The 57,671-nt window shown below is 38.7% G+C and carries 64 protein-coding genes, 1 tRNA gene, 1 pseudogene and 1 riboswitch (1 of these 67 only partly in view); of the genes and pseudogenes, 50 read left to right on the top strand and 16 right to left on the bottom strand.

Features of this window, described 5'->3' with window-relative positions:
* The first annotated feature begins 117 nt into the window (after positions 1–117).
* The 3 genes from A994_RS05855 to A994_RS12870 all read left to right on the top strand — a co-directional run bounded on the left by A994_RS05855 (position 118) and on the right by A994_RS12870 (position 2,692).
* Positions 118–741: a carboxymuconolactone decarboxylase family protein gene (locus A994_RS05855; protein WP_004030432.1), complete on the top strand. Its 624-nt coding sequence runs from the start codon at positions 118–120 to the stop codon at positions 739–741.
* Positions 742–1,054: 313 nt separating this feature from the next.
* Positions 1,055–1,405 carry a VOC family protein gene (locus A994_RS05850; protein WP_004030431.1) on the top strand — a complete coding sequence of 117 codons (351 nt, stop codon included), beginning with the start codon at positions 1,055–1,057 and terminating at the stop codon, positions 1,403–1,405.
* Between the two features lie 165 nt (positions 1,406–1,570).
* Entirely contained in the window at positions 1,571–2,692 is a 1,122-nt protein-coding gene (locus tag A994_RS12870) for an ATP-binding protein (RefSeq protein ID WP_157787265.1), read from the top strand.
* 81 nt (positions 2,693–2,773) lie between these two features.
* On the opposite strand, the gene A994_RS13620 is transcribed toward A994_RS12870, so the two are convergent.
* From A994_RS13620 to A994_RS05810, 8 genes are all read right to left on the bottom strand, one after another.
* A complete protein-coding gene (locus A994_RS13620) occupies positions 2,774–2,899 on the bottom strand; it encodes a hypothetical protein (RefSeq protein ID WP_272942732.1) in 126 nt (41 codons plus the stop codon).
* Between the two features lie 133 nt (positions 2,900–3,032).
* Complete coding sequence (dapB, locus tag A994_RS05840; protein WP_004030429.1) at positions 3,033–3,935, bottom strand: 4-hydroxy-tetrahydrodipicolinate reductase; 903 nt, start codon at positions 3,933–3,935, stop codon at positions 3,033–3,035.
* 151 nt (positions 3,936–4,086) lie between these two features.
* Positions 4,087–5,544, bottom strand: a complete 1,458-nt coding sequence (locus A994_RS05835) for an MDR family MFS transporter (protein WP_004030428.1) — start codon at positions 5,542–5,544, stop codon at positions 4,087–4,089.
* 40 nt (positions 5,545–5,584) lie between these two features.
* A complete protein-coding gene (locus A994_RS05830; RefSeq protein WP_157787264.1) occupies positions 5,585–6,217 on the bottom strand; it encodes a hypothetical protein in 633 nt (210 codons plus the stop codon).
* A 152-nt stretch (positions 6,218–6,369) separates the two neighbouring features.
* Complete coding sequence (locus A994_RS05825) at positions 6,370–7,056, bottom strand: DUF169 domain-containing protein (protein ID WP_004030426.1); 687 nt, start codon at positions 7,054–7,056, stop codon at positions 6,370–6,372.
* Between the two features lie 69 nt (positions 7,057–7,125).
* Positions 7,126–7,773: a TetR/AcrR family transcriptional regulator gene (locus tag A994_RS05820; protein ID WP_004030425.1), complete on the bottom strand. Its 648-nt coding sequence runs from the start codon at positions 7,771–7,773 to the stop codon at positions 7,126–7,128.
* Between the two features lie 371 nt (positions 7,774–8,144).
* Positions 8,145–8,351: a hypothetical protein gene (locus tag A994_RS05815; protein ID WP_004030424.1), complete on the bottom strand. Its 207-nt coding sequence runs from the start codon at positions 8,349–8,351 to the stop codon at positions 8,145–8,147.
* Positions 8,352–8,608: 257 nt separating this feature from the next.
* Positions 8,609–10,117 carry a PAS domain S-box protein gene (locus tag A994_RS05810; RefSeq protein ID WP_004030423.1) on the bottom strand — a complete coding sequence of 503 codons (1,509 nt, stop codon included), beginning with the start codon at positions 10,115–10,117 and terminating at the stop codon, positions 8,609–8,611.
* 434 nt (positions 10,118–10,551) lie between these two features.
* On the opposite strand from A994_RS05810, the gene A994_RS05805 reads away from it, so the two are divergent.
* A complete protein-coding gene (locus tag A994_RS05805; protein ID WP_004030422.1) occupies positions 10,552–11,739 on the top strand; it encodes an MFS transporter in 1,188 nt (395 codons plus the stop codon).
* A gap of 210 nt (positions 11,740–11,949) precedes the next feature.
* Here A994_RS05805 and A994_RS05800 read toward each other — a convergent pair whose 3' ends face one another.
* From A994_RS05800 to A994_RS12865, 3 genes are all read right to left on the bottom strand, one after another.
* Positions 11,950–12,771 carry a CPBP family intramembrane glutamic endopeptidase gene (locus tag A994_RS05800; RefSeq protein WP_004030421.1) on the bottom strand — a complete coding sequence of 274 codons (822 nt, stop codon included), beginning with the start codon at positions 12,769–12,771 and terminating at the stop codon, positions 11,950–11,952.
* A gap of 16 nt (positions 12,772–12,787) precedes the next feature.
* Positions 12,788–13,444 (bottom strand): TetR/AcrR family transcriptional regulator, encoded by a 657-nt coding sequence (locus A994_RS05795; protein ID WP_004030420.1) that lies wholly within the window; start codon positions 13,442–13,444, stop codon positions 12,788–12,790.
* A 365-nt stretch (positions 13,445–13,809) separates the two neighbouring features.
* Positions 13,810–18,264 carry a PAS domain S-box protein gene (locus tag A994_RS12865; protein WP_004030419.1) on the bottom strand — a complete coding sequence of 1,485 codons (4,455 nt, stop codon included), beginning with the start codon at positions 18,262–18,264 and terminating at the stop codon, positions 13,810–13,812.
* A gap of 214 nt (positions 18,265–18,478) precedes the next feature.
* A riboswitch (Fluoride riboswitch) is annotated at positions 18,479–18,544 on the top strand.
* On the opposite strand from A994_RS12865, the gene A994_RS05785 reads away from it, so the two are divergent.
* Positions 18,528–18,734, top strand: a complete 207-nt coding sequence (locus A994_RS05785) for a hypothetical protein (protein WP_004030418.1) — start codon at positions 18,528–18,530, stop codon at positions 18,732–18,734. It overlaps the preceding riboswitch by 17 nt.
* Positions 18,735–18,751: 17 nt before the next feature.
* Entirely contained in the window at positions 18,752–19,951 is a 1,200-nt protein-coding gene (locus tag A994_RS05780) for a cation:proton antiporter (RefSeq protein ID WP_004030417.1), read from the top strand.
* 99 nt (positions 19,952–20,050) lie between these two features.
* Here A994_RS05780 and A994_RS13275 read toward each other — a convergent pair whose 3' ends face one another.
* Both A994_RS13275 and A994_RS05775 read right to left on the bottom strand, forming a co-directional pair.
* Entirely contained in the window at positions 20,051–20,206 is a 156-nt protein-coding gene (locus tag A994_RS13275) for a hypothetical protein (protein WP_157787263.1), read from the bottom strand.
* A 125-nt stretch (positions 20,207–20,331) separates the two neighbouring features.
* Positions 20,332–21,864 carry an MFS transporter gene (locus tag A994_RS05775; protein ID WP_004030416.1) on the bottom strand — a complete coding sequence of 511 codons (1,533 nt, stop codon included), beginning with the start codon at positions 21,862–21,864 and terminating at the stop codon, positions 20,332–20,334.
* Positions 21,865–22,273: 409 nt separating this feature from the next.
* On the opposite strand from A994_RS05775, the gene A994_RS05770 reads away from it, so the two are divergent.
* From A994_RS05770 to rtcA, 7 genes are all read left to right on the top strand, one after another.
* Positions 22,274–24,883 carry a PAS domain-containing sensor histidine kinase gene (locus tag A994_RS05770; protein WP_004030415.1) on the top strand — a complete coding sequence of 870 codons (2,610 nt, stop codon included), beginning with the start codon at positions 22,274–22,276 and terminating at the stop codon, positions 24,881–24,883.
* A 190-nt stretch (positions 24,884–25,073) separates the two neighbouring features.
* The gene (locus A994_RS12860; RefSeq protein WP_004030413.1) at positions 25,074–26,534 is read left to right on the top strand and encodes a sensor histidine kinase; all 1,461 of its coding nucleotides are present in this window, start codon (positions 25,074–25,076) and stop codon (positions 26,532–26,534) included.
* Positions 26,531–26,833, top strand: a complete 303-nt coding sequence (locus A994_RS12855) for a sensor histidine kinase (protein WP_004030412.1) — start codon at positions 26,531–26,533, stop codon at positions 26,831–26,833. The genes A994_RS12860 and A994_RS12855 overlap by 4 nt, the downstream gene beginning before the upstream one ends.
* A 236-nt stretch (positions 26,834–27,069) precedes the next feature.
* The gene (locus A994_RS05760; protein WP_004030411.1) at positions 27,070–27,402 is read left to right on the top strand and encodes a hypothetical protein; all 333 of its coding nucleotides are present in this window, start codon (positions 27,070–27,072) and stop codon (positions 27,400–27,402) included.
* Between the two features lie 717 nt (positions 27,403–28,119).
* Positions 28,120–28,620: a TIGR00288 family NYN domain-containing protein gene (locus A994_RS05755; protein ID WP_004030410.1), complete on the top strand. Its 501-nt coding sequence runs from the start codon at positions 28,120–28,122 to the stop codon at positions 28,618–28,620.
* Position 28,621: 1 nt separating this feature from the next.
* The gene (locus tag A994_RS05750) at positions 28,622–29,782 is read left to right on the top strand and encodes a TIGR03576 family pyridoxal phosphate-dependent enzyme (protein ID WP_004030408.1); all 1,161 of its coding nucleotides are present in this window, start codon (positions 28,622–28,624) and stop codon (positions 29,780–29,782) included.
* 277 nt (positions 29,783–30,059) lie between these two features.
* Positions 30,060–31,181: an RNA 3'-terminal phosphate cyclase gene (gene rtcA / locus A994_RS05745; RefSeq protein ID WP_004030407.1), complete on the top strand. Its 1,122-nt coding sequence runs from the start codon at positions 30,060–30,062 to the stop codon at positions 31,179–31,181.
* Between the two features lie 259 nt (positions 31,182–31,440).
* On the opposite strand, the gene A994_RS05740 is transcribed toward rtcA, so the two are convergent.
* The 3 genes from A994_RS05740 to A994_RS05730 all read right to left on the bottom strand — a co-directional run bounded on the left by A994_RS05740 (position 31,441) and on the right by A994_RS05730 (position 35,543).
* Complete coding sequence (locus A994_RS05740; RefSeq protein ID WP_004030406.1) at positions 31,441–32,805, bottom strand: PIG-L deacetylase family protein; 1,365 nt, start codon at positions 32,803–32,805, stop codon at positions 31,441–31,443.
* Between the two features lie 189 nt (positions 32,806–32,994).
* A complete protein-coding gene (locus tag A994_RS05735) occupies positions 32,995–33,975 on the bottom strand; it encodes a biotin--[acetyl-CoA-carboxylase] ligase (RefSeq protein ID WP_004030405.1) in 981 nt (326 codons plus the stop codon).
* Between the two features lie 80 nt (positions 33,976–34,055).
* Positions 34,056–35,543 (bottom strand): acetyl-CoA carboxylase biotin carboxylase subunit, encoded by a 1,488-nt coding sequence (locus A994_RS05730; RefSeq protein ID WP_004030404.1) that lies wholly within the window; start codon positions 35,541–35,543, stop codon positions 34,056–34,058.
* A gap of 330 nt (positions 35,544–35,873) precedes the next feature.
* Here A994_RS05730 and A994_RS05725 point away from each other — a divergent pair, with 330 nt between their 5' ends.
* The 37 genes and pseudogenes from A994_RS05725 to A994_RS05550 form a co-directional block, all read left to right on the top strand.
* Positions 35,874–36,497, top strand: a complete 624-nt coding sequence (locus tag A994_RS05725; protein ID WP_004030403.1) for an METTL5 family protein — start codon at positions 35,874–35,876, stop codon at positions 36,495–36,497.
* A 202-nt stretch (positions 36,498–36,699) separates the two neighbouring features.
* On the top strand, positions 36,700–37,521 hold the full coding sequence (locus A994_RS05720) for a putative RNA uridine N3 methyltransferase (RefSeq protein WP_004030402.1): 822 nt from the start codon (positions 36,700–36,702) through the stop codon (positions 37,519–37,521).
* Between the two features lie 258 nt (positions 37,522–37,779).
* Positions 37,780–38,790 (top strand): 50S ribosomal protein L3, encoded by a 1,011-nt coding sequence (gene rpl3p, locus A994_RS05715; RefSeq protein WP_004030401.1) that lies wholly within the window; start codon positions 37,780–37,782, stop codon positions 38,788–38,790.
* Positions 38,791–38,813: 23 nt separating this feature from the next.
* Positions 38,814–39,599: a 50S ribosomal protein L4 gene (rpl4p, locus tag A994_RS05710; RefSeq protein WP_004030400.1), complete on the top strand. Its 786-nt coding sequence runs from the start codon at positions 38,814–38,816 to the stop codon at positions 39,597–39,599.
* Positions 39,600–39,612: 13 nt separating this feature from the next.
* Positions 39,613–39,873, top strand: a complete 261-nt coding sequence (locus A994_RS05705) for a 50S ribosomal protein L23 (protein WP_004030399.1) — start codon at positions 39,613–39,615, stop codon at positions 39,871–39,873.
* A 13-nt stretch (positions 39,874–39,886) separates the two neighbouring features.
* Positions 39,887–40,612, top strand: coding sequence for a 50S ribosomal protein L2 (locus A994_RS05700; protein ID WP_004030398.1), 726 nt, complete (start codon positions 39,887–39,889; stop codon positions 40,610–40,612).
* Positions 40,613–40,709: 97 nt separating this feature from the next.
* Positions 40,710–41,120, top strand: a complete 411-nt coding sequence (gene rpsS, locus A994_RS05695; protein ID WP_004030397.1) for a 30S ribosomal protein S19 — start codon at positions 40,710–40,712, stop codon at positions 41,118–41,120.
* Positions 41,121–41,132: 12 nt separating this feature from the next.
* Positions 41,133–41,597, top strand: coding sequence for a 50S ribosomal protein L22 (locus A994_RS05690; RefSeq protein ID WP_004030396.1), 465 nt, complete (start codon positions 41,133–41,135; stop codon positions 41,595–41,597).
* Positions 41,594–42,340 (top strand): annotated as a pseudogene (locus A994_RS13165) (30S ribosomal protein S3); the annotation flags it as partial. The gene A994_RS05690 and the pseudogene A994_RS13165, both read left to right, overlap by 4 nt.
* Positions 42,341–42,924: 584 nt before the next feature.
* A complete protein-coding gene (rpmC, locus tag A994_RS05680; RefSeq protein WP_004030394.1) occupies positions 42,925–43,131 on the top strand; it encodes a 50S ribosomal protein L29 in 207 nt (68 codons plus the stop codon).
* A 5-nt stretch (positions 43,132–43,136) separates the two neighbouring features.
* Positions 43,137–43,442 (top strand): stress response translation initiation inhibitor YciH, encoded by a 306-nt coding sequence (yciH, locus tag A994_RS05675; protein WP_004030393.1) that lies wholly within the window; start codon positions 43,137–43,139, stop codon positions 43,440–43,442.
* A 223-nt stretch (positions 43,443–43,665) separates the two neighbouring features.
* Entirely contained in the window at positions 43,666–43,956 is a 291-nt protein-coding gene (gene rnp1, locus A994_RS05670) for a ribonuclease P protein component 1 (RefSeq protein ID WP_048204098.1), read from the top strand.
* Between the two features lie 4 nt (positions 43,957–43,960).
* Positions 43,961–44,284, top strand: a complete 324-nt coding sequence (locus A994_RS05665; RefSeq protein ID WP_004030390.1) for a 30S ribosomal protein S17 — start codon at positions 43,961–43,963, stop codon at positions 44,282–44,284.
* The gene (locus A994_RS05660) at positions 44,281–44,679 is read left to right on the top strand and encodes a 50S ribosomal protein L14 (RefSeq protein ID WP_004030389.1); all 399 of its coding nucleotides are present in this window, start codon (positions 44,281–44,283) and stop codon (positions 44,677–44,679) included. Before A994_RS05665 ends, A994_RS05660 begins: the two co-directional genes overlap by 4 nt.
* A gap of 8 nt (positions 44,680–44,687) precedes the next feature.
* Positions 44,688–45,041, top strand: coding sequence for a 50S ribosomal protein L24 (gene rplX, locus A994_RS05655; RefSeq protein ID WP_004030388.1), 354 nt, complete (start codon positions 44,688–44,690; stop codon positions 45,039–45,041).
* Between the two features lies 1 nt (position 45,042).
* Positions 45,043–45,768, top strand: coding sequence for a 30S ribosomal protein S4e (locus A994_RS05650; RefSeq protein WP_004030386.1), 726 nt, complete (start codon positions 45,043–45,045; stop codon positions 45,766–45,768).
* A gap of 1 nt (position 45,769) precedes the next feature.
* Positions 45,770–46,291, top strand: coding sequence for a 50S ribosomal protein L5 (locus A994_RS05645; protein WP_004030385.1), 522 nt, complete (start codon positions 45,770–45,772; stop codon positions 46,289–46,291).
* The gene (locus A994_RS13035) at positions 46,292–46,444 is read left to right on the top strand and encodes a 30S ribosomal protein S14 (protein WP_004030384.1); all 153 of its coding nucleotides are present in this window, start codon (positions 46,292–46,294) and stop codon (positions 46,442–46,444) included. It begins immediately after the preceding gene.
* A 10-nt stretch (positions 46,445–46,454) separates the two neighbouring features.
* Entirely contained in the window at positions 46,455–46,847 is a 393-nt protein-coding gene (locus tag A994_RS05640) for a 30S ribosomal protein S8 (RefSeq protein WP_004030382.1), read from the top strand.
* Positions 46,848–46,857: 10 nt separating this feature from the next.
* On the top strand, positions 46,858–47,391 hold the full coding sequence (locus tag A994_RS05635) for a 50S ribosomal protein L6 (RefSeq protein WP_004030381.1): 534 nt from the start codon (positions 46,858–46,860) through the stop codon (positions 47,389–47,391).
* Between the two features lie 5 nt (positions 47,392–47,396).
* Positions 47,397–47,723, top strand: coding sequence for a 50S ribosomal protein L32e (locus A994_RS05630; RefSeq protein WP_004030380.1), 327 nt, complete (start codon positions 47,397–47,399; stop codon positions 47,721–47,723).
* A 295-nt stretch (positions 47,724–48,018) separates the two neighbouring features.
* Positions 48,019–48,465, top strand: coding sequence for a 50S ribosomal protein L19e (locus A994_RS05625; RefSeq protein ID WP_004030379.1), 447 nt, complete (start codon positions 48,019–48,021; stop codon positions 48,463–48,465).
* A 13-nt stretch (positions 48,466–48,478) separates the two neighbouring features.
* The gene (locus tag A994_RS05620) at positions 48,479–49,060 is read left to right on the top strand and encodes a 50S ribosomal protein L18 (protein ID WP_004030378.1); all 582 of its coding nucleotides are present in this window, start codon (positions 48,479–48,481) and stop codon (positions 49,058–49,060) included.
* A complete protein-coding gene (gene rpsE, locus A994_RS05615; protein WP_004030377.1) occupies positions 49,060–49,707 on the top strand; it encodes a 30S ribosomal protein S5 in 648 nt (215 codons plus the stop codon). Before A994_RS05620 ends, rpsE begins: the two co-directional genes overlap by 1 nt.
* Positions 49,708–49,716: 9 nt before the next feature.
* Positions 49,717–50,169, top strand: coding sequence for a 50S ribosomal protein L30 (locus A994_RS05610; protein WP_004030376.1), 453 nt, complete (start codon positions 49,717–49,719; stop codon positions 50,167–50,169).
* A gap of 164 nt (positions 50,170–50,333) precedes the next feature.
* Positions 50,334–50,774: an uL15 family ribosomal protein gene (locus tag A994_RS05605; protein WP_004030374.1), complete on the top strand. Its 441-nt coding sequence runs from the start codon at positions 50,334–50,336 to the stop codon at positions 50,772–50,774.
* 71 nt (positions 50,775–50,845) lie between these two features.
* Entirely contained in the window at positions 50,846–52,192 is a 1,347-nt protein-coding gene (secY, locus tag A994_RS05600; protein WP_004030373.1) for a preprotein translocase subunit SecY, read from the top strand.
* Positions 52,193–52,750 carry an adenylate kinase gene (locus A994_RS05595; RefSeq protein WP_004030372.1) on the top strand — a complete coding sequence of 186 codons (558 nt, stop codon included), beginning with the start codon at positions 52,193–52,195 and terminating at the stop codon, positions 52,748–52,750.
* Positions 52,751–52,960: 210 nt separating this feature from the next.
* On the top strand, positions 52,961–53,530 hold the full coding sequence (locus A994_RS05590) for an EMC3/TMCO1 family protein (protein WP_004030371.1): 570 nt from the start codon (positions 52,961–52,963) through the stop codon (positions 53,528–53,530).
* A 124-nt stretch (positions 53,531–53,654) separates the two neighbouring features.
* Positions 53,655–53,963 (top strand): 50S ribosomal protein L34e, encoded by a 309-nt coding sequence (locus tag A994_RS05585; RefSeq protein ID WP_004030369.1) that lies wholly within the window; start codon positions 53,655–53,657, stop codon positions 53,961–53,963.
* A 7-nt stretch (positions 53,964–53,970) separates the two neighbouring features.
* Positions 53,971–54,501, top strand: a complete 531-nt coding sequence (gene cmk, locus A994_RS05580) for a (d)CMP kinase (protein WP_004030368.1) — start codon at positions 53,971–53,973, stop codon at positions 54,499–54,501.
* Positions 54,489–54,719: a 50S ribosomal protein L14e gene (locus tag A994_RS05575; protein WP_004030367.1), complete on the top strand. Its 231-nt coding sequence runs from the start codon at positions 54,489–54,491 to the stop codon at positions 54,717–54,719. Before cmk ends, A994_RS05575 begins: the two co-directional genes overlap by 13 nt.
* 40 nt (positions 54,720–54,759) lie before the next feature.
* Complete coding sequence (locus tag A994_RS05570) at positions 54,760–55,722, top strand: RNA-guided pseudouridylation complex pseudouridine synthase subunit Cbf5 (RefSeq protein WP_004030366.1); 963 nt, start codon at positions 54,760–54,762, stop codon at positions 55,720–55,722.
* 332 nt (positions 55,723–56,054) lie between these two features.
* Positions 56,055–56,139 (top strand) — tRNA-Ser (locus A994_RS05565).
* Positions 56,140–56,353: 214 nt separating this feature from the next.
* On the top strand, positions 56,354–56,806 hold the full coding sequence (locus A994_RS05560) for a 30S ribosomal protein S13 (protein ID WP_004030365.1): 453 nt from the start codon (positions 56,354–56,356) through the stop codon (positions 56,804–56,806).
* 18 nt (positions 56,807–56,824) lie between these two features.
* On the top strand, positions 56,825–57,406 hold the full coding sequence (locus tag A994_RS05555; RefSeq protein WP_004030363.1) for a 30S ribosomal protein S4: 582 nt from the start codon (positions 56,825–56,827) through the stop codon (positions 57,404–57,406).
* Positions 57,407–57,415: 9 nt separating this feature from the next.
* Positions 57,416–57,671, top strand: the 5' portion of a protein-coding gene (locus A994_RS05550) for a 30S ribosomal protein S11 (RefSeq protein ID WP_004030362.1). 143 nt of this gene lie beyond the right edge of the window; only the first 256 of its 399 coding nucleotides appear in the window; the start codon lies at positions 57,416–57,418; its stop codon lies beyond the right edge, outside the window.

Here is a 57,671-nt window from a genome sequence, read left to right as displayed (position 1 = left end):
AAATTAACTGACTTCTGGATAAATAATTTTTATATTACTCCATTGCATAGAATTTATTTAATTGTGGAAATTATCAATCATCATATAACCCCTCTGCTAATTTGAAGGAAATAAGTCATGACACTTGTAGAAAAAGACAACATCAAAAAACTTGAACCTGAATTTGGTAAAAAACTTTACTCGGTTCCTGAGTCTTATTGGATTTTTTACAATGGAATCCGAACTATGGGGTATATGCTCAGGGCTAAAAAGAGCAAAAATATGAGCCAAAAATTTATTGAAAGGATCATGCTTGCGGTGACCGAAGTTAATGGCTGTGCAATATGTTCCTACGCCCATACAAAAAGGGCCCTGGAAAGTGGAATGAGCACTGAAGAAATCCAGAAGATGCTTTCTGGAATCATGGACGATGTTCCTGCTGGTGAAATTCCAGCAGTCATGTTTGCACAACACTATGCCGATACTCGGGGAAACCCTACCCTGGAATCATGGCAACGTATTGTGGAAATTTATGGGATATCCACAGCAAGAGGCATTCTGGGTGCTACCCGCATGATCATGATTGGAAATACCTATGGTATTCCCTGGAGTTCCTTTTTCAACAGATTAAGGGGTCGGCCTGATCCCAGAAGTAGCATATCCTACGAGCTGAGCATGATGTTAGGAACCATTTTAACCCCAATTGCATTCATCCATGCTTTAATCTCTAATTTGTTTAGAAAACCAATCATTAACTTTTAAAAAAATATTAAGTTTTAAGAGGGAACTGAATTTTAAAGATGTTTTCTCATTCTAAGGATCTTAATCTGGAACGGATTTATTATATTTTAAAGAAAATATTGAAAAATATTGGTATTTTGCATGGTTGGGCTATATAGTTCATGAACTATTGTGGACAAATCACAGTAAAACAAAAACCGGGATTTACATTAATATGGGATTACTTATTAGGAAAATATATGGGGTTTACCTATTAGGAAACTGAAATTTTAAAATAAATTTAAATAAAAAAATTAGTAACCGTGATAACTTATATTAATGTGGTGATTTGAAGATGAAAGTTAAATACACTACCATCATTGTTAAGGATATGGCTGAATCTATTAAGTTTTACACAGATCTTCTGGGCTTTGAAATAGATACCCAGTACCATCTGGGGCCCGCTGGAGAAATCACCCTGATGAAGGGTGAGGGAGAGGCTATGATAGAACTCATCCAAAACCCGGAAGATAAACCGGGCTTGTTTTCAGTAGGGATGGATGTTGAGGATGTTCATGGTACCATTAAAGATCTTAAAGCAAAGGGTGCTAAAATCATAATGGAACCGGTTCCCATAACAGTGGGATTACTGGCATTCATAGAAGACCCTAATGGGGCCAGAATAGCACTAATTCAACATAATTAATCCTATTTTTTTTAAATACTACTTATCCTGCTGTTCTCGTCGCAAAAATAAGCTCTTTTTATTTATAATCACCTACTCATGCAATTTAACGCTTCTTTTCGGGTAAAATCTTTAAATCAGTAAATTTATCTATAATTGAGGATATTAAATATAATGGGTGTTTTTTTGGATAACTTAAAAGATATAATACTAGATTTAATTGATAGTAAACGTGAAGGTACATATTGGGATTTTAAAGAAGAACCTCACGAAGATAATTCATCATTATTGCATGATCTTATATGTTTAGCTAATTGTAACCATGAAGGGGATAAATATTTAATTTTAGGAGTTACTGATCCTGCTAAGGGCTGTGAAATAAAAGGATTAACCTCAGAACAAAAAAATAGGAAAAATCAAGTGAAATTAATAGATTTTTTAAGTAATGTTCATTTTGCAGCGGAAAACCGTCCTGAAATAGAAATTCAAAAATTAAAAATTGATGAAAAAGAAATAGATGTTATTATAATTAAAAATAAGAGATTTAAACCATATTTTTTAACTAAAGATTATAATAAAAGCAAAAAAGAGAAAATTGTTAGAGCAAATTATATATACACTAGAATAGGCGATAAAAATACTAGTATTGATAAATCGGCAGATTATAATCATATAAAAGAGATGTGGAAAGAACAATTTGGATTAAATTTAAAAATTGAAGATAGATTTAAAGAATTATTAGGAGATTATAAGAATTGGGAATGTGATTTTGATGGCAAAAAATTAGCATATCATAAAATACATCCTGAATTTACAATTGAACTCTCAAAATCTCAGAAAGGGGACATGGAACCATATTGTGCTTTTTATTTGAGTAATTCATTATATTATGGAAAATCTACATTTAAGCACAATTCTACACTAATTTTTGAGTGGAATTATGTTTATTGTGATGATTGCAGAGTTCTATTTCCAGAACCATCTTTTAGGACAGTAAATAGAAACACTGAGACTCATGGATTTTATTATTATAATTTAGAAAAAATAAGTGGTTTATTTGCAAGAATTATATCTAATAATTCCTTTGTTTTTGAAACTAGGACATTAGGATTTCCGGTAATTGTTTTTAAAGATAATGAAAATCTAAATGAATTTGCAAATTTTCTGGAGAATAATTTTAATATTATTGAAGAAATGGAAAGTGATGAACTTTTAAATTTAAACGATCCTAATGAGTACCGCCGAATGATTAATTTAGAAACTTTAGAAAAAATAAAAAGGTTTCATGAAGAAAACTGGATAATTTAATATTTATTCAATTCCAAATTTTGATATAATAACATTTTATTATTTTGGGCAGTTTTGTTATTTGGATTTATTTCTAATACTTTATCGACATTTAATGGCTTTTTTGTACTCATATAACTTAATTAAGGATAATCCTTTGTTATACCATGCGATCTCGTTCTTCTGATTTGTTCCCACTGCTTTTTCATAACTTTCTATAGCTCCCAATATCCTCCTAAATCATCCAAACTATTTCCCCCTATTAATAACCATGGGGACTCTGGCATTCATAGAAGATCCAAATGGGGTCAGAGTAGCACTAATTCAACATAACTAACCTATTTTTATTTTTACCCTTATTTTATACTTTTAAACCCAGAACATCAGCCATATCGCTGATTTTTCCCTCAGGAGCTTTGGTAACAACATAACGCACTGCTTTAATTGCTCCAGTTACAAATGCCTGTCTAGTTCCTGCTCTGTGGGTAATTTCCAATCGTTCACCCTCACCAGCAAAAAGAACGGTATGATCCCCAACAATATCTCCCCCACGAATTGCATGTACTCCTATTTCTCCAGGACTACGTGCACCTACCATCCCCCGTCTGCCACAGACACAGGATACATCATTCACTTTTTCCAGTTTATCATCTTCTCTTTCCAGTTCCTCCTCTCTTTCCAGTTCATCAGCTCTTTCCAGTTCATCAACTCGTTCCAGTTCACGAGCTATAATCTCGTAGGCCTTACAGGCTGTACCAGAAGGTGCATCCACCTTATGTTTGTGATGGGCTTCTATTATTTCTATATCGCAATCTGACAGAGTTTTTGCAAGGTCTTTGATGATCTTAAAGAACACATTCACCCCCACTGCCATGTTTGGAGAAATAACTGCCTTTATATTATTCTCTTCAATGGATTCAGTTATCAATGCCATCTGTTCATTGGATAATCCAGTTGTGCCTACAACCACGTTAACACCACACTCTGCTGCAGTTTGAATTGTTCTTACCGCAGAATTTGCTATGGTAAAATCAACCAGAACATCCGCTTTACGTTCATTCAAAACAGGGGCAAGTCTTTCTGCACCAGTTATGGGGACATTGATCTTTCCTGAACCTATTACATCACCCACATCCTTTCCCTCAAGTGGGGTATTAGGTGCACCAATGGCTGCCACAACTTCCATGTCTTCCTGTTTTAGTATGTTTCTAATTATCTTAGAACTTATTCTTCCGCCTGCGCCGGTTACAGCTATTTTAATCATCTTGTCAATCTCTCCCTATGAGCTCCAATCTAATATAACGATTTAATATTCATTTTTGCTGTTTATGTCTTCACATGTTATTCTGAGTTAATATAGTCTATTATGAGGTTAATATTAAGAAAATTAAATAAAAGAAGTTATTTTGTTTTCTCTAGTTGCCCTCCAGAAACTTCATTGAGATGGAAGGTGTATCTCCAGCTAAAGGTATTTCTTTGAGGAAGAAAGCAAAAATCAATCCTGCAAATGCAAGTAATATAGCTAAGAGGAAAATATTCTGGATAGAAAGTACCAGGGCTTGAATTTTGCTAAAATTAACTGCAGCTGAACTTACGAGAGTGTAATTCATTATATATCCAAATACTGGAACGAATACAATAGTACCTACATTTCTGAAAAACCGCATAGAAGCGGTTACAATGCCTATTTCTCGTAGTGTAAATGCATTCTGCACTGCTACATTAAATATGTTATAAGCCATTCCAGAACCAATACCCAGGACAGTTGAATAGGCCACTAACAAATAATAGGGTGTATCTGCATTCATTGAAGATAAGAGTACCACTCCTATTCCAGTGATGAGAAATTCTGCAATGACCAGCATTTTATATCTCCCGGTTATTGATATGATCTGCCCGGTTACTATTGAGGCCAGAGTAAGGCTTAAAAGCATAGGGATCATAAGCAACCCCGCATTTGTGGCACTAATTCCCAAAACTCCCTGAGCAAATAATGGAACGTATATTATTCCAGAAAACATCAATGCACTTGCTAAGAAGCTTTCTAGTGCAGATATGCTGAATATTGAATTTTTAAATAAGTTCAATGGTAAAATTGGTTCTGCAGCTTTTTTCTCAGCCCGGCAGAATAATATAAACATCACTCCTGAAAATATAAGAATTCCGATTATCTCAGTTAAGGAGTATGTATTTAAATCTCCTGCAAGTGTTAATGCCAGGAACAGTGAACTTAAAGTTAATGTAAGGGTAATCATACCGTTTACATCAATGATTTTTTTAACGTCTGGCAGTTTGAAGTTGGGAAGGGAATAAAGAATTAGGGTTATAGCAGCTATCCCTATTGGAACATTTATAAAAAATATCCATCTCCAACCGAAATTATCTGTAATTACACCGCCAAGAATTGGTCCCAAAACATCTGCAAGTCCAAATACAGATCCCACTATCCCCATATATTTAGCCCGGTCCCGGGGAGGGAAAATTTCTCCAACCACTATAAAGGGTAGAGATAGTAAAATTCCACCCCCAATTCCCTGAAGTCCTCTAAACAGGATCAGTTGAAACATATTGGTGGCAAAACCACACATGACTGATGTTATAACAAATATACCAATTCCTGCAATTAAAACATGCTTCCTACCATAAATATCTGATAATTTACCAAAAAAGATTATAGAAATGGTTGAAGTTAACATGTAAACTGTGAACGGCCAGACATAGTATTCCATCCCCTGTAGACTGTTAATAACCTGCGGCATAGCTGTGCCCATGATTGAATAATCAAAGGCAGCTACAAGGAGTCCGACCATTAATCCTGCGATTACCATATTTATTTTATCTTTAGCAAGATTATAATGATTTATATCACTCATATTTATCACTTGGCCTATTTTATAATCCTCTTGTAGCAATTCATTGGGGGGTTAACTTATTGTCTTTTTTTGGGACCCTGTGGAAAAGTAACGCCATCATTGCAGTTGCCACAGGAAATGTAAATGCAAAAAACACCAGCGAGAAGGGAAATCCAAAGTCCAGGTGTGTAACTGCTTGTATGATTGCAACAACTCCAAGTATGCCGTTTACAATAAATATCCATTTAATTGTAGTTTCCATTTTACCATCACTAAAGAGACGTCCCGTGAAAATCATTGATATGCTTAGCCAGGTGTATCCAAGTATTTCCATGGACCAGAAGATAGAATTTAGATTACCGAAGGCAAAGAGGGTAGTTCCATCAAGTAATCCTGTTGAAATACTCTGGGATATGGCACTCATCTGTAAATAGTAGTTAGCAGTGATCTGTGCCACATATGCCACTGCAAAGACAATACCCAGCAAACTCAATATATGTTTTTCTTCAGGAGCGAATCTATGAATGGCTACAGTTAAAATAAGGTATAATGGTGAAATGAGGAAACAGGGAATAACAAACATTAGTATTTGCCAGTAATGCTGTGTGAAAGATTGGGCATAAACTTCTATGCCCTGCCAGTTAAAATTCAGTGGAAATATTACAAATGTAACTACCAGTGCAATCAGAAACATGCTTGATGCGATAGTAAGGCCTGTTGCAGACCATAAACCAACTCTAGCCTCGAGTAAAACCTGTTTAGGTGTTTTTTTTAAATTTAAGTTTTCTATCATGATATTCCCTCAATAATTTTTGTTGCAGATTTTCCCAAAAAAAATTAAAGGAATCATTCTTCCTTAAAGAACATTTTAGTTCGCATTTCACCTAAATTGGAAACTATACGTGATAAGTCACTTCCAGGAATACTAACCATGATATCTTCAGGATTTATACCCATATTTTCCCTAGCTGCAACATCACCAAATCCATAAGTGACTTTTCCAGCCATATAGGGAGTTGCAGCCATTGAACTACATATGGGGGCTGCGTCAGCACCCAGGCCATGTTCTCCAGAATCATATGCATTGGCATGGAGAATTTCCATTCCCTGTTTCGCATTGCAGAGAATAAATATAACATCTGGTTCAAATTCTGCTTTATTCAGAGGAGCAAAACTAATTGAACTGAATATTCCAGGGTTTATGTATGTTTCATTTTCTCTTGAACGTTGAACTGCAGGAATACTCTTATATAATCCTTTAGGAACCATAAAAGCACCACTTTGCACGTTTGCCGGATATTCACTCATATTTTTAAGTCCAGAATATCTGGCACCACCCATGCATTCTTCCTCTTCAATGGTTGAATAGAATATTTCTCCGTTCATGGCTTTTTCAAGTTTACCGCAGAACCTTGATTTGCCCTCTTCTTTTTTGATGTTTTTGGGCTCATTTACAGACCACTTTATGGCAACTGGTTCGTTTTCTAATTTTAAAAGCTGGTTTAAATCATCTCCTAATCTGTTTAAATTCATATTTATCTCTCCTTTCTCATAAAAACGTTTATTTACTCATTTTTTCCATTTAAAATATTTCTGTTGATTTCATTTTTTCATTAACATGTGGAGAAAGAAATCCCCGATGTCACTGGTGAATTTATGTTCATCCATTCCCTTGTTCTCCAACAGCTCTTTAGCCCAGTCACCCATGTTCACTTTACCATTGTATATTACGGATAGGAGAATGGCAGCTTCAGTAGGATCCACATCTGATCGGATTTTACCTTCATCTACTCCTTTTTGTATGGAATCTATGCCTATGAGCATTATTTCTTTGAACAATTCCCTTACTTCCTGGAATTCCTGGCTACTGGTCATTTTCTCCATATCAAACTGTTTTTTAATTAATGAGGGTGAATATAAAAGCCGGAAATAATCGGGATATTCATTAGAAAACTCCTTATTTGCATTAACATATAATTTTAACTTTTCCAAACCATTATTTCCCTTTTCTACTTCTTTTTTAACCATTTCTGCCCAAATTCGAGTGCCACGTGAGACTACTGCAAAGTACAGTGATTCTTTATTTTTAAAATAAAGATAAAGTGTGCCTTTGCCAAGACCAACTTTCTTTGCTATTTCATCCATTGACACTTCATCAAAGTTTTTTTCTGCGAATAATTTCCTAGCAGCATCTATAATGTCATTTTTACGCTGCTGTTTTTCTCTTTCTTTCCATTTAGCCATTGACATATTGCTTCACTCCGAACATTGTGACTGATAACCATATTTTACGACTAATAATTTATGACTAACCATTTATTTATATGACTTACCAGTCAGTTATATGACTAATTGGTATTGTACTATTTAAATATTTTGATTTAAAATAAATTTTTAATTACTGTTGAAGAAAATTCCAGTACTTCTGAAATAGAATTTTTATAAAATATTAAGAATAAAGATGAATTAAATAGTATGTAGTTACTTTAATCTTTTAAAATAAAATATAAAATAAAATAATGTATAAAAAATAATTTAATGTTTCAGGAGGTTATGAAATTGCCATTAAAATGATTTGAAAAAATTAATGATGGATATGATTTATTAAATCGGTTCATTACCTATTCTATAGCAATACATTCCCATGGTTGGGATTCTGTATCAATAGTGGCGTATAACTCTTTTTCTGTATCTTTTAGTAAATCTTCACAACCAAATTTCAAATCTGCAGCCTTTTTAACCGAATACATCCTGCCTCTGGCACTTTTAACAATTATATCGCCCTCTCGACTTATACCTATTATTAACTGGTTTATTTCTTTTGCCATAGTACATAACTCCTATTTTTTTTAAATTAAATTTTATGAATACAATAATGAAAAAATCTAAACCATAACCAATTTACTGTACATATTTATTGTAAATTCAAGTAAATCAATTTACACTTTAATCATATTTAGACTTTTAATAAATTCAGATTTTTAATCAATTTCAATTTTAATAGTTCAAAATCTAAGTTTAAATAAATTGAAATTACTAACCTATTCCATTCCATAATCTAAAAATATTTTACACTATTTTTTAATTAGTCTTTTTTGTCCATGGGATGTCCTGCACCCAGAACTGATGTTATCCTGTTATTTTTATCTTTAATTGGTTTTACAGATATATCAAACCATTTAAATTCTCCTTCTTTGGTCTTATATCTTTTTTCTATCCTGTAATCATCAATTTCTCCTGATAAAAGTTTTAAAAATAAATCGGCCGTTGTTTCTACATCATCAGGATGTGTAATGTCAGAGGAAGTTAATTTTAAGAATTCCTGTTCAGTATAACCCAATTCATTTAATAAATATTTGTTTACATTAATCCAGTGTCCCTTCGTATCGGTGACTGCCAGAGCCCGATCAGACAGATCAAAAATAGTTTTAAGTTGAGCAGCATAATCCCGTATTTCTTTTTCTGATCTTTTACGTTCACTAATATCTTCTACAATGACCAGAGAATTAATAGGTTTTCCATCAGTAGAAATACCAAATCCTGCAGTTACTTTGGCCCAGATAGTTTCATTATCTTTGCGAATGAATTTTTTTTCAAGTTCATAGAATTTAATTTTTCCAATGCGTAAACTTTCAAGTAATGACAGTTCTTCCTGGATATAATCCGGGTGGGTGAATTCTTTAAAACTCATGCTTTTAAGTTCTTCCCGGCTGTAACCCAACATATCTTCAAAGGCAGAGTTACAATTAATTACATGTCCTTTAGTATCTCCAGTTACTATCCCCACTTTGGCGTTGTTATACAGGTTTTGGAAAAGTTCACCAACTTCATCTAATTCTTTTTTTAACATTTTATGTTCAGTTAAATCTCTACTTACCCCAGAAATACCCACAATTTCTCCGTTTATGTCATGGAGTGGATTTAAAATTACTTCATATTCGTAAACTTTCTGGTCTAGACCAATTGAAGATGTGATCATTTTAACAGTTGAATCAGTTTCACAAACATGATTGCGTATTTTAGCCCATTTATCATTTTGTTCTTCTGGTAAACCCAGTTCTGGCCCGGTTTTACCTATGATCTCATCTTTAGTAAGATTCGCAGAATCACAAAAATGCTTATTTGCGCTGGTAAATCTCCCCTCAAGGTCATAACTGTAAATAAAATCTTTACTGGAATCAAAAATCAACCTTAAATGTTCTTCACTTTCAGCTAATTTCTTATCAAGATCATGTTTATAAACAGCAGCTTCAATTGAGACCACTAATAATTCAGAACTAACCGGTTTACTCACAAAACCATAGGGATTGGTAAGTTTAAGTCTTTCATAAGTATTTTTGTCTGTAAAAGCACTCATATATATAACAGGAATATCTAGAAGAGTTTTGATTTTGTTTGTTGCTTCAATCCCATCCATATCACCTTTTAAGGTGATATCCATTAAAATCAAATCTGGTTTTAGTTCTTGAGCTTTTTTAATTGCTTCATCACCACTAGCAGCAGTTCCTACAACTTCAAAACCAAAATTTATTAAATTATGTTTGATATCCATTGCAGTAATGGCTTCATCTTCTACGATTAAAATTTTAGTCATATACAGACTCCCTACTCTTGTTATTGTATAGTTACTAACTTATATTAAAATTTAATTGAAATTCAGTGGAAAGAAAGAAATAAGACTATATTTAGTCTTAAATCCATATTATAAATGGTTTTAGAGTCAAATTGGTATTAAACACACTCTGGTTGTTTAAATTAGAAATGTATTTAAAATTTAAATATTATCAGTTAATTAGAAACATATAATACACCATTTGCTGTTATTAAAAATAAGAAAATTATTCGGGATTTGGGGATAAGATTTGTAGGGTATTCTGGATTTGGGGGGGATAAGATTTTCAGGGGTTAATTTTTTATAAGTATTAAGATTTATTGGTTAATTGGATTTATTGTTGGGGAAACTAAATTTTTACTTAAGAAAAACTTAAATGAATGGTTTTTTATTACTTTTTAGAAGGGAAAAATGAGATGGATACAGAAAAATTATGGACAAAAGACTTTATCCTGGTTTCGGTGATGAATCTTTTCGTTGCACTGACCTTGTACTTGTTGCTGGTAACTACTCCTTCTTATGCTCTAAATGAATTTCATACCTCAACCAGTATAGCTGGTCTGGTTTCAGGTATTTTTATTATTGGTGGATTGTTCGGACGATTAGGGATTGGGCGCATCATTGATGATGTGGAAAATAGGAAAGTTTTAATTCTCAGTGCACTGGTTTTTGCCATTACATCAGCATTTTATCTGGTGGCAAATAATTTACCCCTGTTGATACTCAACCGATTCATACAGGGAATGGCCTTTGGAGTGGCAACCACAACTTTGGGAACAATTGTTGCTAATATTATTCCACTTCACAGACGAGGGGAAGGTATTGGTTACTTCATGATGAGTACAATAATAGCAACAGCAATTGGCCCTTTTTTAGGGATCATTTTACTCGAATATGCCAGTTTTGACATAATTTTCATTTTTAATCTAATATTATCCCTTTTATTCCTTGCCATATCCTTTACAGTCAGTGAACCTCAACATATTCTACCCAGACCAGAAAAAACCGAAAATCAGGGTAAGTTTAAAATTTCAAATTTCCTGGAATTTAAGGCCATACCAATCTCGGTTGTTGCATTGATCATGAGTTTTGCCTATTCAAGTGTGTTAACATTCATATCAATCTATGCTGAGGAGATTCATTTGGTAGAAGCTGCCAGCATGTTCTTCGTAGTATACGCAGCGGTAGTCCTCCTATCCCGACCATTTTCGGGCCGCCTACTTGATTCTAAAGGCGCAAATATTGTAATGTATCCCTGCCTTTTCATTTTCGCAATTGCAATGCTCTTATTCAGCCAGGCCCGGCTTGGAATAACTTTACTCCTGGCTGGAGCACTGTTTGGTTTAGGTTATGGTAATTTTCAATCCGTTGCCCAGGCAATTGCCATTAAAGCAGCCCCACTGCATAAAGTAGGATTGGCAACAGCCACCTTTTTCATGTTTTATGATTTGGGATTTGGTATAGGACCCTATTTATTCGGATTAATCATTCCTTTCACTGGATACCGAAATTTATATTCAATAATGGTTGTGGTCATACTTGCTGCCATTGTGTTGTACTATTTAGTACATGCGAAAAAAGGCCAACAGAAAAATACCAGTTAAGTAAAATACAACTAAGTTGGAACAAAATTTCATTAAAACTAACTAAAACCATGTTAAAATAGGTATAGTCAGTGAAGATAGGGATAGTTGGTTAAAATGAGTATGGTTAGATAGAGATATTAAATTAAATAGGGACCATTAGTTTAAAAAAGGAATGGGCTAGTTTAAAAAAAAGATTAAATGGATAAATTCACGCTTTATATCACGCTTTTAAATCAATACCATCAATGGCACAATTACGTGCAACACGATATCTGCTGAAAAATGGGATATCATGGCTGATTCTAAACCTTTCTTCCAGTAAAGCCACCCGCATATTATTCCCGCCACTGAGTTTAAAACGATAGTACGGATTATAACCAGTGGTGTGAGGGTGGTTAGAGTCATTACTGCTGGTAAGTGTCCTGCACCAAAAAATATTGCTGCTAAAATAATAGCTAACCACATACCTATCCTGGTTGGTTTCCCTTCACTGGTTTTTTTCACCTTAAAGAGTATCCACACAATAAGTGTCATTAAAAACAATCTTAACAGGAGTTCTTCATTTATTCCACCGTAGAAAGATGCTAAAAATCCCATCCATACTGGTGGATTAATGGAAGTTTGAGTTACACTAATTGCCACTCCTGCAACCGAAAACAGATAATCTAAAACAGTTATGATTATTCCTGCGACTAATCCCAGTCCAATTGACAATCCCAGTATTGATTTTAAGTAACTTTTAACTTCCCTACCTTCAAGCCACCCCTCCAGAATAGGAAGTCCCAATCCAACTTTTTTAGCCAGGTAAAGGCCGATAAAGATGGTTATGGCAAAGAGTATCACTGCCTGAATGAGCTGAGAAATCACCAAGACATATAATGGCACGGGTAAATTTTGCAGTATGCTTCCTTGAAGTGTTAGAGTGTAAGGCAGCACTGCCAAGGACCCTAAAATACTTGCAACCAGTAAAATGATATACATTTTCCAGTTAACAATATGATTTTTGGATACAGAATTTGTTCCATCTGAGGTTTTATTTTTAATTTGCATTTTTTTTATCCTCCCTTTATGAATTATTATTCTTTAATGAATGTACCATCATGTCCACAGTATACTCAATTAGTTCCTCCTGTGTCAGATCATTATTTTTCATATGCATTTTGATTGTTGGGGGCAGATTGAATACATTTTGCATGGATGAAGCTAAAACTAGATTAGTTTTTACTGGATCTAGATCTGATCTAATTGTTCCATCTTCCATGCCCTTTTGAAGTGCTTTACCAAACAAAGAAAAACCTTCTATTCTGCTTCTTTTTATTTCTTCCATTTGGGGGTGATCATGATCAATTGAAACCTTGTATGAAGCCCAGTTTACATCATAATAATCAGGGTATTCTTTATAGAACCTATAAAATGCATCTAAAAGCATTTTGACTTTTTCAATCCCAGTTTTGCCGTTATTATAATTCTCTTTGAACATTTTATTTAGAATCTGTGTACCCCTAATGGATATGGCCAGATATATTTCTTTTTTATTTTTAAAATAGAGATATAGAGTACTTCTGCCTAATTCTGTTCCTTTAGCTATGTCTGCCATGCTAATATTTTCATAGCCTTTTTCAAAGAATAATTTCTCGGCAGTATCTATAATATTCTTTCGCCGCATTTCTTTTTCTCTTTCTTTCCTATCGGATATTGTCATTCCAACCACTTCTAATGACATACTTTCACTAATTGTCATTGAATAAACATTTACGTAATAAATGTCATGTAATGACATTATTTAATAAAATGTCTAAGAAGTATTTAAAGTTTTCCATAAATTTTTTAAAACCAATAAAGCACTAATCTCTAACCGTTTGATGTTTAACTGTTTGATATTACCGTTTGATGTTTAACCACTAAATTTCCAAACCAATATTGTCCCGATTTAATTTGCTCAGAAAAAGTAGTATTCAGATTTAATTTGCTCAGAAAAGCAGTATTAGATTAAAAATTAAATGAAAAATAAAAATAGATAATTATGTGTGTTTTAAGTTCAGTTTTTTAGTGATCTATTCTTTATGCAGTGTTGATAACTTTCAGAGACTAAAACCTTTTGCTGTAGTCCAGCTCACGAAAGTTAATATGGTATTTGGTCCCATGACTCCTATCAATTGTAATATTACCATCAAGCTGGTTAACTAAACTATTTACCAAATCCAGTCCAAGAGAATCAATTTTTTTAAAGTCAAAGTCTTGGGGTAAGCCAATGCCATCATCAGCAACAGTTAAGGTGTGATTATCATTTATTTCAAGTTCAATGGTTATTGAACCATTTTCATGGGGGAATGCGAATTTTAAACTGTTTGTCACCAGTTCGTTGATGATTAAACCAAGGGGTATTGCAGTTTCCATGTTCAGTTCAACATCTTCAATATTTAAGATTAGTTCAATTGTGCCGATTTTAACTTCATAGGTATAAAAAATCTCTGAAACCAATTTTTCTACATATTCCTTGAAGTTTATATGGCTAAGATCATGAGATATGTATAATTTCTCATGAATCATGGCCATGGACTTAACCCTACTTTGACTATCTTTAAGAATGTCTTTCGACTCTTCTTCCTTAACATAACTACGTTGGAGGTTGAGCATGCTGGATATGATCTGCATGTTGTTGTTAACCCGGTGGTGAATTTCCCTTAATAAATCGTCTTTTTCTTCCAATGACTTTTCAATTTTTCTTTCAGCCATTTTACGTTGAGTAATATCCTCAGAAATACCTAAAAGATAATTGGGGTGACCTTTTTCATCAAGGAGTGGTATTTTTTTGGTGTGTAATATCCTTTCACCCTGGTTCTTGGTGTGGATGGTTTCTTCGAGAATATCCTGAAGTTCCTTCCTGTTTAGAACTTCTCTATCCTTTTTGGTGTAAAAATCAGCTTCGTCCCTGGTGAAAAAATCATAATCAGTTTTCCCAATCAATTCATCCCTATTAAAACCCCAAATTCGTTCTGCAGCTTTATTAACCCTTTCAAATTTAAGTTCATCTGCAGTTTTCACGAAGATAACATCGGGTATGTTTTCAATGATGTTCTCCAAAAACTGTTCATTCTCTCTTAATGCTTTTTCTCTTAATTTAAGATCAGTGATATCCTCCAGTACTAATACTATTCCCTCTATTTTCCCATCTTTTTTCATTGGACTATAATTGGCTTTAACGTATTTTGTTTCGCCTTTCCGATTCACATATTCCCATTCAGAGGGAATTGATTTACCAATTAAAATATTTTTAAATGCAGATAATGCTTTATTTAAATTTACTTTTAATTTTGGGGCTATTTGCGTCACGTTTTTACCTGTGACATCCTCAAATCCAGTTAACTTTAATGCTTTAGGATTTGTTCCGATAATGGTACCTTTTTTATCAAATAAAACTATGCCCTCTGATGCAGTTTCAACTACATAGCGATATTTTTCCTCACTTTCACGTAACTTTTTTTCAGCTTTCTTGATACTGGTAATGTCACGAGCTAAACCCATGATCATCTTTCTATCATTAATTTCAACTCCAGCAAAGCGTATTTCCACCGGAAATTCAGTTCCATTTTTTCGTTTCTGATGGCCATATAAAGTGAGATGTTTTTCTGTTATTTTAGACCATTCTTTCTGGGCGTTTTCCAGGTTGAAATCCAGTTCTATATCCATTATATTCATCTGCAATAACTCTTCCCTGGTATAACCTAAACTTTCAATGGCCTGCCTGTTAACATCCAGTATATTCCCGTTAAAATCATGCACAAAAAGGGCATCGGCAGCGTTTTCTACCAGCTCTCGGAATTTATGTTCACTCTCACTTAGAGCATTTTCTGCATTTTTCCGGTCGTTGATATCTTTGTTACTGGCCCTGCGACCTAAAAATTCACCATTTTCCGTGAATATCGGTTGACAGTTATGGCTGATCCATATTTCTTCACCATTCTTTCTAATTATCCGGAATTCAATATAACTATTTATTTTTGCAGTGAATAACTCATTTTCATGTTCGAGAATTATTTCTTTATCATCCGGATGTGTAATTTTCACCAGTAACTCAGGATCATCCTGGAATTCCTCTGGTTTATAACCTGAAATACGTTCACATGATGGGGAAACGTATAATAAACTTTTATCCGGACTGATCCAGTACTCCCAGTCGTAAGTAAAATCAGCAACCATTTTAAACTTCTGTTCACTTTCTTTTAAATCCATTTCGAGCTTTTTACGTTCACTGATATCCTTTAAAGTTCCAAAAACAGCGCTTATTTTTCCTTCATCATCAGTTAGGATGGATGGACTTAAGATTACCGGGAACCTTTCCCCATTTTTCCTTTTAAAAATCAGTTCGACTTCTTTTAACTTTCCTTTCAAAACCTTTTCAAGGTTAGACTGAATTTTATGAGTTTCTTCTCGAGGCCAGTAAGGATGGGGAAGTCCGGTTCCAATTAACTCCTCACGGGAAAATCCAGTCATCTGAGAAAGGGCATGATTAACATTTAAATGCACTCCATTTACATCTAAAATAGAAAATCCATCACCCATTGAATCGATGATATTCTCATTGAACTTGTTACTTTCAATCAATTTTTTTTCTGCTTTTTTACGGTCAGTTATGTCAATGGATAGGATGAAAATTCCTTCGGGTACTGGAAAAACACGCAGTTCAAACCACCTGCTGGTGCCATCTGGATAAATGAAATAATTTTCCATCTGATCTGATTTGCGTTCTTTCATAGCCTCTTTCAGCATACTGAACATTTCAGTATCAACTATATCCGGGTACACCCCCATCATGGTGTGGCCCATTAAATCTTCTTTTTCTAATTTAGCATGTTGGGCAGCGGCTTCGTTTAAATAAATATAACGCCAATCTGGGCTGATAATCTGACATCCTTCCATCATATTATCCAGGGCATTTTGATATTTTTCTTCATTTTTCTTAATTTCAGTTATATCCCTTCCCACTACCACCGAACCGGTGATTTCACCGTTTTCATCCTTTATAGGTCCAAAACTATAACTACCCCACCATTTCTCTCCAGTATCTTTCCTTTGAAGTATGTATCGTTCATTGAATACCTTTTCACCTCTAAGAGCCCTGGGAACTGCCCACATATCCAGTGGGGCTAAAGTACCATCTTCAAAATAAACATCAATATAATCAGTGAATTCGGATAGTGTTCTGTAAATTTCTTCTTTGCTTTTGAACTTATGAAAGGTGGCAAAAGCCTCATTGAAGTCAATGAAATTTCCATCAACATCAGAAACAAATACCGCATCATTCATACTCTCTATTACTGTGTTGAGTTTGTTTCTGCTTTCAATTAAATTTTCTTGAATCTCTTTACGTTCAGTAACATCAACCACGGTACCAACGAGGCTGGTGGCATGTTTTTGGTCGCCTTCACCCTCAAAAGTTGCCGTTCCATGTGCTTCAATCCACCGTATATTCTGATCACGATAAATACGATATTCTGCAGAATATGGTTGGGGTCTGGCAGGATCTAGTGCTTTTGTTACCTTTTTCCAGACACCTTGAATGTCATCAGGATGCAAAAGTTTAAGAATCTCCTGATTTGGACATTCACTTCCACTAATCCCGAAAATCTCTTTATATTTGTCATCATAGGTGGAAATATCGTTCAAGGGGTCATAATGCCACCAACCCATTTTTGCAGCATCTAGAGCAAGTTGAAGTTGTTCGGAAAGTGTTTTCTGATTATCTTCCGCTTTTTTACGTGATGTGATGTCTTCAAATGTTGTGTAAACTTGATACGGTCTGAGTTCCCCCTCTTTAAATTGGGGGATGGCATCTATTTTAATCCAGTTGTTCTCATTTTTTTCAGGGTTAAAAATACCCATAATAACATTTTTAACTTTTTTTCCAGTTTTTAAAGCCACCATGGAGGGGTGGTCTTCACCAGGAAATGCGGATCCATCTTCATGAATACTCTTCCAGCGAGGATCAGATGAAGTTCTTCCATTCATTTCATCCATGGTCAGGCCCAATATTTTTTCTGCTGCTGGATTTGCAGATATTACTTTACCAGTACTATCCTGGTAAACCAGGCCCAGAGTCATGGTTTCGAAAAGACTGCTAAAAGTTTCTTCACTTTTCATCCGGGCTTTTTCGCTTTTTGCCAGCAATTTTTCAGTCTTATTTTTGTAGATAGCTAGTTCAATTGCGTATTTAATTTCAACAGCATCAAATGGTTTGGTTAAATTAACATATGGTTCAAGTCTGGTTTTTACAATAGTAGTTTTATCAGAATTATTAACTAAAAATATGGTTGGAATATTAAGTTTTTTTAAGTTAAAAACAGTATCAATAATGTCCTGTTTATCAGGGGTGATAAGGTCCATTAAAATGAGATCCGGCATTATTTCTAATGCTTTATTAATTACTTCTTCGCCTTCACCGGCCATGTAAGATACTGAATAATCAAAAGATTCAAGAATCCTTTTAGTATCCATGACCTCAACAGCATCATCCCCCACCAAGAAGATTTCGACATCTGTCATATGGTTCCCGGCTAATATGTATGTGCTTAATCATATTTGTTTTTTTATAAATTCATTCTGGATGATAATTAAATCAGGAAAGGATAGGAAAGGATAATATTAAGCTAAAAAATTAGCCTTAAAATTTACTAGTACTTCCACTTTATTTTAAGTAATTAAACTTGCTTGAAAAGTTAACTCACTCAAAAGATTTATATATAAAAAAACCCTAACAGTTACTTTCGGTGATGGGGTTCACCATTAAATGCTTTTATAAGAAGCTGATGACTCCTGGAAAACTTGAAAAAACAAAGGAAGAAGCAAAAATGTTAGATAAAAATGCATTACTAGGTAATACTATCTTAAAATATCATTCTATTTTAAAATACCCAACTATTTTGAATTACGTTTATTATTTGAATGGTAAAGATAAATTCAAGACTAAAATAGTTGAATTTCAGTTGGAAAATACTCCTCTACAAACTATTTAATCAGGAAGTGTTTCTAAATGGAATTTCAACATGTTGCCTTTAGCGTAGCCATCATAATCTTACTCGGTTTACTCTCAAGCAAAATCTTCAAAAAGGTTAAACTTCCAGGATTATTGGGAATGCTATTTTTGGGCATAATAATTGGCCCTTATGGTTTTAACCTAATTGATAACGCCATACTTAATATATCTGGAGATTTAAGGGCAATCGCACTTATAATAATCCTTTTGAGGGCAGGTTTTGGCATCCACATGGAGGGACTGCGTAAGGTAGGAATGTCCGCGGTTAAAATGAGCTTTATCCCTGATTTGATGGAGGGATTAACTGTAATGTTTGTATCCTGTTATCTCATGGGGTTTTCCCTTGTTGATGCCGGGATGTTAGGATTTATCATTGCAGCTGCATCTCCTGCAGTTATCGTCCCACAGATGCTTTCCTTTATAAAAAGGAGAATGGGAACCCAGAAAGAAATCCCACTTATCATATTAACCGGTGCATCTGTGGATAATGTCCTGTCCATAACCCTGTTTTCAATATTCGCGGGGATGTACGGAAGTCAGCACGTAAATTACTTAATGACCTTCCTCAGCATCCCCCTACAATTTGCACTGGGAATTTTGTTCGGTTTGATCACTGCAGTCATCCTGATATTCGTCTTCAAACGCTTTAATATACGTAATACAGAGAAAACATTGATAATTTTAGCATCTGCTATTCTATTAAAGAATTTAGGGGATGTTTTAAGTAGTATGGTTCCTATTGCAGCTCTGATAGGCGTTATGGTAATTGGGTTTGTGATACTGGAGAAAATGCCAGAACTGGGAATGGAAATATCAAGTAAACTGGATAAAATATGGATATTTGCAGAAATACTACTCTTTGTACTGGTTGGAGCACAGGTGAATATTCAACTGGCAGCCTCATTTGCAGTGGTTGGTCTTGCCATAATCTTAATTGGTTTAACTGCACGCAGTGCCGGGGTTTACCTGTCACTAATGGGGTCAAAACTCAATTTAAGGGAGAAAATCTTCTGCATAATTGCATACACACCTAAAGCCACAGTCCAGGCAGCCATAGGGGCAATACCCCTTTCCATGGGGGTGGCCACAGGTCCGGAAATTCTGGCTATAGCAGTGATTGCCATACTTTTCACAGCACCTTTGGGTGCTTGGGGAGTGAACTGGTATGGTGAAAAAGTTCTAAAACCAAATGAATAAGATTTTGACAAAATTAAGGTTTTGACAAAATTAAAGGAAAAATTTCAAAAAAAGAAGGAAAAACAGGGGTAGTGTAAAATAAATTAGGGTAGTGTAAAACTATCCCCTTTTCTGGTAGGTGTAGAAACCGTATCCCAAAATTATTATAATTGCCAGCCAGTAGGTGTACACTAAAAATGTGGGCAAAGCAAAGTAAAGAATTGCCAGTATAACACCCAGTACCATCATTAAAATACCGTTTATTTGATTGCTCATTTTTCCCAACTCCCTTTAAATTCTTATATATTATTTTTTTCTTTTTTCTTTTAAGAGTTTTCCCATTTACAAATAACCGGGACATCTGTTTTCTTTTTATTCACTTTTTCATATGCTCATCAAATTCAACCTGCTTTTTTCTTTGATGGTAAAAATATGCTGGTAATGAATCCTAAAAGCAGGATCAATGATAAAACAGTGAATGTCTGTTTCATTGCAGAGCTTATGGATGAATCAATGATCTGGGCTGAGTAGGGTACCAGTTCAGGTGGTATGGAAGGAGTACCAGTTTGCATTTTTTCCACGTAGCCTATAAGACCCTCCTGAATTTCTTGAGTGGACATGTTACTGGCTACTCCAGCTGTTTCTATTCCAGATGTCAATCCACCGAATATGCCCAGCAAGAGTAAAACTCCGATAAGGGCAGTTCCCAGGGAGTAACCCAGATTTTTGAAGCAATTGAGTAATCCAGAAGCATCAGTTTCCTGGTCATCTCCTGCTGCTGACATGGTGATATTGGTTAACTGGGAAAGCAGTAAACCCACACCCACACCAAAGACTACAGTACCAGGCACCAGATCTATTATCTGCGTGTTAATGTTGAACACTCCTCCCAGTATGTATGTTCCTCCTGCTGCAATCAAAAATCCAACCATAATAATATATTTGGACTCAAGAGAGGATGATAATTTAGCACCAATGAGTGAAAAGACAAGGATAGTTATTGAGGCGGGCAGGAGGGCCAAACCAGTATCAAAAGCACTTAGTTTGGTAACCTGCTGCAGGAATACCGGTATGATGAAAAGAAAGCCGGCCAGTGGTATCTGCTGTATAACCGAATTCAGGTTTCCCAGCCCAAACACACGATTTTTCAGTAGGCTTATATCTGATAATGGTTCCATACCTTTTTTGATTCTTCTTCGCTCCCACCATAAAAAGACTACAAAGAGAACTGCACCAGAACCTATCAGTACTGAAACATATTCCCAGTTTTGAGGTTTGGTAAGAAGTAAAATGCCCAGAACAATCAGTATCAGGGAAACTATGGAAAGTAATGCTCCCACTATGTCTAAATCTTTCCATTTAAGGGTTGGTTTTGATTCGGTTAAGTAATGTCTGAACAGTAATATAATCACAACAAATACCAGTTCGGATCCAAATACCAGTCTCCAGCTTAGGTAGGTGGTGAAAACCCCTCCCACTATGGGCCCCACAGCAGCACCCACCGCTGCAATACCACCCCAAATCCCAAAAGCCGTGACTTTGTCCTTACCCTTGTAACTGGCCCCTACCAGGGTAGTGGTGGCTGGGAGAATCATAGCAGCACCAATACCTTCCAGAACAGCCCATCCTAAAAGTAGCATCCCTGCATTAATACTTAAGGTAGCGGTGATGGTCCCGGAAGCATAGATAATCAGCCCTATGAGGAATGTTTTCCTCCTGCCCAGAATATCCTGAATTTTACTCCCCAGTAACATAAAAGAAGCAATAATAAGAGCATAAAGTGCAATAATAGATTGAATAACAGATAAACTAGTGTTTAACTCCACAACCAACGTGCTTATGGCCACATTCATTGCAGATGAATCTAAAACAATGATAAAGATTGCCATGCAGGCAATTAAAACTACTCCCCATTTGTATGGACTACTGCTCATTAATAACCCCCTGAATTATCAACACTTAAATCAAACAGTTATCAGTTGAACTATTTATGTATATTATCATTAATATACCTTTTAAAGTGTTTTTGGCAAGTTTTGCCATGGATATATGCTAAGTTTAATTGGATGTTTGTTTCATGTTACGGAATTGTAGACTATAAATTAAGGAAAAGGGGGAATAGTTATAAGTTTTTTAAAAAACAAAATATTGATAACATTTAACAATGGGATATTATGTGTAGTTAAAATGATATTATGCGTAGTTAAAATTAATATCTTTCTTGGAGATTTCAAAAAAACCCTCGGAGATTATTCAAAAATATTGTATTTTACTAAAGATCCTTGCAGATTACTGAAAATGGCATAGATTATAATGGTTTTGCTCGGATAAGGAGGTCAATGGATGGGACAAAGAGATCTTAATGGTGCTGAATTAATTGGTGCGATAATAGATAGCTCTCCTATCCCTCAATTTATCATCAATCCGGATCACAAGGTTATTTTTTGGAATAAAGCCCTGGAAAAATACACAGGAATCAGTGCAAGTGAAATACTGGGAACAGACAAACACCGTACTGTATTGTATCATGAAGAAAGACCATTAATGGCGGATTTGTTGGTGGACCATGATCTAGAGGGGTTACACAGATGGTACAAGAATAAGTTCAGAAAATCCCCTTATGTGGAGAATGCATTTGAAGCCGATGATTTCTTCCCTGATGTTGGTGAAAATGGCATATGGCTTTATTTCACCGCTGCAGAAATTAAAGATGATGAAGGTAATATTATTGGTGTTTTGGAGACACTGGAAGATATCACCCAACGTAAAAATATGGAATTAAAACTGAGGCATTCTGAAGACGAATGGGAATTTACCTTCAATGCATTAACTGATCCAATAGCCATTATAGATGTGGACCATAACATAAAAAAAGTCAATAAGGCCATGGCCAAGGGTTTAAACCGGGAATCACCTGACCTGGTTGGTGTGAAGTGTTATTCCGTGGTTCATGGTACCAGCGAGCCACCATCTTTCTGTCCCCACGTCCACCTCATAAATGATCAGCGTCCCCACACCAGTGAATTCTTCATTGACCGGCTCCACGGAGATTACAGTGTCTCAGTTTCACCTATAATCGATGATGATGGTCAGTTAAGGGGTAGTATCCATGTGGCTCATGATGTGACAAAACGTCGACAGATGGAGATTGCCTTAAAAGAGAGTGAAGAAAAATTCAGGGAAGTGTTCAACAATGCCAATGACATGATCAGTCTGAACCTCATGAAAGAAGATGGTCTCCCTGGGAAATTTATGGAGGTAAACCAGGTCGGTCAGGAAAGACTGGGTTACAGTCGAGATGAATTTCTGCTTATGTCTCCTGCTGATATTGTGGCCCCTGATTTCCGGGATAAAATGCCTGAAAATGCAAAAAACCTAAATAAACATGGTTATGCTAATTTTGAGATCACACACGTTACCAAGGATGGAAAAAGAATACCAGTAGAAATTAGCAATCACCTGTTCCATCTTCAGGGCCAGGAAGTGGCCATTGCTGTTACCCGTGATATCAGTGAACGTAAGAAAGTTGAAAATGCTGTGGTGGAAAGTGAGAAAAAATATAGAACCCTGTTTGAAAACATGCTGGAAGGCTTTGCCTACTGTAAAATGCTCTTTAATGGAGAAGGTCAACCATGTGACTGGGTATATATTGATGTCAATCATGCTTTTTATAAACTCACCGGCCTTAAAAACATCGAGGGGAAAAAGGTAACGGAAGCTATTCCGGGTATTATAGAGGCACAACCAGAATTATTTGAGATATATGGTCGTGTGGCCGTGACTGGGGTGCCTGAAACTATTGAGATCTATTTCAAACCCCTCAAAATATGGCTGAATATATCGGTATTCAGCCCGGCTAGGGATTACTTTGTGGCTGTTTTTGAAAACATAACCAAACGTAAAAATGCAGAAATGGCTTTAAAAGAAAGTGAAAAGAAGTACCGTCTTATTTCTGAGAATTCAGGGGATGTGATATGGATGATGGACTTAGACTCCCAGATGTTTAGTTATGTAAGTCCATCAGTCCATAAATTAAGGGGTTTCACTGCAGAAGAAGTGTTAAAACAGTCCCTGGAGGATGTGTTAACCACTGAATCATACCAGTACATAATGGAAAGGTTACCACTGAAAATCCAGGCTTTCCTTTCGGGAGATGAATCTGTTAGAATGCAAACATTCCGTGTTGATCAGGTATGTAAAGATGGCAGCACAGTTCCCACAGAAGCTGTAACTAATATAATGACTGATGATGAGGGAAACATAACTGGTGTTCTCGCGGTTAGTAGAGATATCACCCAAAGGCTGGAAATGGAAGAAGAAATACAACAGTCCCTCCAGGAAAAGGAAATGCTACTTAAAGAAATCCATCACCGGGTTAAGAATAATCTTATGATCATTTCCAGTCTCCTGAATCTTCAGTCTAGATACATAAAAGACAAAGAGGCTTTAAGTATTTTCAAGGAGAGCCAAAGCAGGGCAAACTCCATGGCACTTATACACGAAAGACTGTACAGATCCGATGATCTAAAACGGATAAACTTCGGTGATTACATCCGAAAACTTTCAAATGACCTTTTCCGCACTTATGTGGCTGATAATGGTAGGATAAAATTGAATATTGATGTTGAAGATGTGATGATGGACATCAACACTTCCATTCCATTGGGTCTGATTCTGAATGAACTAGTATCAAACGCCCTTAAACATGCTTTCCCTGGGGATATGGGTGGTGAAATAAACGTTGTTTTCAAATCATCAGGGGATGATTACCAGTTAACAGTTAGTGATAATGGTATTGGATTACCCGCGGATCTGGACTATAAAAATACAGACTCACTTGGAATGCAACTGGTTAATAATTTAACTGGCCAAATTGATGGAAATCTTGAATTAGACGCCACTAACGGAACTAAATTCAGTATTATATTCAAAGAAAGAAAGTATGGTAAATAAAAAATGTAGCAAATTCCATTAGGGTAAAATAAGTTTGAGGTTTAAATGAATTGGAAAATCACCCTTAAATTACTTAAAACACCGGAAAAATTAGGTCGATTATCAGGGGTATTAGCTTATGAGCATTATTTTAACCTTTTAGATTTAAACAAAAAAAATTTGAAGGTTATTAAGATGGAAAGGTCTTAAGATGGATATTTCCAATAAATCCAGAAAATCCAATAAATCCAGAGAACAACTTTTAGCTGAGCTGAAAGCTTCGTATGAGGAAATTTCCACACTGAAAGAGGATAACCAGAAACTTAAAACGGATAAGCAGAATATCCTAAAAACTAATCAGAATCTCCTAAATGTTAATCAAAATCTCCAAAATGATAACCAGAGGGATGATTCTTGCCAGGATAGGTTCATATCCCAAACTGCCCTTGATTTTTTGGAATTACCCTTAAATCAGGATATTTACCATTTCATCGCAGGAAAAATAGGGCATCTAATTGATGAGGGCTTTGTAATTATATTCATTTACCATCCTGATTTGGATATTTTTAAAATAAAGAGCATGGCTGGTGACCCCCTAAAAATTAAAATTCTCATGGATACTCTTCCTGAAGAAGATTGGTATAATTTTAATATTCAATGGAATGCTTTTTCCCCTACAAGTAGGAAAATGCGGGCAAAAAATCAACTGTACCTGCTTGATGTTGGGTTTTTTGAGATTATGGGTGGACAGTTACCACAGGAAGATTGTCGTAATCTTGAAGAAAACTTAGACATAGGTCATATCTATGTTATTGGGTTTGGATGGGATGATAAACTCTATGGGAGTGCTGTTATCTTCTCGAGTAATGAAAAACCCCTTGAAAATTGCAGTTCAATTCAAACCCTGGTGAACCTGGCAGCAGTGGCATTAAAAAATAGAACTGCTGAGGAGGCATTGCGTGCTAATGAAGAGAAATTCCACAAGCTCTTTGACAATGCCAATGATGCCATCTTCCTGCACAAGCTCACCGAAGATGGAATTTCTGGAAAATTTGTTGAGGTCAACAGTGTAACCAGCCAGATACTTGGTTACACCCATGAAGAACTCCTTGAAATGTCCCCTCGAGATATTGAGGATATTGAATCATTTGCGGGTTCTGAATACATGGACAATCTCCTTAAAAATGATAAAATCACCTTTGAAACATCTCTCATATCCAAGGATAATCTTAAAATACCAGTTGAGATCAGCACTCATATTTTCACCTTGAACAGGGATAAACTATCTTTATCCATTGCCCGGGACATAACTGAACGCAAGAAGATGGAAGAACAGCTCCAGGTTTCTCTTGAAGAAAAAGAGATGCTTTTAAGGGAAATTCACCATAGGGTTAAAAACAATCTGATGATCATCTCCAGTCTTTTGAACCTCGAATCCCGTTATATTGAGGATCAAGAAGTTCTGAATGTTTTTAAAGACACTCAAAATCGTGCCAGATCAATGGCCCTTATTCATGATCGATTGTACCAATCAAGCCATTTTAAAAGCATAAATATTGGGGATTACATCAGTACCCTGGCTGCTGATCTTTTCAAAACATATACTGCTGATTCTGACCTTGTAACCCTTAATTTAAATGTTGATGATGTAATGTTGATATTAACACCATGATCCCGGTGGGACTCATTGTAAATGAACTTCTATCCAACTGCCTGAAACATGCATTTCCTGATGATAAGAGTGGTCAAATAGACATAAAATTCCATTACAATCATCCAAAATATTTATTAATTATCGAAGATGATGGTGTTGGATTTCCGGAAAATATTGACCATAAAAAATCAAAATCACTGGGTTTACGACTGGTGGACATTTTATCAGATCAGATTGATGGAACAGTAGAGCTTAAAAGGGATAAAGGAACACAATTTTGTATAGAGTTTGAAGAAAAAAAGTATGTATACAAGTAGAAGTATGTGTACAGTTATAACAGTACGTTTACAAGTATAATATTTGAAGTAAATGAGAATTTCCCTGACTAATATTGGAATACTTATACTCAAGGGAAAAACTATTAATACTCCACTCTATTACTCTTTATATATTCTGGAAATGCATAAATTAACTCTCCCTTTATATTATAAAGGCATAAAAACCATAAGAACTATACAAATATGAAATAAATTAAATATGATTAGGTGAATTCATGAGTAAAGATGAACAAAGAATACTGAAGGAGCTTAATTCAAGGATGAAAGAATTTAGAGCAGCTTTGCAGGATGAACAGAAGAAACAGGATCTTCAGGATAACATTCCAGGTTCACAAGTTCTTATCAGATTTGAAATATTTCTCCCATCCCAAAATCCAGAGGAATTTGTGGATGGTTTATTCCTGTACCTGAATGATGAGGGTGAAATCTCCAATGCAGAGTACTACTTCAGGGATATGTCTGATGTGGAAGTAATAAACATACCTGAAGAAGATCTCCCAGTTATTAAAGATCTTTTCGGTGATGCATTTACTCTCGAAGTTGAGTAAATAGTTTCAAAAAGGGCAAATAGTTCTAAACATGCAAATAGTTTAAAATAAGCAGTTAATTTAAATAGGCACTGCTTTAAAAGCGAAATAAATAGCTATTGAGATATATCATTGAGATAAATAGCTATTCTGGGAAAAAATTATAATAATTTTTTTTCTCATAAACTAGCTTTAAAGACCTATTTTTTAAAACCTTTTGATAATTTTTAAAATCATTCTTACCTACTTTTTTGATTCTGAAGAGTATAAGTGCATAAAACTAACTAAATTTTAATAGGATTGCACTTGCATTTAGAAATCATTATACTTGATGAATTTCATTATTATACTTGATAAATCGTTACTGAATACGATGATTATCAAGTAGAAATGGATACATTGATTTTATAATTATTCAAATAACACGTTATTTCAAATAAATTTTTCAAGGGGATTTTAAGCCTGGAATTTATGTTGCAAAGTTTATATATGTGAAAATTTATAAATATATAAATAATTTAAACAAGATGGTAAAAATAAGCAGCCTAAATGCCTTTTAAAAGGTTAATATTAGGATTTTGGGGTATTGGTGTATAATTAGCTTTCAATTAATTTCAGATATTTTACTTTAAAAAATTATTTCAACATGGTTTTTATGATTCCATTTGGTTAATATAATCCTGATTTACTCACCACACCACTAAAAACTGTTTTTACCATGATTACTGGAGGATAAAAATGCGAAGTTTTGAGAAATTAACTTCTTACATCCCACTTAGAAAGTCAGAATCAGGAGGATCTAAAAATATAGGACTCCTGGTAGATGGCCCCAATATGTTGAGGAAGGAATTCAGCCTTAATTTAGATCTTGTAAGGGAGATAATAGCAGAATATGGTAACATGAGGGTGGGTAAAGTTCTTTTGAACCAGTATGCCTCTGATAAACTCATTGAAGCCATAGTAAACCAGGGATTCACACCAATTGTGGTGGCAGGAGACACCGATGTTTACATGGCAGTTGAGGCCATGGAACTGATTTACAATCCTAATATTGATGTAGTAGCCCTTATGACCCGGGACGCTGATTTTTTGCCCATCATCAATAAAGCTAAGGAAAATGGGAAAGAAACCATAGTTATTGGAGCAGAACCTGGATTCAGTGCAGCACTACAAAACTCGGCAGATGATGCCATAGTCCTGAAAGCAGAAAGTCCTAAAAAATATCCCAAGGATGACTGAAATGCTTATATGTTCTTCCTTGGATGAAGTAAAAAGAAGGGAAGCTGCTTTCAGATTCATTGCCACCACAGTAAATCATGAAGGAAGATCCAGTTTATACGACCTTTCAGGCCTAGCCGGAGGATTTCCTGTAAAAAAATCAGACCTCCCCTTCCTGGAAACCTATTCTGGTCCTGCTATTTTTGAATTAAGTCTGCAGAAAGAGGGAAAAAAGCATCTGGGTGGAGAAAAAGTAGCTGCATTCAACCGAACCAGTGCTGCCATACTTGCCACTATCCTGGCCCTGGTAAAACACGGGGAAGAAGTACTACACTACTTACCTGAATTACCTTCACACCCCTCCATTCCTCGCAGTGCGAAACTTCAGGGTGCATCCTATGCTGAATTTGATAATATTGGGGATTTCCAGCTTAGTGAGAAAACATCCCTGGTGGTCATAACCGGATCCACCATGGATCACCAGGTAATTCCTTTAGATGATTTTGAGAAGATAATCCAGATTTCCCACAAGAAACAGATCCCTGTATTGGTTGATGATGCATCAGGAGCACGGATACGTACTGTTATCTACAATCAACCACGAGCACTGGACATGGGGGCAGATCTGGTTGTAACCAGCACGGACAAACTAATGAATGGGCCCAGGGCTGGTTTGATGGCAGGTAAAACCGAGCTTATTAACCAGATAAAAGATAAATCGCACCAATTTGGGCTGGAAGCCCAGCCACCCATTGTTGCAGGGATAGTTAGGGCACTGGAGGCTTTCAATCCCCAGAAACTTTTAAATTCCATGGATAGGAGAGATAAACTCAGTATCATGGTGGGGAACGTGTTGAGTGGAGTGAAGAAAACACCCACTGGATTTATGATTTCTGCATCGAACCTGAAAAAAGAAATCATTCCCCATGAACTTGATGGTTCCCTTTCTGATCGTGAATGTGCAACTTTAATGGCCATGGTACTTTTAAAAGAACATCATATCATTACCATTCCAGCCTTGGGAATGCCTGGAGTTTCCACAACCATCCGTTTTGACCTGTCCGCAGCAGATGCAGAAAACTTGGATGATACCCAGATAGTACATGCCATTAAGGATTCAATAAAACGGGTCAGGGAAATGATAGCCGATGAAGAAACCTGTTTGAATGTGTTATACGAGTAAATTAGATGAGTGGATGGGACCTGATTTAGAACTCGTTTTGATTAAACTTGATTCATGGTAACGTGATTAATCCGGTGAATGATTAATCAAATGGACTTATCTACTCTAAACCAATACTACTTTTCACTTTTTTCTAGATACAACATTTTTTAGAAATGATAATCATAAAAACTAGAAATAATCATCTTTTAGAAATAATAATCATCTTAAAAATGATAATTAACAAACTAAGATAATTAACAAATTAAAGTGTATAGCACCGATTATTTGTGGTAAAATGATAAAAATCAATGGATCATTTGGAGAAGGTGGAGGGGCTCTTTTAAGGGTTTCAACTGCTCTTTCTACTGTAACTGGGAAAGAATTTACCATTTCTAATATCCGCAGCGGTCGTCCCAAACCCGGGTTAATGCCCCAGCACTTAAACTCAGTCAAGGCCCTGGCTAAGCTCTCCAGTGCAGAGGTTACTGGATTGGAATTAGGTTCAACCCATATAACTTTCACTCCAGGACCATTAAAAGGGGGAAAACTGGAAATTGATGTTAAAACTGCAGGTAGTGTAACATTGATCCTTCAGGCCTTGATTATTCCCTCCTTATTTGCAGATCAGGCGGTGGAAATTAAGATCAGGGGTGGTACTGATGTTAGATGGGCTCCGCCCTTTGATTATCTGGAACGAGTAACCCTCCCAGTGTTGCAGTCCATGGGCATTGACATAAATCTGGAGTTATTGCAAAGGGGTTATTATCCTCGTGGTGGGGGTATTTTAAGTGCACGGATTGAACCGGTGAAGAGACTGAAACCATTAAATCTCCATGACCTGGAAGTGGATATTATCCGGGGAATATCCTACTCCACCCTGCTCCCTTCCCATGTGGCCATCCGACAGGCCCAATCTGCTGAGAAAAAACTGAAAAAGGCAGGATATGAAGTAGACATTGAGATAAAGTCAGATGATGATAACAATGCGCTTGGTCCTGGTTCTGGATTGTTACTATGGAGTGAGGTTAAAAATAAAAACATACCCTGTGTTGGTGCCAGTTCCCTAGGGAAACCCGGTAAAAAAGCAGAAATCGTAGGAATAGAAGCAGCAGAAGAAATTTTATCATTTTTATCAAGGGGAGCACCCCTGGACCGGTACATGGGTGATCAGATCATACCCTACCTGGCTCTTGTTGGTTCATCTTCTATTATTGGTTCATCCTCCATTGATGGTTCATCATCATTTAATGGTTTTTCATCCATTGCTAGTTCATCATCCTTTACTGGTTCATCATCGGTCCGGGTATCAGAGTTAACCCAGCACACCCTCACCAATATCTACGCTGCTGAAATGTTCACCGATAAAAAGTTCCAGGTAAATGGTAGTTTGGGGGAAATTACCACAATCAGTGTTTGAACCGTTACCATTTGACAAACCGTTACCATTTGACAAACCGTTACCATTTGACAAACCGTTACCATTTGACTATATAGTTTGAATAAAATTTTACCATCTTACCACATAGTTTGAATAAAATCAATTAAAAAAATAAGTAAGGGGATTAATCTCAGGTAAACTGATTTTATTGAATCCCCTAAATATCCATCTTTAATAATCAGCTTCAGTTAATAGCTTCAATTAATCAGCATCAGTTAATAGTTTCAATTAACCAGCTTCAACTGATCTTTACAACTCTCCAGGGTGTTTGATCAATTATTGCTCCAGATTTAATTGCATCAACGCTTATAATGAAATTGGGATTGTTTTTGAAAAGATCAGAAGGTATTCCCATTATTAATGTATTGTTTTTAACAATTAATGGAATATTTTTCATGGTTGTATTGCCATTTACATCCTGCTGTATCTGGGCAGTTCCATTGTGCACAGAAATATTCACCCTTTCAGTTCCACCAGTATTAAAAATATTCATACGAACATCATACACTGCACTTGAGGAAGGTTCACCCACTGTTTTTATGGATACCCATGAATTTCCATTAACAGAATTATCATTAACTTTCATCCCCACTGATATTATGTCCATTGATTTTTCTTTTCCCTGATATTTCCCATCACCGGCTGCATCATAAAATAGGTCGGTTAAATTTACAGAACCAGCAGCAAAATCACTAATTGATGAATTATCCGTGGACTTTGATACATTCAATGCAGGATACTTCGCGAATAATTCATTTTCACGCAGGAAGGACCGAAGGTATGATGAAGGGACAATTTGGGTCTTATATTCCTGGAATGATTGCTCTTTAAAACGTTGTTCTAATGTGGTGAGGTTAAACACAAACCATTCTGGACCATTTTCAACTCCCACCATCTGTTTCGGTGGGACCAGATAATATTCTGGATAATAACTCCTGGGACTGGGCCAGTTAGGTGGTAAATGTAACAGGTAGGTGTATTTAGTTCCATTGTACCCTGTTTCCTGGGTGACGTACTCTAGAAAACCACTGGTGGCCTGGTGATCAAACTGTTCATCATCTCCACTGGGATAAATGATAATTGTGGGTTTAAAATCTGTGATTATTGTCTCCAGATTCCCAGCCACGTTAGCACCGCAGTAAGTGGCATTTTCCTGGAATGCATATTGATAAGTTACCTGTTTGGAACCATCCGAAGCAGTGAAAGGATTACTGTAATCCCAGTTATCATTTAGAAGATTTCTCAAACTTCCATCTTTGTAACCTAGGAATGTAACGTTATCTTCACTCAGGCCCAGTGTTTTTGTCCCGTTGATTGTTTCATTATGTCTGGTAAGTGGTGAAGTTTTGGTGTCATTACCATCAGTCATCACCACCACCTTAACTGGTATATGGTTCTCCACTGCGTAACGAATTACCCCTCCATTGCAGATGGCCTCATCATCAGGGTGAGGTGCCACAATCATCACCCGGTCTCCTGAGTTCATCGAAGGTCCTGCAGGAAAATCTGGAGGATAAAATGGGAGTTGTGAGTATGAAAACGCCATTGTAGTTAAAGAAACTATCAAAACTAATAACAGAATTAATTTATATTTTAGATCCATGTAAAACTCCTTCAATCAATTTTAGGTTAGAGATTAAGTCTTTTGAATATTAAGAGTGTCCTTTTGAATAATTAATTTATTTTCAGGTCGGTTTGTGAATTAATTACGTGTGAAAATTTCTTAAGTTCATGTAATGGTAATTTAATAAAAAATTATTTAATAAAAAAAATAATAGGTATACAATTCCATTTATAATTTACCTTTATAGTGTATGCATTCTCCGGATATGACTTTTTGCAAGCTACCATCGTCCATTTCCAGGATAAGAATTCCTTCTTTGCTTATACCTACTGCTTCTCCTCGAACTGTTCTGCCTTTCTGGTGAACTTCCACATACGATCCAATGGTTTTGGAAAGCCTTCGCCACTGGTTAAGAATTTCTGTTAATTGGCCCTGTGTAAACTCATTGTAAAGGTTTTCAAAGTTCACCATGAAATCCTGCACCAGTTTTACTCCAGGAATTTCCTTATCCAGCTCTCTTTTGAGGGATGTTGCACCTTCTCGCAGTTTTGGGGGGAAAGCTTCCACATCGACATTGAGATCAATTCCAACACCAACCACTACGTATTCCAGTTCTTTGCCACGGGCACTGGCTTCAGTTAGTATTCCACAGACCTTTTTTTCGCCGATTAATATATCGTTGGGCCATTTTATGCCCACATCCAGATTACAATCCTGTGCCAGTGTTTCGGCAACTGCCACTCCAGTTACCAGGGTTAATAAAGGTGCCTGAGATAAGGGAATGTCTGGTCTGAGTATTATGGTCATCCAAACCCCACCTGAGGGTGATAACCATTTTTTACCCCTTCTACCTTTACCACTGCGCTGGCTTTCAGCTATGATAATGGTTCCTTCGGGTGCACCTTTCTCGGCCAGTTCTTTGGCAACTTCGTTGGTGGAATCCACTTCGGAGTAGTGATGAATTTCCTGTCCAATGAAGTTGGTGGTCAGGTCTAGTTGTATTTCGTAAGGTAAGAGCCGGTTAGGTGTTTTGATGAGACGATAACCAAGTTCAGGGGATGAATCAATTATGTAACCCTCTTTTTTTAGTGATAGTATTTCATCTTTCAGCTGGGTATCGGATATACCTGCATCTGATGTTAATTGGTCACGGGATACATATTCATCCTTTTGTGTACGGAATTTTTTTAAAATCTGTTTTTGGGGCATTGGGACCACCTTCCAATCCTACTGATTTAATCATTACACTTTTTATTAGTTTTTTGGTAAATTTTATTTATCATTATTTCTCATTTCTTTTGGTTAGCCATGGAACTGGTGATGTGGCTTGAAACAGCCGCTGAAACCGCGGCAACTCTTTTAGATGGTAGGAATGTTGATTTAAGTCGGGCTTCTTTTTCTTTGTCTTCCTTGATGACTTTTTCCATGTTGTCCATAATTTCCTTACGGTATTCATCCACAAAGTGTGTGTGTAACTTTGCTTCCCAGAAATTAGGGCTTAACATCATGGATTTATGGAAAGGAATGGTGGTTTTCACTCCCAGAATAATGTATTCCGAAAGGGCCCGTTTCATTCTGGTTATAGCTTCATTACGGTTACGTCCCCAGACAATGAGTTTGGAGATCATGGAATCATAGTATGGTGGTATGGTGTAGTTCATGTAAACCCCACTATCTACACGCACTCCCGGACCCCCGGGGGAGCGATAACCAGTTATTTTACCGGGGTTGGGTGCGAAATCTGCCAGTGGATCCTCAGCATTGATCCGGCACTCAATGGCATGACCCCTCACCTGGATCTCATCCTGGGTACAGCATAACTCCCGTCCTGAAGCGATCTTAAGCTGTTCTTTAACCAGATCTACTCCAGTGACCACTTCGGTTATGGGGTGTTCTACCTGGATACGGGTATTCATTTCCAGGAAATAAAACTCTCCATCTGAGTACAGAAACTCTACGGTTCCTGCATTGGTGTACCCAATTGATGAAGCGGCCTTCACTGCGGCTTGACCCATCTTGTTTCGGAGTTCTTCAGTCATAATGGGTGAAGGTGATTCTTCAATAAGTTTCTGGTGTCTGCGCTGTATACTGCACTCACGGTCTGCAACATGGATGGTGTTTCCGTGTTCATCTGCCAGGATCTGGAATTCAATATGGCGTGGTTCCTCCACGTACTTTTCAATAAAGACGGTGGAATCTCCGAATGCAGATGCTGCCACAGATTGGGTGGATTCCAGTGCACGCAACAGTTCATCTTCTTCGTACACTGTACGCATGCCTATACCCCCACCACCAGCCGATGCCTTAACAATTACCGGGTAACCAATGGCCTCTGCAATCTTAAGTGCTTCATCTGGATCAGTCACTCCCTTACTGTTTCCAGGTATTACAGGGACTCCTGCTTTTTCCATGAGTTTACGGGATTCAATCTTACTCCCCATTGCTTCAATTACAGAACCGGAGGGTCCTATGAGTTTTATTCCATCCCTGGCACATTCATCTCCCAGGTGGGAGTTTTCAGCCAGGAAACCGTATCCGGGGTGCAGTGCGTCTGCCCCTGATTTTTCGGCAACTTCCAGGATCCGGGGAATATTCAGGTAACTATCTGCCGGTGAGGGTCCTCCTATACAGTATGATTCATCAGCATACTTGGCAAAGAGTGAGTTTTTATCCGCTTCTGAATACACTGCTACACTCTTCACGTCCAGCTCTCTGCAGGCGCGCATCACCCTGATGGCAATTTCTCCACGGTTAGCAACCAGGACCTTTTCAAACATGATATCTTCCTTTGTATCTTAATCTAAAGTATGTTTATTAATGTTTTTTTGAATACTAATTACTTAAATTCCCTTTAGTCTATAATATCCCATTGTTTAATTAATTATATCTATTATCAATATCTCCTTAAAGATTTTATTGTTAACCATTAAAATCTGGAAATAATTATTTAATTAAATTCTGGAAATAAATTTTTTAATATATTAAGCAAGACAACCTTAAACAAGACAACAATTTAATTAAATCTAGACTTACCATTTAAAAATAAGAAATATCCTCAATTAACAGGATACAATCGATTATCCTATTAAATTTTAATGGAATACCCCATGATAACCAAGAAAAGACAGCTGGAAATGGCACTTCAGGATGTACCTCCCCATCCACATCCTGACCCTAACCTGGAACAGTACCACACACCCTCCATTATTGCCGCTGATGTCATCTGGAATGCACATGCCTGCGGTGATGTCCAGGACCTTAAAGTGGTGGATCTTGGTTGTGGGACTGGAATACTGGCACTGGGCTCGGCAATGATGGGTGCAGTGGAAGTTGTGGGTGTTGATGTAGATAATGATGCACTCCAGGTGGCAAATTCCGAGGCATTAAGGCTCGAAGTTCAGGACAGATGCCATTTTTTGAATATGGATATCAATGATTTCCATGAAATGGCAGATACTGTTATCCAGAACCCACCATTCGGGGCACAGAAAGCCAACCGTAAGGATGGTGATCGCAGGTTCCTTGAAAAAGCACTGGAAGTAGCTCCGGTGGTTTACTCCTTCCACCTGACCAAGACCAGAGAGTTTCTAGAGCTGATGGTGAAGGCACTTGATGCCAGTATCACCAATGTTTTTCACTATAATTTCCCCCTGCCACGCATCTATCAATTTCACCGGGATGAGAAAAGGGAAGTGGAAGTTGTTGTTTTGAGGATAGAGAAAATAGAATAAATTATTCATTAGACTAAATTATCTAATAAAAGAATGATCATCAATTTTGAATTATCTTAATTCAGTACCTACTACATGGACATGACAATATCATATGAAATGACCAAATATTTTTCACAACACTTTTCACTTGTAATATATATTCTCACTCAACCTGATCCAGCCCCTATATATTATAAGGATCAAAAACAGAAATTTAAGAATGTCACTTAACAACATTTCAATTTTCATACCTTCTTCTTTTCTAAGGGAAACAAAAGATTTAAAACTAAAGACATACAAAGTAGGGTTGATTGGCAGATCAGCCGCCCTGTTTCGGGTTACAAAAATCGTTGTTTACAGCGATACTGAAGACTCGGAAGACCAGAAAGGGGTAAAGTTTATTAGTGATATCCTCACTTATATGAATACCCCACAGTACCTTCGAAAAAAGGTATTTCCTATAACCAGGGAGTTGCGGAACGTAGGAATACTTCCTCCGCTTAGAACTCCACATCACCCCACTGGAGAACTCCACCAGGGTGATTTTAGACAGGGACTTACATTAAAAAGGACCAAGAAAGGCACTATTGTTGATATTGGTGCCGACCGGGATGCACTGTGCAAAGAAAAGCTCAGTGTAAATCGGGTATTAAGCTTTAGGGTAGATAAGTTAGGAAAGGAAATTATAATCACTCCTGATGAACCTCAAGTTTATTGGGGGTACGATGTACTGTCTACTTATAAGAGTTTAGATGACAGCATAGATATGTTAAAACCACGACCTGATCTGGTTGTGGGCACATCGCGCTATGCTGAACCCATCACTTCTGTTTTAAACGAAGTAAGAGAGGGGTTAAGGGGCTCCAAACACGCAGCTATTTTGTTTGGTGGTCCGTATTCGGGCTTACACGAATTAATGGGCAACCCCGGGGACGTACTGGACCTGGAGGTTAACACCATCCCTAATCAAGGGACTAAGACTGTAAGAACTGAAGAGGCAGTTTTAGCTACTTTATCAGTATTTAATATGCTAATGGATTAGTTATGCGTTTTATTGCTAACATGACATGGTTAGCAAAGCGCTAATTGGTTAATTAAAGCTAATTGGTTTAATTAAATTTTGATATGGGTAATGCAAATTATAATGCAATACACGCCGGTAGTAGAACACATTTATCGCAATGTATTATAGCAATGCGCTTTGGGCTCTTCTTAGAGAGAGTACACTATGATTAAATGATATATTACGTTCACAAATTTGGAAAAGTGGAAAATTAAGGATTTAAGGAGGAAATATTAGATGGCTAGACATCATCAACCTAGAAAAGGATCAGTTGCATTTAGTCCTAGAAAAAGAGCAGCCAGGGAATCACCCACTATAAGCTCCTGGCCCGAAAGGGAAGAGCCAGGTCTTTTAGGGTTCCCAGGTTACAAGGTGGGCATGACCCACGTGACTCAGCTGGATAACACTAAAAACTCACCCACCGAGGGAATGGAAATTTCCACCCCGGTCACTGTAGTGGAAACACCACCAATAGTGGTAATGGGTATCAGGGCTTACACCCGGACCAGTCGTGGTCTTAAAGCCATGACTGATGTTCTTGCATCAGAATTCGATGAAGACCTGAAACGGAAAATATCCGTACCAGCAGAATACGATTCCGAAGCACAACTGGCAAGTCTCAAAGAGAATTTGGATAAAGTTGTTGAAATCCGAGCACTCATACACACCAAACCCAGAATGGCCAGTGTTCCCAAGAAAAAACCAGAACTAATGGAATGTGGAATTGGTGGAAACAGTGTGGAAGACAAACTGGATTACGCTGCCGGTGTACTGGGAAAAGAAATTAACCCTGCCGATGTTTTTGCAGATGGTGAACACACCGATGCAATAGCAGTAACCAAAGGTAAAGGATTCCAGGGAGTTATTAAACGATGGGGTGTCCGTATACAGTACGGAAAAGCTGCCCGAAGTAGTAAAGCTCGTGTAGTAGGTTCCATTGGACCATGGACCCCAGCCAGAACCATGTGGACAGTACCCATGGCTGGTCAGATGGGATACCACCAGCGTACCGAGTTCAATAAGAAAATCCTCAAAATAGGAGAAGCCGAACAGGCAGATGAGGTTAACCCTAAAGGTGGATTCGTGAAGTATGGTCTGGTTAAAAACAACTACTTACTCCTGAAAGGATCATTACCCGGACCATCAAAAAGACTGGTCATGTTAAGAAAAGCATCAAGACCACACGGAAAACACGATGATGCTCCACAAATATCATATATCAGCACAGCCTCCAAGCAGGGAGTCTAGTTAGGATCAAAAAAGTGATGGGAATGACAAAGATCAAGGTTTACTCATTAGAAGGTAAAGTTACTGGCGAGATGGAGCTTCCAGAAATATTCGGTGAAGACTTCCGACCGGACCTCATAAAAAGGGCGGTCCTCTCTGCTCAAAGTGCCCGTATACAGCCCTGGGGAACAGACCCTATGGCAGGTAAACGAACTACCGCTGAATCATTCGGTGCAGGCCGAGGAGCAGCTATGGTCCCACGTGTGAAGGGTTCAAGACACCCCGCAGGTTCCAAGGGAGCTTTCGTGCCCCAAACAACCGGTGGTAGAAAAGCTCACCCACCAAGGACAGCCAGGATCATCCACGAGAAGATCAACAAAAAAGAAAGAAAACTGGCAATACGCTCAGCAATAGCAGCCACCACCAACCAGGAACTGGTTGAAGCAAGGGGTCACCGGATTGACAACGTACCTCAAATACCATTCGTGGTAGATGATGAATTATGCGGTGTCAAAAAGACCAGCGAAACCAGGGAAATTTTCAAAAACCTGGGAATAATGGATGACGTGGTTCGAGCCAAAAACGGTCGTAAAATCCGTGCTGGTAGGGGTAAAACCAGGGGAAGGAAATACAAAACACCCAAAGGACCCTTACTTGTTGTTGGAGAGGACAAAGGAATCAGTCTAGGAGCTAGAAACCACCCCGGAGTAGATGTGGTAGTGGTGGATAACCTCAATGCAGAACTCCTAGCACCAGGAACACACCCCGGCCGACTTACTGTTTACACTAAATCAGCAATAGAAAAACTGGGAGATTTATTCCAGAACTAGGTAGGTGTCATGAATGGATCCTTACAATATAATAATTAAACCACAGTTAACTGAAAAAAGCATGAACGCCATTGATTACAAAAACGAGTTAACCTTTGTGGTTAGAAGAACTGCAAAGAAAGCTCAGATCAAACAGGCTTTCCAGGAACTCTTTGAAGTTAAAGTGGAACGGGTCAACACTCAGATAAGCTCCCGTGGTGAAAAAATAGCCTACCTTAAACTGGCAGAAGATGCCAGTGCAGAAGACATTGCCGTTAAAATGGGCGTATTCTAGGGAGGATTAAATAATGGGAAAACGATTAATAATTCAGAGGCGGGGAAGAGGAACCCCCACCTACAGAAGTGCATCACACCGTTTCAAAGGAAAAATACAGTACCGTTCATACGATGATATAGAAAAAAATAGCAGTCTCAATGGAAAAGTAGTGGATATCTTCCACGATCCAGGTAGAACTGCCCCTGTGGCCAAAGTCAAGTTCGAAAATGGAGAACAGTTATTGATACTGGCCCCAGAAAGCATAGCTATCAACGATGAAATAGCATGCGGATTATCCGCACCCATAAAACCAGGAAACTCACTGCCACTGGGAGAAATCCCCGAAGGAACACCAGTGTACAACCTGGAAAGAAATCCAGGAGACGGAGGAAAATTCGTCCGATCTTCAGGTACTTACGCTTCTCTTATCACCCATGACGTGGGTAAAGCCATTGTGGAACTTCCCTCCGGGGAATTAAAGGCTTTCAACCCCCAGTGCAGAGCCACCATAGGTGTAGTTGCAGGGGGAGGTAGGAAAGAAAAACCATTCCTCAAAGCAGGAAACCGCCACTATGCTGCAAAAGCTAAAGGTAAAAAGAGCGTGGGAGTGCGTGGTGTTGCAATGAACGCAGTAGACCACCCACACGGTGGTGGAAACCGCCAGCACCCAGGAAGACCTACCACAGTCTCCAGACACGCCCCACCAGGAAGAAAAGTGGGTTCCATTGCTGCTAGGAGAACTGGAAGAAGGAGATAAGTTTAACTTATCCCACTATTCCATTTGGACTGGTTTAAGGATAAATTACGAGAATAAAATAAATGATAAAATAAAAGCTTTTTAAGGAGGAGGCTAATTGGCGAGGAAAGAATTCAAGTATCGCGGTTATACCCTGGAAGAGCTGCAGCAGATGCCACTGGATAACGTCATCCAGTTATTACCATCAACCCAGCGCAGATCCCTGAAAAGGGGATTCTTACCCAGGCAAAAAAAAGTACTAGAGAAGATACGAAAACTGAAAAAAGAAGGAGAAACGGGCGGACGACCTAAAATAATCAAGACCCACTGTAGGGACATGATCGTGCTACCAGAAATGGTGGGTATGACCTTTGGAATCTACAATGGTAAAGAATTTGTGAACGTCCAGATACAGCCTGAAATGATTGGCTGTTACTTTGGTGAATTTGCAATTACCCGACAAAGAGTACAGCACGGAGACCCTGGTATGGGTGCAACACGTTCATCCATGTTCGTGCCCCTGAAATAAGGAGAATTAACCATGGCAAAATTGAAATACGCTTACGAAGGATCTGGAAAAGTAGCCAAGGCAACTGGAAGATCCCTCAAGATCTCCCCCAAACACTCGGTGGAGATCTGCAGAGAACTCCGGGGCATGTACCTTGACGAAGCCAAGGAATACTTAGAAGATGTCATCCAGATGAAAAGAGCTGTACCATTCAAACGGCACAACAAAAAAGTCGGTCACCGAAAAGGACTAAAAGGATGGCCTACTGGTCGTTACCCTAAAAAAGCAGCCACCCAGATCTTAGATGTTCTGGAAAATGCAGAAGCTAACGCTGAATACCAGGGTATGGACACAGAAGACCTTAAAATAATCCATATATCCAGCCACCGAGGTTTCATAATTCGGGGATACATCCCAAGAGCATTCGGAAGGGCCACACCATTCAACACCCCCACCACACATATACAGGTAGTTCTAGGGGAGGCAGAGAGCGCATGATTGAAAAGGACTTTGTAACCGAGGGACTAAAGAGAACCAGAATCGATGAATATCTGGAAAAAGAACTTGACAGAGCAGGCTACGGTGGAATGGAAATACAGGTTACACCCCTGGGTACCATGGTAGTGGTATACGCCGAAAGACCAGGAATGGTAATCGGCCGAGGCGGTAAAACCGTACGGGCCATAACCCAAAACCTCAAAAACAGCTACGAACTGGAAAATCCCCAGGTAGAAGTTAAAGAAGTTGACGTTCCTGAACTTAACCCCAAAATCATGGCTCACAAAATATCAGCCATGCTCCAGAGGGGAATGCACTTCCGCCGTGTGGCATACTCAGCTCTTAGAAGAATCATGGGAGCCGGTGCACAGGGAGTGGAAGTAACCATCTCCGGTAAAATCAGAGGATCCCGGTCCGCATGTGCAAAATTCACCGATGGGTATATCAAAAAATGTGGAGAACCATCCATCAAATATGTGAAACAAGGATTCGCCACTGCACCACTTAAACCTGGTGTACTGGGAATATCCGTACGTATCATGCCTCCAGATGTTGTCTTACCAGATAAGGTGGACATCATCCAGCCCAAAGTGGAAGAACCAGTTGAAAGTAAAGCAGCCGAAGCTGTTGAAGCTCCTACTGAAGAAATCACCGAAGGATCTGCGGAAATCTTAGAAGAGATTACCCAGGAAGCAGCAGAAGAAGCCGCTGAAGTACCAGTGGAAGAACCTGCCAAAGATGATCTCAAAACCAAAGCCACTGAAACCAAGAAGGCAGCTGAAGAAAAGACCGAAGAAGTAGTCCAAAAGGCTACAGAGGTTAAAGAAGCTGTTGAGGAAAAAGCTACTGAGGTCAAAGAAGCAGTTGAGGAAAAGGCTGAAGAAGCAAAAGAGAAAGCTACCAAAGCTAAAGCTAAAGCTACTAAGGCTAAGAAGGCAGCTGAAGAAAAGACCGAAGAAGTAGTTGAAAAGGCTACAGAGGTTAAAGAAGCTGCTGAAGAGAAAGCTACCAAAGCTAAAGCTAAAGCTACTAAGGCTAAGAAGGCAGCTGAAGAAAAGACCGAAGAAGTAGTTGAAAAGGCTACAGAGGTTAAAGAAGCTGCTGAGGAAAAAGCTGAAGAAGTTAAGGAAAAGGCCGCTGAGGTTAAAGAAGCAGTTGAGGAGAAGGCTGAAGAAGCAAAAGAGAAAGCTACCGAAGCAAAGAAAAAAGCCTCAGATAAAGTGGCTGAAGTCACCAAAAAAGCTTCCGAAATCAAGGAAAAAGTGGAGAAATCCTAAAAGGATTTAATCCTTAGAAATCATCACAAATTATAAAAGGATGTATAAATATGGTTATATTAAGGAGTAAAGAGATACGTGAAATGGGAATGGAGGAAATCCAGAAAAAACTGGAAGAACTTCAGGCAGAACATGCCAGTCACATTTCCAAGAGTGCTGCCGCGGGGATTTACGAAAACCCGGGGAAGATCAGGGAACTTAAAAAAACCATAGCACGTGTCAAAACCATAATTAACGAAAAAAATAAGGAGAACTAAAATCGATGAAAGTCTGCGATGTTTGTGGTCTACCAGAGGAACTCTGCGTCTGTGAGGAAATAGCTCGAGAGATACAGAGTGTTAAAGTATTCACGGTGAGAAGAAGATTCGGAAAACTAATGACTATCGTGGAGGGAATAGATGAACACGATATTGACATTAAAGAACTCACCAAGGAACTGAAAAACAGATGTGCCTGCGGAGGAACGGCCAAAAAGGGCCAGATCGAACTGCAAGGAGACCATAAAAGGAGAGTCAAAGAAGTTTTAGCCGGAATGGGCTTTTCTTCCGATGACATCCAGGTTCGTTAGATTAAGGGGTTAACTAAAATTTAGCACATGGACTTGATTACTGTTTAATCATACCATGTTTTTTAAGATAAGTTAACCATGGTTTTAAGTTCAAACTTAAAAGACTTCTCAAATAAGATCATGAAAAGTCTTCTGGGAGATTAATCACTGGAAACAGCAGTTAACTCGAATGAGCTTGGCCTGTTTTTCGTGATTATTCACATAAAAATACTTTCACCACCCCATGATAACTATTACTCCACAAAACATTTTAAGACATGAACTGGTGGGGCTTGAAGTGGAAATCACCCACAGTTTGCATGGAGATCTAAAGGGAATTAAAGGATTCGTGGTGAACGAAACCAGAAACACCCTCACCATTGAAGATGGTGAAGGCATGGAAAAAATCATACCCAAAGGGAACGCAACTTTCAAGTTCACACTTCCCGATGGAGTTACACTAGAAATTAAGGGCGACATTATTGTTTCTCGCCCTGAAGATAGGATAAAAAAGAGATTTAGGAAATATTGGTGATAATATGGTTGGTATTGAAGTTACCGAACCCAAAGAAAAATGCAATGATCCTAACTGCCCCTTCCACGGGAACCTGCCAGTGCGGGGCCAGATCCTGGAAGGAGTAGTCACCAGTGACAAGGCAGAAAGGACCATAACCGTTGAAAGGAGTTTTTATAAGTTCATACGAAAATATGAACGATACGAAAAGCGAAAATCAAAAATAAACGCCCATAAACCAGACTGTATCCAGGTAAACATTGGCGATGCAGTGAAAATTGCGGAGTGCAGACCCCTCTCCAAGACCAAGCACTTCGTAGTGGTGGAGGTTAAAGGGGATAAAAAATGAAAGCCATCACATCAAACGTCAGTAAATCACTACCCATAGGCGCTCGCCTACAATGTGTTGACAATACTGGAGCCCGTGAAGTGGAAATAATTTCCGTCAAAGGATACAAAGGTGTCCGAAGAAGGCTGGCTACTGCCGGTGTGGGTGACATGGTTGTTATCACAGTTAAAAAAGGAACAGCAGACATGCGCCGGGAAGTTACCACTGCAGTGGTCGTAAGACAGAAAAAAGAATTCCGCAGGGCAGATGGACTCAGAGTAAAATTCGAGGACAATGCAGCAGTCATTATCAGTCCCGAAGGAGTCCTAAAAGGTTCAGAAATAAGAGGACCAGTAGCCAAGGAAGCTGCGGACAGATGGCCGTCAGTGGGAAGTGCTGCCAGCATTATTGTGTAGGTGATTAGATGTCTAAACAACCAAGAAAACAGAGGAAATTCCGTTATCAAGCACCATTACACATCCGTCATAAACTGATGAGTGTCAACCTCAGCCCAGAACTAAGGGAAGAGTACGAACGACGTTCATTACCAGTAAGGAAAGGAGACACTGTAAAAGTTCTCCGAGGTGACTTCAGGGATCATGAAGGTAAAGTGGAAGGAGTAGATCTTAAACGCTACCGAGTCATGATCGAAGGCCTCAACGTGCAAAAACCCGACGGAAATCAAGTTTACCATCCAGTACATCCATCAAACCTGATGATTATAGAAATGGATCTGGATGATGATGAAAGAAACGAGATATTAGAAAGGAAGGGATAAAATGGCCAAAATGGGATCAAGAAAACATTTAAAAAGGTTCAAAGCACCAGAACACTGGCCCATCCACCCTAAAGAGTTCACTTGGACTGTCAAACCTAGTCCAGGACCACACTCCATAGAGGGATCATTACCACTTCTAGTCATAGTTCGTGATATACTAAAAATAGCAGACAACGCCCGTGAAGCCAGGATCATTATCAACACTGGTGAAGTACTGGTGGACGGTCGCGCTCGTAAGGACTACAAATTCCCAGTGGGATTCATGGATGTAATCCAACTCCCAAAAAGTGGAAAAGCATACAGAGTAGTTCCAGATGAAAAGGGAGAACTTGTACTCCACCCCATAGAAGAGGGAGACACCCAGTTCAAACTATGTCGTATTGAGGATAAAGTCACCATCAAAGGTGGTAAAACACAGTTAAACCTCCACGACGGTCGAAACTATCTGACTGAAGAAGATTACAAAACTGGTGACGTGGTATTACTCAATGTGCCGGATCAGGAAATTAAAGATACCATCAAATTCGAAGATGGAGCTATCGGTCTTATCACCGGTGGTAAGCACATAGGTGAGAAGGGAACAGTTAAAGAAATTAACATCACTCGCAGTTCCATGCCCAACACTGTACTTATTGAAACTGATGAAACTACATTCCAGACCTTACAGGAATACGTTTTTGTCCTGGGAAAAGATAAACCAGTGATTTCACTACCTGGAGGCCAGTAGAATGAACCCTATGCAACAGGTACGCATAGCCAAAGCCACAGTTAATGTAGGTGTAGGTGAAGCTGGTGAAAGACTGGCACGAGCAGAAAAGCTCCTTCAGAGTATCAGTAACCAGAAACCAGTGCGAACTACTTCCAAGGTTACCAACCCAGAATTTGGAATTAGAAAAGGACAACCAATCGCCTGCAAAGTAACCCTTCGTGGTGAACAGGCTGATGAAACTGTGAAACTCATTCTTTCAGGAATTGACAACATAATCCGTCCCACTCAATTTGACAAACAGGGAAACTTATCTTTTGGAATACATGAACACATTGATATTCCTGGAATGCGCTACGACCCGGATATTGGAATATTCGGAATGAACGTTAACATAACCTTCGAAAAACCTGGATACAGGATAAAAAGAAGGAAAGTACAGCGGAAGCACATTCCTCAAAAACACCAGGTCACAACCGATGAGACCATGGAGTACATGAAGGAAAAATTCCAGATTCGACTAGAATCTGATAAAGAGGAATAGGTGATTATTTTGCCCAGAAAATACGGAAAGGCATCCAGGAAATGCAGAAGATGCGGAGACCACTCTGCACTAGTTCGAAGATACGGTCTAATGCTCTGCAGGCAATGTTTCCGGGAACTCGCCCCTAAAATAGGATTTAAGAAGTTTAATTAGAGGTGACAAGATGACTCTTATGGATCCTCTGGCCAACGCCCTAACTAACATGCGGAATAATGAGATACAGGGAAACAATAAATGTACAGTATCTCCTGCATCCAAAATGATTGGGCATGTCCTGAGGACGATGCAAAAAGAAGGTTACATTGGTGAATTTGAATTTGTCGACGATGATAAAGCAGGCATGTTCACCGTGGAACTAGAGGGAAATATAAACAAGTGCGGTGTGATAAAGCCTAGGCACGCCGTGAAAAAAGATGAATTCGAAAAATTCGAAAAACGATACCTACCATCCAAGAACTTTGGGATACTAATTGTAACAACCCCCGAAGGGATAATGACCCACAACGAAGCTAAAGAACGTGGTATTGGTGGTAGACTACTGGTATACGTTTATTAAGGTGATAAAAATGGCTTTAGCAGTGGTTTTAAGGGAAGAAATCCCAATCCCAGAAGGCGTGGAAGTCACCATTGACCAAGATGTAACAGTTAAGGGACCCAAAGGAGAACTCAAACGCAGGTTCAAACAGGGTAACGTCACCATCAAACAGGAAGATAACCTGGTGGTCTTGGAAACTCGCTTCCCCAAAAAGAAGGATAAAGCTATGCTGGGTACTATTAAGTCTCACATCAGCAACATGATCCAAGGATTAACCGAAGGGTTCACCTATAAAATGAAAATCGTTTACGCTCACTTTCCAATGACAGTAAAAGCTGCCAAAGAAAAGGTAACCATTGAAAACTTCCTGGGAGAACGATACCCTCGTACAGCCAAAATAGTTGGCAGTGCACAGGTTAAAGTTCAGGGAGATGAAGTAACTGTTACCGGTGTAAACAAGGAAGATGTAGGTCAAACAATGGCCAACCTTGAACAGGCTACTAAAATCAAGGGAAGAGACCCCAGGGTGTTCCAGGATGGAATATACCTGGTGGCTAAGGAGTGATCTTCATGAGGAAACCAAAATTCAGGAGACAGGAATGGCACAGGTACAAAAAACTGGGCGAAAACTGGAGAAAAGCCAGGGGTAAACTCAGTAAAGCAAGAAGGTACCAAGCTCGTAAACCTGCCATACCCACCATTGGTTACTGCTCACCCAGAGCTACCAAAGGACTCCATCCATCTGGATACCAGGATGTCCTGGTGTGCAACCTAAAAGAACTGGAAAATCTGGATCCTGCAACCCAGGCTGGAAGAATCGGTTCAACAGTAGGACTTAGGAAAAGGGAAGCTATGCTTAAAAAAGCAAAGGATCTTGGAATTAAAATCTTAAATTAATTAATTCCTTTATTTATTTATCCTAATCATAAAAGGCATTAACTTAATCCTAAAAAGCACAATCAAACATAAATATCCTAAAAACCTTCCCCTGTAATGGGATGGTTTATCATAGGAAATCAAGGGGCCCCTACAACACACTATAAGTGTTGAGGGCAAGTAAAAAAACAATAATGAAAAAAAATTCGGATGCAAGGGAAGTATCAGCATCCCCAATTCTTAATAATGAAAATTTTGAATTGGAAAAAAAGTTTTGATCGACCTTTTTCTAAAAGGTCGACATGGAGGTTTCTTTATGAATCTTACTACTCAAAAGAGACTAGCTGCAGACCTGCTCAAAGTAGGTGTGAACAGGGTCTGGATAGACCCTAACAATCTGGAAGAGGTTTCCCGGGCAATTACCCGGGAAGGAGTTAACAAACTCATCCAAGATGGTTACATTAAAGCACGACCCAAAAAGGGAATCAGCAGTTACCGATCAAAAAAGATAGCGGAACAGAAGAAGAAAGGAAGAAGAAAAGGTAGAGGAAGTATAAAAGGAGCTAAAGGGGCAAGAAACCCTAAAAAGCAAGCCTGGATGACAACCATCAGGGCCCTTCGAAAAGACCTCAAAGGCATGAGGGATGAACGAGAAATCAACCGCACCACCTACCGTAAGCTGTACAGAATGGCTAAAGGTGGAGCATTCCGTAGTAAATCCTACATGAAAACCTACGCCAGGGACCACGACCTTTTAAGATAACGGGGGAATAACAATGGCACAAGGATCAAGATATAAATTAGCATTTAAACGTAGAAGAGAAGGAAAAACCAACTACGGTGCAAGATTAAAACTCATCGCATTAGACAAACATCGTCTGGTAGTTCGAGTAACTGGTAATCACACCATAGCTCAGATAGTAGATGTGCAGATTGAAGGAGACCAAACCCTGGTCTCAGCACATTCCCAGGAATTGAAAAACATGGGATGGTTGGCCAGCGGTAAAAACACTTCTGCTGCTTACCTTACCGGATACTTATGTGGTAAAAAAGCTCTTAAAGAAGGTATTACTGAAGCAGTCCTGGACATGGGACTGGCAACTTCCACTAAAGGATCAAGAGTTTATGCAGTACTTAAAGGGGCAATAGATGCCGGTCTAGAAGTACCTCACAACGATGTTATCCTTCCTTCTGAAGATAGAATCACGGGAGAACACATTTCCCAGTACGCTGAATCATTAGATAAAGCTGAAATGGAAAAGAAGTTTTCCCAGTACATCCAGCGGGGATTATCCCCAAAGGACTTACCTGATCACTTTCAAAGTATCAAGGAAAAGATCGAAAAAGAGGTATCATAATGAATGATTATAACGCCGAAGAATGGGAACCCAAAACTAATCTGGGTCGCATGGTAAAGGAGGGTCAGATCACCAGTATCGATGAGATATTCGACCGTGGCCTACCTATCATGGAACTGGAAATTGTGGATTCCCTGCTCCCAGATCTCGAAGAAGAGGTCATGGATGTTAACCTGGTGCAGAGAATGCACAAATCCGGACGTAAAGTGAACTTCCGGGTTATAGTAGCAGTGGGAAACAAAAACGGTTACGTTGGATTAGGACAGGGTAAAGCCAAAGAAGTAGGTCCCGCCATAAGAAAAGCAGTGGACAACGCCAAATACAATGTCATCAAGGTTCGCCGAGGATGCGGAGACTGGGGATGTGTCTGTGGACGAGAACACACCGTACCCTTCAAAGTAGAAGGTAAAAAAGGCAGTGTTCGTGTAACCCTCATACCCGCCCCTGGTGGAGTAGGACTGGCAATTGGAAACGTTGGTAAAACAATCCTTGGACTAGCTGGAATCGACGATGTATGGTCCCAGACCATGGGACAGACCCAGACTACCATCAACTTTGCAGGTGCAGTATTCGATGCTCTCAAAAAGTTAAGCATGGTAAAAGCACCAACCAAAGACCTTAAAAAACTGGGCGTCTGTGTGGAGTAAGGTGATATCATGATTATAGCATTAAGAGTCAGGGGACGTACTGGAATCAAGGGAGACATAGCCGATACCCTGGATATGCTTCGCTTAACCAGAATCAACCATGCAGTCCTCTTACCTGAAAACGACAGTTACCTGGGAATGCTCAGGAAAGGGAAGGACTACATAACCTGGGGTGAAATAGACTCAGATACCCTAACCCAACTCATAGAAAAAAGGGGAAGATTCCCTGGAAGGGAAAGGTTCACCCCTGAAGATTTGACTGGAGACTACTCCTCAGCAGAGGAACTGTCAGAAGCCATCATCAAGGGAGAAACCACACTGGAAGAAGCTGGTTTAAAACCAATTTTCAGACTACACCCCCCACGAAAAGGTTACAATCACATTCGAAAAAGTTTCAAAGAAGGAGGAACACTGGGTTACCGGGGAGAAGAAATATCCCTACTCATCAAAAAAATGATCTAAATAGGATATCTGATCTAAATAGGATATCTAAATAGGATCATATTAGATCCTTTTAATAGATCATGGAATTAATGAGAGAGTTTTGCAAAGTGTAATTACTGCAAAATTTTAAAAACCCATTTATTCCTTTAATAATAAATGGAATCACAAATCAAGGTGTAAACATGATAAGAAAAGCCCGTAAAATACGGAAATTGCGTGGTTCTCGATCTGTTGGTGGAGGCTGTACTAAAAAGCGTAGAGGAGCCGGACACCGTGGTGGAAGAGGAAAAGCCGGAGGCCATAAACACATGTGGACCTGGGTAGTTAAATTCGACCCGGACCGATATGGTAAACACGGTTTCAAAAGACCACAAAAAACCATCAATAAATTTAAAACAGTGAACCTGGATTACCTGGATGATAATGCAGAAAAACTGGTTGAAAAAGAATTAGCCCAGAAAGACGGTGACAACATCATCATTGATGTCACTCAATTAGGATATGATAAAGTACTGGGAAGGGGAAAAATAACCAGATCTCTCACCGTCAAAGCACCTCACTTCTCTGCAAGTGCAGTTGCCAAAATTGAAGAAAAAGGTGGAGAAGCTGTTAGTCTCCAGTAGAATTTCTCTGTTTACCAGTAGAATTCTATATTAAAAAAAAATCCATGTTCCCTTATAAGGAGTGAAAACAATTGTTGAAGGAAGCTCTTCTACCCATTTTCTCATACTTACCCCAGGTAAAATCACCAACTTACCGGGTCCCGTTTAAAGAAAAATTAAAATGGACCGGAGTAATTTTGATACTCTACTTTGTACTTACCCAGATACCATTATTTGGTTTAAGTTCAACTTCAGTGGACCAGTTCGCCCAACTCAGGGCAGTAATGGCTGGTAGTTTCGGTTCCATATTAACACTAGGTATCGGACCCATAGTATCGGCATCCATCATACTCCAACTCCTGGTTGGAGGTAAGATCCTGAACCTGGATCTCTCACAGCATGATGATAAAGCATTCTACCAGGGAATTCAGAAGCTCCTTGCAGTCATATTCACTCTTTTCGAGGGCGGAGTACTGGTCCTTACCGGTGCACTTGCACCATCATCCCCAGAATTTGTCTGGATCATGATTCTGCAGATCACCATTGGAGGAATACTGATCATATTCCTGGATGAAGTAATATCCAAATGGGGATTCGGAAGTGGAGTAGGACTCTTCATTGCTGCTGGTGTTTCAGCACAGATAATCATTGGATCTTTAAACCCATTATCCTCACCAACCGCACCTGGAGTACCTTCTGGTGCCATACCCCAGTTCATATACTATTTAACTACCAGTCAACCAGATTTCAGTCTGCTAATACCAATTATCTCATTGATAGCAGTATTCCTGATAGTGGTTTATGCTGAGTGTATGCGAGTGGAAATACCACTATCATACGGTGGGGTAAAGGGAGCCAGGGGTAAGTACCCATTGAAGTTTATCTATGCCAGTAACATGCCGGTTATATTAACCAGTGCATTACTCTTAAACGTACAGCTATTTGCTGCACTGTTCCAGAAGTTAGGATTCCCTATTTTAGGAACAGTATCCAATGGTAAAGCCATTAGCGGAATAGCCTATTATTTAACCACACCCTATGGACTATCCAGTATTCTGACCAACCCCCTGCAGGTGGCAATTTATGGTGTGGTATTCATCGCATCATGTGTACTGTTTGCATGGTTATGGGTGGAACTGAGTAACATAGGGCCCAAGGCAGTAGCCAAACAATTACATGGAATGGGAATGCAAATTCCTGGATTCAGGAGTAGTCGTACCCAGTTTGAAAGAATACTCAAAAAATACATCCCTGCAATCACAATCCTGGGAGGTGCTTTCGTAGGCCTTCTGGCCTTTGGAGCAGATTTAACCGGTGCATTGGGTGGGGGAACAGGTGTTCTTTTAACTGTGGGTATTGTGTACAAACTCTATGAAGAAATAGCTCAGGAGCAGCTTATGGACATGCACCCAATGCTCAGGAAGTTCTTAGGTGATTAAATGAAAGTTGTTGTAGTTGCAGGAATACCAGGATCAGGAAGTACCACCGTACTTCAACATGCTCTTAAAGAAACAGATTATGTTCATGTGAATTACGGTGATGTCATGTTGGAAATAGCCCAGGAAATGCAACTGGTAGAAGACAGGGATTCCATACGCAAACTCCCTCCTGAAACCCAGAAAGAAGTCCAAAAAAAGGCAGCTGGGACCATAAGAGAAAGGGCGAAAGTTGCCAACACTATCGTGGATACCCACTGCACCATTAAAACTCCATCTGGTTTCTTACCAGGTTTGCCCAAGTGGGTTCTGGATGAATTGCAACCTGACATGTTCATCCTACTTGAAGCAGACGGTGATGAAATACTAATGAGACGGGTTAATGACACTACCAGAACCCGGGACACCGAACGCCTGCAGGACATTAACCTGCACCAAGAAATGAACCGGGCCACAGCCATGGCCTACGCAGTTTACACTGGAGCCACGGTTAAGATTATAGAGAATCACAATGACCATCTGGAAAGTTCAGTTGAAGAAATGAAAAATACTTTATCCTGAATTTTCAGATAAAACCATCCATATATAAACATTCAAGATAAGAATCCATAGATAAGATTTTATAAGGTAAGAATCATTTATAGATAAGACTCTTGGATAAGAATAAAATTTGAAATATATTGAATAAAAAAGTAAAAATTATAGGGTAATAACCCGTTATAATGAAACATTTGGGATAAAAACCCTTTGTGGGTATAAGAGGAACAAAAAATGGCATTTGAATTTATAACTCAACCAATATTTGGTGCATTGGACTTTGTGTTCCTGCCCCTGATCACCATGTTTGGCCCGATGTTAGGTGTGTTCGTAATATCCACCATAATAGCATTCTTCATAACCCTGGCCAACAAACTACTGGTGGACCAGGACAGGTTGCAGTTTTTGCAGAAGGAAATGAAAGTTTATCAGCAGGATATGATGGCAGCCCAGAAATCAGGGGATGCCAAAGCAATGGCAGAAGTTCAGAAAAAACAGGCTGAATTCATGGATCTGCAGAAGGAAATGATGATGAACTCCTTCAAACCCATGATCGTTACCTTCATACCCATACTGCTGGTTTTCTGGTGGATGGCTGCACAGCCAGCAATCAACAAATTAGTGGTTGAATTACCATCATTTGTATTCTACGTGCTACTGGTCCCACTGTTCCACATGTTTTACCACCAGTCACCAGGAGTTCCCTACATGGCCATTGAATGGTTGGGATGGTACATTCTATGCTCATTTGCCATGTCCATAATCTTCAGGAAATTGATGGGACTTAAAAGTGGGGGAATTTAATACAAACAGGTGTTATTAGTTCCAGATCCTCATTAAATTCTTTTAAAGGATTTAATTTTATTCACAGGATTTTAAATTCATTCACTTAAAATATTTTAAGACTTATATAAAGGAGATAATTAAAATGCCAGCATTAAGATACAGATCACGAACGTATAAAAGAACCTTCCGTAGAACCCCTGGAGGCAAAACTGTCCTTCACTACAAGAAGAAAAAACCTCAAAAGCACCACTGTGCTGAATGTGGTAAACTCTTACACGGTGTTCCACGAGGAAGACCTTACCAGATAAGAAAACTAGCCAAATCTAAAAAACGACCTAACAGGCCATTCGGTGGTAAACTCTGCACAGAATGTACCCGCAGGTTCTACAAAGAACAGGCCCGATCTCTTTCTGAATCTCAAGATAGTCAATCCCAGGATATTGAGGAATAGATCCTAAATGATCATAACCATCGGTGGACCAGCTGGAAGTGGAACCAGTACAACCTCCCACATACTATCTGAAAAAACAGGAATACCCTACATATCAGCAGGGGATGTCTTCCGACAGATGGCACGAGAGAGTAATATGGATGTACTCAAGTTCAGTAAATTCGCCGAAGGAAACATTAAAATTGACCAGGAAATAGACAAGAGGCAGGCAGAATTAGCTCGCGATGCTGATGATCTCATTGTTGAAGGCCGCATTTCAGCCTATTTTGTAGATGCTGATTTGAAGGTATGGTGCAATGCACCCCTGGATGTTCGCGCAGAGCGTATCAGCCAGAGGGAGAATAAATCCATAGAACTTGCCCGAGAAGAAATCATAACCCGAGAAGCTAGTGAAGCCCAGAGGTACCTGGACATACACAATATAGACATTAACAACATGGATGTTTATGACATTGTAATTAACACTCACGCCTTTCAGGCGGATAGTGTTGCTCAAATCATAGTAAAAGTAACTGAGGTGATTAGATGCCAGCAATAGAAGTTGGAAGAATTTGTATGAAAATCTCCGGAAGAGAAGCCGGTGAAAAATGCGTAATAGTCGAGATCATAGATGATAAATTCGTAGAAGTAGTTGGAAGTGCAGTTAAAAACCGCAGATGCAACATCAAACACCTGGAGCCATTGGACCAGGTAATTGAAATAAAGAGTGAAGATCCTGAGGAGATCAAAAAAGAACTCGATGCAGCAATTGCTTAAACACAATTTGCAGCATAATTAAATAAAAGGTTTTATTCACATGGCAGAACTCCTCCAAAAAGCCTACGGGGAAACAGATCCCCACTACGGCACCAAGCCAGAAGAAAGGCCCATTGAGGAGCACCTGTCCCGGGGTATTATCAACCTGGATAAACCCTCTGGCCCAACATCCCATGAAATCGATGCATGGGTTAAGAGGATTCTCCCCTGTGAGAAAACTGGTCATGGTGGGACCCTGGATCCCAGGGTCACTGGTGTGTTACCCATTGGAATTGACAATGCAACCAGAGCCATACAACTACTCCTGGAAGCACCCAAAGAATACGTGTGCCTCATGCGCCTCCATGAAGATGTGGGCGAGACCAGTATTCGTGATATTCTAGGGGAATTCACCGGTAAAATATTCCAAACCCCCCCAATGCGCTCTGCAGTCAAAAGAGAACTAAGGGTACGGACCATATACTACGTGAACATTCTGGAAATAGATGGTCAGGATGCACTCTTCCGTATTGGTTGTGAAGCCGGTACCTACATCCGTAAGTACTGTCACGATATTGGTGAAGCACTGGGATGTGGAGCCCACATGGCAGAACTGCGCAGAACCCGGGTAGCAGACTTCACCGAGGATGAAACCCTGAAGACCCTGCAGGATGTTAATGATGCCTACCATTACTGGATTGAAGATGGTGATGAAGCACCCCTCAGGGAGTGCGTGCTCCCCATGGAAAGAGCAGCCAGTCATCTTAAAAAAGTAGTGGTAAGAGATTCCGCAATAGATGCCTTATGCCATGGTGCAGATCTGGCAGCAGGTGGAATTCTCCAGCTCAGTGAAGGTATTAAAAGAAAGGATACCCTGGCGGTCATGACCCTTAAGGGTGAACTGGTGGCTGCTGGTGAGTCACTGGCCACCACCACTGAAATTGACCAGGCTGGTAGTGGAATCATGGTAAATATAAAAAAGGTTTTTATGGAACCAGGAACATACCCTATGATGTGGAAGTAAAAAAAATTTATAATCTACTCTTTACCTGGACTCCCACCAAACCCGCTATACACAAATAATATTTAATGGGTTTTTTAACACGTCTAATAAAACCAGTAGAATGTTCCATCTCACATTACTATTAACGTCTCGTACGAATAGAATGTTCCTTCACTATAGGATAGGATGTTTCTTTCATTATAGGGATAGGATGTTTCTTTCACAATAGGAATAGATGTTCCTTCACAATAGATTGTTCTACACACTATTGTCCAATATCACCAGATATTAGGTAAAGATATAACTAATTAGCAAAGAGTTTATATTACACAAACACAAGAATATAATCTTATGCCGGGATAGTCTAGCCTGGTAAGGCGCAAGACTGGAAATCTTGTGGAGCTTTGCTCCGCCTGGGTTCAAATCCCAGTCCCGGCGTTCATCAAAACATATTTTGTTTAGTAATATAGTTAGATGAAATTGTTGAATAATTGAATGACAATTGTAATGATCATTAAATCATAATCAATTCAAACTCAATTAAAAGGGGATTCAAGTAAAGTTTCAGACAACCCTAACCGGTTGTGACTGATGATCCGCATGAACCCCAGAGATACTTTAAATACAGTGAATATATTGGAGGAAATTTTAAATGGAAGAAGAATTCAAACACATGGTCCGGATCGCCCGTAAAGATGTAGACGGGAACAAGACCATAATAAACGCCATGACCGATATAAAGGGAATTGGTAAGGCATTATCCGGTGCAATATGCACTACTATGGATTTTGATCCAAACCAGCAAATAGGATATCTGTCAGATAAGGAAGTCTTACGCCTTGAAGAAGCCGTTAAAAATCCTAAAAACGGCAAAATACCTGAATGGATGTTTAACCGTCGTAATGACTATGAAACCGGTGAAACCGGTCACCTCATAGAATCAGATCTGGTAATGTGCCTCAGGGATGATCTCAACCGTATGAAGAAAACCCGAAGTTACAAGGGTAGAAGACACGAAGTGGGACTACCAGTAAGGGGTCAGAGAACCAAATCCACATTCCGTAAAGGAAGCTCCGTGGGAGTTAGAAGGAGAAGAAGAGGATAAACTCAGGAGACGATTAACATGGGACATCCAAGAAAGGCAAGGAAACAATACGATACCCCTTCACACCCCTGGAATGCAGACCGCATAAAACAGGAAAACAAATTAGTTCAGAAATACGGCTTAAAAAACAAGAAAGAAGTTTGGAAAGCCGAAACTATGGTTAAAAGGTACAGGAGAGACGCCAGGGAATTACTGGGTATGTCCAGTGAACATAACTCCACTGAAAGACAACAGCTCCTGAACCACCTGGTAACCATAGGTGTACTACCAGAAAATGCTAAACTGGAAGATGTTCTGGACCTGACAGTGGAAGATGTGCTACGCCGCAGACTACAGACAGTGGTTCACAGGAAAGGACTGGCATACACCGCTAAAGAAGCACGAGTATTCGTGGTTCACGGACACATCGCCATGAACAACCGAAAAATCGACTCCCCCAGTTACCTGGTGAAAAGAGGAGAAGAAGAACTAATCGGATACTATCCAGGTTCAGCAGTTATAAAACTCAAAATCCCTGAAACACCTAAAAAGGAAAAACCTAAAAAGGAAAAACCAAGAAGGGACTCATATCGAGGAAGAGGAAGGAGAAATAGGAGATAAGGTGATAACATGGCAGAAAAAACAAAAGAAAAATGGGGAGTAGCCAACGTTTACTCATCCTTTAACAACACCATCATCACCATCACCGATGTTACCGGAGCAGAAACCATCAGCCAGTGGTCTGGTGGTAAAGTTGTCCGCGCAGACAGACAGGAATCATCACCCTTTGCAGCAATGGAAGCAGCAAGTAGGGCAGCAGATGATGTTAAGGAAAAAGGAATAGTAGGTCTGCACATTAAAGTGCGAGCACCTGGTGGAAACGGAC

This window comes from Methanobacterium formicicum DSM 3637 (genome assembly GCF_000302455.1).
Lineage (GTDB): Archaea > Methanobacteriota > Methanobacteria > Methanobacteriales > Methanobacteriaceae > Methanobacterium > Methanobacterium formicicum_A.
This window is presented reverse-complemented; position numbering and strand designations above follow the sequence as displayed.

Bases quoted from the DNA above. Each gene is read 5' to 3' on its own strand.
- A994_RS05835 (WP_004030428.1), bottom strand. From the start codon at position 5,544: ATGAGTGATATAAATCATTATAATCTTGCTAAAGATAAAATAAATATG.
- A994_RS05830 (WP_157787264.1), bottom strand. From the start codon at position 6,217: ATGTTTCTGATTGCACTGGTAGTTACATTTGTAATATTTCCACTGAAT.
- rpmC (WP_004030394.1), top strand. From the start codon at position 42,925: ATGGTTATATTAAGGAGTAAAGAGATACGTGAAATGGGAATGGAGGAA.
- dapB (WP_004030429.1), bottom strand. From the start codon at position 3,935: ATGATTAAAATAGCTGTAACCGGCGCAGGCGGAAGAATAAGTTCTAAG.
- A994_RS05700 (WP_004030398.1), top strand. From the start codon at position 39,887: ATGGGAAAACGATTAATAATTCAGAGGCGGGGAAGAGGAACCCCCACC.
- A994_RS05690 (WP_004030396.1), top strand. From the start codon at position 41,133: ATGGCAAAATTGAAATACGCTTACGAAGGATCTGGAAAAGTAGCCAAG.
- A994_RS05855 (WP_004030432.1), top strand. From the start codon at position 118: ATGACACTTGTAGAAAAAGACAACATCAAAAAACTTGAACCTGAATTT.
- A994_RS05620 (WP_004030378.1), top strand. From the start codon at position 48,479: ATGGCACAAGGATCAAGATATAAATTAGCATTTAAACGTAGAAGAGAA.
- A994_RS05810 (WP_004030423.1), bottom strand. From the start codon at position 10,117: ATGACTAAAATTTTAATCGTAGAAGATGAAGCCATTACTGCAATGGAT.
- A994_RS05720 (WP_004030402.1), top strand. From the start codon at position 36,700: ATGTCACTTAACAACATTTCAATTTTCATACCTTCTTCTTTTCTAAGG.
- A994_RS05570 (WP_004030366.1), top strand. From the start codon at position 54,760: ATGGCAGAACTCCTCCAAAAAGCCTACGGGGAAACAGATCCCCACTAC.
- A994_RS05850 (WP_004030431.1), top strand. From the start codon at position 1,055: ATGAAAGTTAAATACACTACCATCATTGTTAAGGATATGGCTGAATCT.
- A994_RS05730 (WP_004030404.1), bottom strand. From the start codon at position 35,543: ATGTTTGAAAAGGTCCTGGTTGCTAACCGTGGAGAAATTGCCATCAGG.
- rpl3p (WP_004030401.1), top strand. From the start codon at position 37,780: ATGGCTAGACATCATCAACCTAGAAAAGGATCAGTTGCATTTAGTCCT.
- A994_RS05635 (WP_004030381.1), top strand. From the start codon at position 46,858: ATGGCTTTAGCAGTGGTTTTAAGGGAAGAAATCCCAATCCCAGAAGGC.
- A994_RS05800 (WP_004030421.1), bottom strand. From the start codon at position 12,771: ATGCAAATTAAAAATAAAACCTCAGATGGAACAAATTCTGTATCCAAA.
- A994_RS05795 (WP_004030420.1), bottom strand. From the start codon at position 13,444: ATGTCATTAGAAGTGGTTGGAATGACAATATCCGATAGGAAAGAAAGA.
- A994_RS12855 (WP_004030412.1), top strand. From the start codon at position 26,531: ATGATCCCGGTGGGACTCATTGTAAATGAACTTCTATCCAACTGCCTG.
- rpl4p (WP_004030400.1), top strand. From the start codon at position 38,814: ATGACAAAGATCAAGGTTTACTCATTAGAAGGTAAAGTTACTGGCGAG.
- rplX (WP_004030388.1), top strand. From the start codon at position 44,688: ATGTCTAAACAACCAAGAAAACAGAGGAAATTCCGTTATCAAGCACCA.
- A994_RS05805 (WP_004030422.1), top strand. From the start codon at position 10,552: ATGGATACAGAAAAATTATGGACAAAAGACTTTATCCTGGTTTCGGTG.
- A994_RS05575 (WP_004030367.1), top strand. From the start codon at position 54,489: ATGCCAGCAATAGAAGTTGGAAGAATTTGTATGAAAATCTCCGGAAGA.
- rpsE (WP_004030377.1), top strand. From the start codon at position 49,060: ATGAATGATTATAACGCCGAAGAATGGGAACCCAAAACTAATCTGGGT.
- A994_RS05725 (WP_004030403.1), top strand. From the start codon at position 35,874: ATGATAACCAAGAAAAGACAGCTGGAAATGGCACTTCAGGATGTACCT.
- A994_RS05585 (WP_004030369.1), top strand. From the start codon at position 53,655: ATGCCAGCATTAAGATACAGATCACGAACGTATAAAAGAACCTTCCGT.
- A994_RS05605 (WP_004030374.1), top strand. From the start codon at position 50,334: ATGATAAGAAAAGCCCGTAAAATACGGAAATTGCGTGGTTCTCGATCT.
- rtcA (WP_004030407.1), top strand. From the start codon at position 30,060: ATGATAAAAATCAATGGATCATTTGGAGAAGGTGGAGGGGCTCTTTTA.
- A994_RS05815 (WP_004030424.1), bottom strand. From the start codon at position 8,351: ATGGCAAAAGAAATAAACCAGTTAATAATAGGTATAAGTCGAGAGGGC.
- A994_RS05750 (WP_004030408.1), top strand. From the start codon at position 28,622: ATGCTTATATGTTCTTCCTTGGATGAAGTAAAAAGAAGGGAAGCTGCT.
- A994_RS05595 (WP_004030372.1), top strand. From the start codon at position 52,193: ATGAAAGTTGTTGTAGTTGCAGGAATACCAGGATCAGGAAGTACCACC.
- A994_RS05560 (WP_004030365.1), top strand. From the start codon at position 56,354: ATGGAAGAAGAATTCAAACACATGGTCCGGATCGCCCGTAAAGATGTA.
- A994_RS05555 (WP_004030363.1), top strand. From the start codon at position 56,825: ATGGGACATCCAAGAAAGGCAAGGAAACAATACGATACCCCTTCACAC.
- cmk (WP_004030368.1), top strand. From the start codon at position 53,971: ATGATCATAACCATCGGTGGACCAGCTGGAAGTGGAACCAGTACAACC.
- rnp1 (WP_048204098.1), top strand. From the start codon at position 43,666: ATGATAACTATTACTCCACAAAACATTTTAAGACATGAACTGGTGGGG.
- A994_RS05785 (WP_004030418.1), top strand. From the start codon at position 18,528: ATGACTCCTGGAAAACTTGAAAAAACAAAGGAAGAAGCAAAAATGTTA.
- A994_RS05660 (WP_004030389.1), top strand. From the start codon at position 44,281: ATGAAAGCCATCACATCAAACGTCAGTAAATCACTACCCATAGGCGCT.
- A994_RS05645 (WP_004030385.1), top strand. From the start codon at position 45,770: ATGAACCCTATGCAACAGGTACGCATAGCCAAAGCCACAGTTAATGTA.
- A994_RS05735 (WP_004030405.1), bottom strand. From the start codon at position 33,975: ATGCCCCAAAAACAGATTTTAAAAAAATTCCGTACACAAAAGGATGAA.
- A994_RS05740 (WP_004030406.1), bottom strand. From the start codon at position 32,805: ATGGATCTAAAATATAAATTAATTCTGTTATTAGTTTTGATAGTTTCT.
- A994_RS05825 (WP_004030426.1), bottom strand. From the start codon at position 7,056: ATGAATTTAAACAGATTAGGAGATGATTTAAACCAGCTTTTAAAATTA.
- A994_RS05760 (WP_004030411.1), top strand. From the start codon at position 27,070: ATGAGTAAAGATGAACAAAGAATACTGAAGGAGCTTAATTCAAGGATG.
- A994_RS05590 (WP_004030371.1), top strand. From the start codon at position 52,961: ATGGCATTTGAATTTATAACTCAACCAATATTTGGTGCATTGGACTTT.
- A994_RS05625 (WP_004030379.1), top strand. From the start codon at position 48,019: ATGAATCTTACTACTCAAAAGAGACTAGCTGCAGACCTGCTCAAAGTA.
- A994_RS05640 (WP_004030382.1), top strand. From the start codon at position 46,455: ATGACTCTTATGGATCCTCTGGCCAACGCCCTAACTAACATGCGGAAT.
- A994_RS05820 (WP_004030425.1), bottom strand. From the start codon at position 7,773: ATGTCAATGGCTAAATGGAAAGAAAGAGAAAAACAGCAGCGTAAAAAT.
- A994_RS05650 (WP_004030386.1), top strand. From the start codon at position 45,043: ATGGCCAAAATGGGATCAAGAAAACATTTAAAAAGGTTCAAAGCACCA.
- A994_RS13275 (WP_157787263.1), bottom strand. From the start codon at position 20,206: ATGAGCAATCAAATAAACGGTATTTTAATGATGGTACTGGGTGTTATA.
- A994_RS05630 (WP_004030380.1), top strand. From the start codon at position 47,397: ATGAGGAAACCAAAATTCAGGAGACAGGAATGGCACAGGTACAAAAAA.
- A994_RS05665 (WP_004030390.1), top strand. From the start codon at position 43,961: ATGGTTGGTATTGAAGTTACCGAACCCAAAGAAAAATGCAATGATCCT.
- A994_RS12865 (WP_004030419.1), bottom strand. From the start codon at position 18,264: ATGACAGATGTCGAAATCTTCTTGGTGGGGGATGATGCTGTTGAGGTC.
- A994_RS05775 (WP_004030416.1), bottom strand. From the start codon at position 21,864: ATGAGCAGTAGTCCATACAAATGGGGAGTAGTTTTAATTGCCTGCATG.
- yciH (WP_004030393.1), top strand. From the start codon at position 43,137: ATGAAAGTCTGCGATGTTTGTGGTCTACCAGAGGAACTCTGCGTCTGT.
- A994_RS05755 (WP_004030410.1), top strand. From the start codon at position 28,120: ATGCGAAGTTTTGAGAAATTAACTTCTTACATCCCACTTAGAAAGTCA.
- A994_RS05780 (WP_004030417.1), top strand. From the start codon at position 18,752: ATGGAATTTCAACATGTTGCCTTTAGCGTAGCCATCATAATCTTACTC.
- A994_RS12860 (WP_004030413.1), top strand. From the start codon at position 25,074: ATGGATATTTCCAATAAATCCAGAAAATCCAATAAATCCAGAGAACAA.
- A994_RS05610 (WP_004030376.1), top strand. From the start codon at position 49,717: ATGATTATAGCATTAAGAGTCAGGGGACGTACTGGAATCAAGGGAGAC.
- A994_RS05770 (WP_004030415.1), top strand. From the start codon at position 22,274: ATGGGACAAAGAGATCTTAATGGTGCTGAATTAATTGGTGCGATAATA.
- A994_RS05705 (WP_004030399.1), top strand. From the start codon at position 39,613: ATGGATCCTTACAATATAATAATTAAACCACAGTTAACTGAAAAAAGC.